This is a genomic window from Luteimonas endophytica (genome assembly GCF_029887875.1).
GTDB classification, from domain to species: domain Bacteria; phylum Pseudomonadota; class Gammaproteobacteria; order Xanthomonadales; family Xanthomonadaceae; genus Luteimonas; species Luteimonas endophytica.
In genome coordinates this window covers 213,873-268,521 of sequence record NZ_JARXRM010000046.1, presented here as the reverse complement: position 1 = coordinate 268,521, position 54,649 = coordinate 213,873, and the positions used below count along the sequence as shown (strand labels likewise).

52 protein-coding genes (2 of these 52 only partly in view) are annotated in these 54,649 nt (G+C 71.6%); 28 read left to right on the top strand and 24 right to left on the bottom strand.

Features of this window, described 5'->3' with window-relative positions; genetic code table 11:
* Positions 1-889, top strand: partial view of a bifunctional helix-turn-helix transcriptional regulator/GNAT family N-acetyltransferase gene (locus QFW77_RS18845; protein ID WP_280576422.1) — the 3' portion only. It extends 113 nt beyond the left edge of the window; 889 of the gene's 1,002 nt are visible here — the last part of the coding sequence; the start codon falls outside the window, past its left edge; the stop codon is at positions 887-889.
* Here the strand turns inward: QFW77_RS18845 and QFW77_RS18840 are convergent.
* Positions 886-1,368 carry a LysR substrate-binding domain-containing protein gene (locus tag QFW77_RS18840; RefSeq protein ID WP_280576421.1) on the bottom strand — a complete coding sequence of 161 codons (483 nt, stop codon included), beginning with the start codon at positions 1,366-1,368 and terminating at the stop codon, positions 886-888. The two genes, QFW77_RS18845 and QFW77_RS18840, sit on opposite strands and share 4 nt — an antisense overlap.
* A 3-nt stretch (positions 1,369-1,371) precedes the next feature.
* On the opposite strand from QFW77_RS18840, the gene msrB reads away from it, so the two are divergent.
* The 5 genes from msrB to QFW77_RS18815 all read left to right on the top strand — a co-directional run bounded on the left by msrB (position 1,372) and on the right by QFW77_RS18815 (position 4,667).
* Positions 1,372-1,821: a peptide-methionine (R)-S-oxide reductase MsrB gene (gene msrB / locus QFW77_RS18835; RefSeq protein WP_280576420.1), complete on the top strand. Its 450-nt coding sequence runs from the start codon at positions 1,372-1,374 to the stop codon at positions 1,819-1,821.
* Complete coding sequence (gene msrA / locus QFW77_RS18830; protein WP_280576418.1) at positions 1,818-2,330, top strand: peptide-methionine (S)-S-oxide reductase MsrA; 513 nt, start codon at positions 1,818-1,820, stop codon at positions 2,328-2,330. Before msrB ends, msrA begins: the two co-directional genes overlap by 4 nt.
* A 285-nt stretch (positions 2,331-2,615) precedes the next feature.
* Positions 2,616-3,014 carry a YybH family protein gene (locus QFW77_RS18825; protein WP_280576417.1) on the top strand — a complete coding sequence of 133 codons (399 nt, stop codon included), beginning with the start codon at positions 2,616-2,618 and terminating at the stop codon, positions 3,012-3,014.
* Positions 3,015-3,185: 171 nt separating this feature from the next.
* The gene (locus QFW77_RS18820) at positions 3,186-3,656 is read left to right on the top strand and encodes a MarR family winged helix-turn-helix transcriptional regulator (RefSeq protein WP_331487980.1); all 471 of its coding nucleotides are present in this window, start codon (positions 3,186-3,188) and stop codon (positions 3,654-3,656) included.
* Complete coding sequence (locus tag QFW77_RS18815; RefSeq protein ID WP_280576416.1) at positions 3,657-4,667, top strand: S41 family peptidase; 1,011 nt, start codon at positions 3,657-3,659, stop codon at positions 4,665-4,667.
* A gap of 144 nt (positions 4,668-4,811) precedes the next feature.
* On the opposite strand, the gene QFW77_RS18810 is transcribed toward QFW77_RS18815, so the two are convergent.
* Positions 4,812-5,771 carry a DUF2268 domain-containing putative Zn-dependent protease gene (locus QFW77_RS18810; protein ID WP_280576415.1) on the bottom strand — a complete coding sequence of 320 codons (960 nt, stop codon included), beginning with the start codon at positions 5,769-5,771 and terminating at the stop codon, positions 4,812-4,814.
* 154 nt (positions 5,772-5,925) lie between these two features.
* Positions 5,926-6,273, bottom strand: coding sequence for a hypothetical protein (locus QFW77_RS18805; RefSeq protein ID WP_280576414.1), 348 nt, complete (start codon positions 6,271-6,273; stop codon positions 5,926-5,928).
* A 201-nt stretch (positions 6,274-6,474) separates the two neighbouring features.
* Between QFW77_RS18805 and QFW77_RS18800 the strand changes: the two genes are divergently transcribed.
* The 4 genes from QFW77_RS18800 (at position 6,475) to QFW77_RS18785 (ending at position 9,340) form a co-directional block, all read left to right on the top strand.
* Entirely contained in the window at positions 6,475-7,587 is a 1,113-nt protein-coding gene (locus QFW77_RS18800) for a sensor histidine kinase (RefSeq protein WP_280576413.1), read from the top strand.
* Positions 7,584-8,384, top strand: coding sequence for a LytR/AlgR family response regulator transcription factor (locus tag QFW77_RS18795; protein WP_280576412.1), 801 nt, complete (start codon positions 7,584-7,586; stop codon positions 8,382-8,384). Before QFW77_RS18800 ends, QFW77_RS18795 begins: the two co-directional genes overlap by 4 nt.
* Positions 8,385-8,483: 99 nt before the next feature.
* On the top strand, positions 8,484-8,705 hold the full coding sequence (locus tag QFW77_RS18790; RefSeq protein ID WP_280576409.1) for a DUF4287 domain-containing protein: 222 nt from the start codon (positions 8,484-8,486) through the stop codon (positions 8,703-8,705).
* Complete coding sequence (locus QFW77_RS18785) at positions 8,702-9,340, top strand: glutathione S-transferase family protein (protein WP_280576408.1); 639 nt, start codon at positions 8,702-8,704, stop codon at positions 9,338-9,340. The genes QFW77_RS18790 and QFW77_RS18785 overlap by 4 nt, the downstream gene beginning before the upstream one ends.
* A 169-nt stretch (positions 9,341-9,509) precedes the next feature.
* Here the strand turns inward: QFW77_RS18785 and QFW77_RS18780 are convergent, their stop codons facing one another.
* Positions 9,510-10,112: a DUF2242 domain-containing protein gene (locus QFW77_RS18780; protein WP_280576407.1), complete on the bottom strand. Its 603-nt coding sequence runs from the start codon at positions 10,110-10,112 to the stop codon at positions 9,510-9,512.
* A 158-nt stretch (positions 10,113-10,270) separates the two neighbouring features.
* On the opposite strand from QFW77_RS18780, the gene QFW77_RS18775 reads away from it, so the two are divergent.
* A complete protein-coding gene (locus tag QFW77_RS18775; protein ID WP_280576468.1) occupies positions 10,271-11,281 on the top strand; it encodes a glycosylasparaginase in 1,011 nt (336 codons plus the stop codon).
* Positions 11,282-11,300: 19 nt separating this feature from the next.
* Here the strand turns inward: QFW77_RS18775 and QFW77_RS18770 are convergent, their stop codons facing one another.
* Positions 11,301-13,721, bottom strand: coding sequence for a GH92 family glycosyl hydrolase (locus tag QFW77_RS18770; RefSeq protein ID WP_425603391.1), 2,421 nt, complete (start codon positions 13,719-13,721; stop codon positions 11,301-11,303).
* Between the two features lie 307 nt (positions 13,722-14,028).
* Between QFW77_RS18770 and QFW77_RS18765 the strand changes: the two genes are divergently transcribed.
* Both QFW77_RS18765 and QFW77_RS18760 read left to right on the top strand, forming a co-directional pair.
* On the top strand, positions 14,029-15,066 hold the full coding sequence (locus QFW77_RS18765; protein WP_280576405.1) for a LacI family DNA-binding transcriptional regulator: 1,038 nt from the start codon (positions 14,029-14,031) through the stop codon (positions 15,064-15,066).
* A 12-nt stretch (positions 15,067-15,078) separates the two neighbouring features.
* Positions 15,079-16,131 carry a carbohydrate kinase family protein gene (locus QFW77_RS18760; RefSeq protein ID WP_280576404.1) on the top strand — a complete coding sequence of 351 codons (1,053 nt, stop codon included), beginning with the start codon at positions 15,079-15,081 and terminating at the stop codon, positions 16,129-16,131.
* A gap of 57 nt (positions 16,132-16,188) precedes the next feature.
* On the opposite strand, the gene QFW77_RS18755 is transcribed toward QFW77_RS18760, so the two are convergent.
* Together QFW77_RS18755 and QFW77_RS18750 are read right to left on the bottom strand one after the other, a co-directional pair.
* Positions 16,189-17,151: a glucokinase gene (locus QFW77_RS18755; RefSeq protein WP_280576402.1), complete on the bottom strand. Its 963-nt coding sequence runs from the start codon at positions 17,149-17,151 to the stop codon at positions 16,189-16,191.
* Positions 17,148-17,885, bottom strand: a complete 738-nt coding sequence (locus tag QFW77_RS18750; RefSeq protein WP_280576401.1) for a copper homeostasis protein CutC — start codon at positions 17,883-17,885, stop codon at positions 17,148-17,150. The genes QFW77_RS18755 and QFW77_RS18750 overlap by 4 nt, the downstream gene beginning before the upstream one ends.
* Before the next feature lie 505 nt (positions 17,886-18,390).
* Here QFW77_RS18750 and QFW77_RS18745 point away from each other — a divergent pair.
* The 6 genes from QFW77_RS18745 to QFW77_RS18720 all read left to right on the top strand — a co-directional run bounded on the left by QFW77_RS18745 (position 18,391) and on the right by QFW77_RS18720 (position 31,336).
* Entirely contained in the window at positions 18,391-21,504 is a 3,114-nt protein-coding gene (locus QFW77_RS18745) for a TonB-dependent receptor (protein ID WP_280576400.1), read from the top strand.
* Positions 21,505-21,679: 175 nt separating this feature from the next.
* On the top strand, positions 21,680-23,203 hold the full coding sequence (locus QFW77_RS18740; protein ID WP_280576399.1) for a tryptophan halogenase family protein: 1,524 nt from the start codon (positions 21,680-21,682) through the stop codon (positions 23,201-23,203).
* 29 nt (positions 23,204-23,232) lie between these two features.
* Positions 23,233-25,899, top strand: a complete 2,667-nt coding sequence (locus QFW77_RS18735; RefSeq protein ID WP_425603390.1) for a beta-mannosidase — start codon at positions 23,233-23,235, stop codon at positions 25,897-25,899.
* Positions 25,896-27,176, top strand: coding sequence for an AGE family epimerase/isomerase (locus QFW77_RS18730; RefSeq protein WP_280576397.1), 1,281 nt, complete (start codon positions 25,896-25,898; stop codon positions 27,174-27,176). Before QFW77_RS18735 ends, QFW77_RS18730 begins: the two co-directional genes overlap by 4 nt.
* Positions 27,142-30,513, top strand: a complete 3,372-nt coding sequence (locus QFW77_RS18725; protein ID WP_425603386.1) for a GH92 family glycosyl hydrolase — start codon at positions 27,142-27,144, stop codon at positions 30,511-30,513. Before QFW77_RS18730 ends, QFW77_RS18725 begins: the two co-directional genes overlap by 35 nt.
* Before the next feature lie 190 nt (positions 30,514-30,703).
* A complete protein-coding gene (locus tag QFW77_RS18720; protein WP_280576396.1) occupies positions 30,704-31,336 on the top strand; it encodes a hypothetical protein in 633 nt (210 codons plus the stop codon).
* A gap of 24 nt (positions 31,337-31,360) precedes the next feature.
* Here the strand turns inward: QFW77_RS18720 and QFW77_RS18715 are convergent, their stop codons facing one another.
* Positions 31,361-31,669, bottom strand: coding sequence for a hypothetical protein (locus tag QFW77_RS18715; RefSeq protein WP_280576395.1), 309 nt, complete (start codon positions 31,667-31,669; stop codon positions 31,361-31,363).
* Between the two features lie 206 nt (positions 31,670-31,875).
* Between QFW77_RS18715 and QFW77_RS18710 the strand changes: the two genes are divergently transcribed.
* The gene (locus QFW77_RS18710; RefSeq protein ID WP_280576394.1) at positions 31,876-33,084 is read left to right on the top strand and encodes a serine hydrolase domain-containing protein; all 1,209 of its coding nucleotides are present in this window, start codon (positions 31,876-31,878) and stop codon (positions 33,082-33,084) included.
* On the opposite strand, the gene QFW77_RS18705 is transcribed toward QFW77_RS18710, so the two are convergent.
* Positions 33,081-33,272, bottom strand: coding sequence for a hypothetical protein (locus QFW77_RS18705; RefSeq protein WP_280576393.1), 192 nt, complete (start codon positions 33,270-33,272; stop codon positions 33,081-33,083). The genes QFW77_RS18710 and QFW77_RS18705 overlap by 4 nt on opposite strands.
* Before the next feature lie 58 nt (positions 33,273-33,330).
* Positions 33,331-34,140 carry an N-acetylmuramoyl-L-alanine amidase gene (locus QFW77_RS18700; RefSeq protein ID WP_280576391.1) on the bottom strand — a complete coding sequence of 270 codons (810 nt, stop codon included), beginning with the start codon at positions 34,138-34,140 and terminating at the stop codon, positions 33,331-33,333.
* Positions 34,141-34,418: 278 nt separating this feature from the next.
* Between QFW77_RS18700 and QFW77_RS18695 the strand changes: the two genes are divergently transcribed.
* Entirely contained in the window at positions 34,419-34,826 is a 408-nt protein-coding gene (locus QFW77_RS18695; protein WP_280576390.1) for a VOC family protein, read from the top strand.
* A 181-nt stretch (positions 34,827-35,007) separates the two neighbouring features.
* On the opposite strand, the gene QFW77_RS18690 is transcribed toward QFW77_RS18695, so the two are convergent.
* Positions 35,008-35,934: an alpha/beta fold hydrolase gene (locus QFW77_RS18690; protein ID WP_280576389.1), complete on the bottom strand. Its 927-nt coding sequence runs from the start codon at positions 35,932-35,934 to the stop codon at positions 35,008-35,010.
* A gap of 127 nt (positions 35,935-36,061) precedes the next feature.
* On the opposite strand from QFW77_RS18690, the gene QFW77_RS18685 reads away from it, so the two are divergent.
* The gene (locus QFW77_RS18685; RefSeq protein WP_280576388.1) at positions 36,062-36,706 is read left to right on the top strand and encodes a CGNR zinc finger domain-containing protein; all 645 of its coding nucleotides are present in this window, start codon (positions 36,062-36,064) and stop codon (positions 36,704-36,706) included.
* A 146-nt stretch (positions 36,707-36,852) separates the two neighbouring features.
* Here the strand turns inward: QFW77_RS18685 and QFW77_RS18680 are convergent, their stop codons facing one another.
* From QFW77_RS18680 to QFW77_RS18665, 4 genes are all read right to left on the bottom strand, one after another.
* On the bottom strand, positions 36,853-37,638 hold the full coding sequence (locus tag QFW77_RS18680) for a phytanoyl-CoA dioxygenase family protein (protein WP_280576387.1): 786 nt from the start codon (positions 37,636-37,638) through the stop codon (positions 36,853-36,855).
* A gap of 166 nt (positions 37,639-37,804) precedes the next feature.
* Positions 37,805-38,257, bottom strand: coding sequence for a hypothetical protein (locus QFW77_RS18675; RefSeq protein WP_280576386.1), 453 nt, complete (start codon positions 38,255-38,257; stop codon positions 37,805-37,807).
* A gap of 244 nt (positions 38,258-38,501) precedes the next feature.
* Positions 38,502-39,677: a serine hydrolase domain-containing protein gene (locus QFW77_RS18670; RefSeq protein WP_280576385.1), complete on the bottom strand. Its 1,176-nt coding sequence runs from the start codon at positions 39,675-39,677 to the stop codon at positions 38,502-38,504.
* Positions 39,678-39,867: 190 nt separating this feature from the next.
* Positions 39,868-41,409: an MFS transporter gene (locus QFW77_RS18665; RefSeq protein ID WP_280576384.1), complete on the bottom strand. Its 1,542-nt coding sequence runs from the start codon at positions 41,407-41,409 to the stop codon at positions 39,868-39,870.
* 119 nt (positions 41,410-41,528) lie between these two features.
* On the opposite strand from QFW77_RS18665, the gene QFW77_RS18660 reads away from it, so the two are divergent.
* Positions 41,529-42,377, top strand: a complete 849-nt coding sequence (locus tag QFW77_RS18660) for a LysR substrate-binding domain-containing protein (RefSeq protein ID WP_280576382.1) — start codon at positions 41,529-41,531, stop codon at positions 42,375-42,377.
* Positions 42,378-42,407: 30 nt separating this feature from the next.
* Here the strand turns inward: QFW77_RS18660 and dbpA are convergent, their stop codons facing one another.
* Positions 42,408-43,790 (bottom strand): ATP-dependent RNA helicase DbpA, encoded by a 1,383-nt coding sequence (gene dbpA, locus QFW77_RS18655; protein ID WP_280576381.1) that lies wholly within the window; start codon positions 43,788-43,790, stop codon positions 42,408-42,410.
* Positions 43,791-43,858: 68 nt separating this feature from the next.
* Here dbpA and QFW77_RS18650 point away from each other — a divergent pair, with 68 nt between their 5' ends.
* Entirely contained in the window at positions 43,859-44,719 is an 861-nt protein-coding gene (locus QFW77_RS18650) for a lytic transglycosylase domain-containing protein (RefSeq protein ID WP_280576380.1), read from the top strand.
* Positions 44,720-44,729: 10 nt separating this feature from the next.
* Positions 44,730-44,915 carry a CPXCG motif-containing cysteine-rich protein gene (locus QFW77_RS18645; protein ID WP_280576379.1) on the top strand — a complete coding sequence of 62 codons (186 nt, stop codon included), beginning with the start codon at positions 44,730-44,732 and terminating at the stop codon, positions 44,913-44,915.
* Positions 44,916-44,966: 51 nt separating this feature from the next.
* On the opposite strand, the gene QFW77_RS18640 is transcribed toward QFW77_RS18645, so the two are convergent.
* Positions 44,967-45,806: an NAD-dependent epimerase/dehydratase family protein gene (locus QFW77_RS18640; RefSeq protein ID WP_280576378.1), complete on the bottom strand. Its 840-nt coding sequence runs from the start codon at positions 45,804-45,806 to the stop codon at positions 44,967-44,969.
* Positions 45,807-45,893: 87 nt separating this feature from the next.
* Here QFW77_RS18640 and QFW77_RS18635 point away from each other — a divergent pair, with 87 nt between their 5' ends.
* Entirely contained in the window at positions 45,894-46,661 is a 768-nt protein-coding gene (locus QFW77_RS18635) for a helix-turn-helix transcriptional regulator (protein WP_280576377.1), read from the top strand.
* 15 nt (positions 46,662-46,676) lie between these two features.
* Here the strand turns inward: QFW77_RS18635 and QFW77_RS18630 are convergent, their stop codons facing one another.
* The 5 genes from QFW77_RS18630 to QFW77_RS18610 all read right to left on the bottom strand — a co-directional run bounded on the left by QFW77_RS18630 (position 46,677) and on the right by QFW77_RS18610 (position 51,914).
* On the bottom strand, positions 46,677-48,254 hold the full coding sequence (locus QFW77_RS18630) for a PepSY-associated TM helix domain-containing protein (RefSeq protein WP_280576376.1): 1,578 nt from the start codon (positions 48,252-48,254) through the stop codon (positions 46,677-46,679).
* The gene (locus QFW77_RS18625; protein WP_280576375.1) at positions 48,251-48,526 is read right to left on the bottom strand and encodes a hypothetical protein; all 276 of its coding nucleotides are present in this window, start codon (positions 48,524-48,526) and stop codon (positions 48,251-48,253) included. The genes QFW77_RS18630 and QFW77_RS18625 overlap by 4 nt, the downstream gene beginning before the upstream one ends.
* Positions 48,516-48,797 carry a hypothetical protein gene (locus tag QFW77_RS18620; protein WP_280576374.1) on the bottom strand — a complete coding sequence of 94 codons (282 nt, stop codon included), beginning with the start codon at positions 48,795-48,797 and terminating at the stop codon, positions 48,516-48,518. The genes QFW77_RS18625 and QFW77_RS18620 overlap by 11 nt, the downstream gene beginning before the upstream one ends.
* Positions 48,798-48,813: 16 nt before the next feature.
* Positions 48,814-51,117, bottom strand: a complete 2,304-nt coding sequence (locus QFW77_RS18615; RefSeq protein ID WP_280576373.1) for a TonB-dependent receptor — start codon at positions 51,115-51,117, stop codon at positions 48,814-48,816.
* 122 nt (positions 51,118-51,239) lie between these two features.
* Positions 51,240-51,914 carry a class I SAM-dependent methyltransferase gene (locus QFW77_RS18610; protein WP_280576372.1) on the bottom strand — a complete coding sequence of 225 codons (675 nt, stop codon included), beginning with the start codon at positions 51,912-51,914 and terminating at the stop codon, positions 51,240-51,242.
* A 51-nt stretch (positions 51,915-51,965) separates the two neighbouring features.
* Here QFW77_RS18610 and QFW77_RS18605 point away from each other — a divergent pair, with 51 nt between their 5' ends.
* Both QFW77_RS18605 and QFW77_RS18600 read left to right on the top strand, forming a co-directional pair.
* Positions 51,966-52,430, top strand: coding sequence for an Rrf2 family transcriptional regulator (locus QFW77_RS18605; RefSeq protein WP_280576371.1), 465 nt, complete (start codon positions 51,966-51,968; stop codon positions 52,428-52,430).
* Positions 52,427-53,350: an NAD(P)/FAD-dependent oxidoreductase gene (locus QFW77_RS18600; RefSeq protein WP_280576370.1), complete on the top strand. Its 924-nt coding sequence runs from the start codon at positions 52,427-52,429 to the stop codon at positions 53,348-53,350. Before QFW77_RS18605 ends, QFW77_RS18600 begins: the two co-directional genes overlap by 4 nt.
* 83 nt (positions 53,351-53,433) lie before the next feature.
* Here QFW77_RS18600 and QFW77_RS18595 read toward each other — a convergent pair whose 3' ends face one another.
* Complete coding sequence (locus QFW77_RS18595) at positions 53,434-54,504, bottom strand: hypothetical protein (RefSeq protein ID WP_280576369.1); 1,071 nt, start codon at positions 54,502-54,504, stop codon at positions 53,434-53,436.
* A gap of 52 nt (positions 54,505-54,556) precedes the next feature.
* On the bottom strand, positions 54,557-54,649 hold the final stretch of the coding sequence (locus QFW77_RS18590) for a helix-turn-helix domain-containing protein (protein WP_280576368.1). 618 nt of this gene lie beyond the right edge of the window; only the last 93 of its 711 coding nucleotides appear in the window; its start codon lies beyond the right edge, outside the window; the stop codon is at positions 54,557-54,559.

Below are 54,649 nucleotides of genomic sequence, written 5' to 3'. Positions count from 1 at the left end.
GCAGGCGCGCTGGTTCCCGGTGCTGCGGCTGCTGCAGGAGCGCGGGCCGCTGAGCGTGGGCGAGATCGCCCGCGAGATCGGCCTGACCCACTCCGCCATCAGCCAGCTCGCCAACCGGCTGACCCGCGCAGGGCTGCTGCGGCGCGAACCCGCGCCGGACGACCGCCGCCAGCGCGTGCTGGCGCTCACCGAACGCTGCCAGGCCGAACTGAAGGCCGCCCGCCCGCTGTGGCAGGCGATGCGCGACACCGTCGAGCACCGCCTGATGGACATCGGCGTGGACCTGCTCGACGCGCTGTCGCGCTACGAGGCCAGCCTCGATGCGCAGCCGCTGCCGGCGGAGGTGGCGCAACGTCTGCGCCAGCGCCAGGCCGGACAGGTCCGCATCGTGCCGTTCGCGCCGCAGTGGCGCGCCGACTTCTACCGCCTCAACGCCGAATGGCTGGCGAAGTACTACCAGATCGAACCGATCGACCACGCCGTGCTGTCGGAACCGGAGCAACGCATCCTCGCGCCGGGCGGCGCGATCCTGATCGCCCTGGTCGGCGAGGAGGCGGTCGGCACCTGCGCGCTGATGCTGGAGGCGCCCGGCGTGTACGAACTGACCAAGATGGCGGTGACCGAGCGCCACCAGGGGCTGGGCATCGGCCGCAGGCTGATGGAGGCGGCGATCGCCGAGTTCGAACGGCTGGGCGGCCGCGAACTGTTCCTGGAGTCGCAGAAACGCCTGCAGCCGGCGCTGCGGCTCTACGAGAGCGTGGGCTTCGAACTGCAGCCGGGGGTCAAACCCGGTACCCACTACCAGCGCGCGGACGTCTACATGATCTACCGCGGGCCACGGGATGGCGGACGGCAGCACGGCCAAGCCGGGAGCCGAGAGTCGGCCTAGCCCAGATCGGCGATGTATTCGCGCAGCCACCGGTGCGCGGTTTCGCGGTAGGCGCGCTCGTGCCAGAGCATCGACATCCCGAAACCCGTGACCTCGACCGGCGGCTCGACCACCCTCAACGCGCAAGCGCCCCGCACCGGTCGCGAGGGCACCATCGCCACCAGGTCGGTCCTGGCCAGGATGGCGAGCAGCGCCAGGAAGTGCGGCACCGTGAGCACCACCCGCCGGGCCAGCCCGTGCGCCTCGAGCGCCTGGTCCGTGGGGCCGGAGAATCCGCCCCCATCCGGCGAGCCACCGGATGCTCGAGCCGGCAGACCTGCGCGCCGGCGTGGGCCGCCTGCGCAGGCGCGGGTGCCCCGCCCTGCCCGCAAGCTTCGATCGCACGCGCCGGTGACCCGCCCGCGGGTCGATTGAAATTCCGGCCCAGGGCGCGCATATGAAGGGGCATCCGCGCCCTCCCCCGCGCGATCACGGAGCACAGCATGGCCAGCTACGGCAAGTCGGAGGAAGCCATCGCCCGGTTGACGCCCGAACAGTTCCGCGTGACCCAGCAGAACGGCACCGAGCGGCCCGGCAGCGGCGAATACCTGGGCAACAAGGCGCCGGGCATCTACGTGGACATCGTCTCCGGCGAGCCGCTGTTCGCCTCGTCGGACAAGTACGAGTCCGGGTGCGGCTGGCCCAGCTTCACCAGGCCGATCGAACCGGCCAACGTCGCCGAACTCGGCGACGACAGTCACGGGATGCGACGCGTCGAGGTGCGGTCCGCGCACGGCGACAGCCATCTGGGCCACGTGTTCCCCGACGGCCCGGCCGACCGCGGCGGCCTGCGCTACTGCATCAATTCGGCATCGCTGCGCTTCGTGCCGCGCGAGCGCATGGAGGCGGAAGGCTACGGCGCCTACCTCGACCAGGTGGAGGACGCCCGATGAGCACCGAACGCGCCGTCTTCGCCGGGGGCTGCTTCTGGGGCATGCAGGAGCTGATCCGCAGGCTGCCCGGCGTGGTCTCCACGCGCGTGGGCTACACCGGCGGCGACGTCGAAAACGCCACCTACCGCCACCACGGCACCCATGCCGAGGCGATCGAGATCGTCTACGACCCCGACGCGACCAGCTACCGCGCCCTGCTCGAGTTCTTCTTCCAGATCCACGATCCCACCACCCCCGACCGCCAGGGCAACGACCGCGGCCCGAGCTACCGGTCCGCGATCTTCTACCTCGACGACACCCAGAAGGCGATCGCCGAAGACACCATCGCCGACGTCGACGCCTCCGGCCTGTGGCCCGGCAAGGTGGTCACCGAGGTCGCGCCGGCCGGCGCGTTCTGGGAAGCCGAACCCGAGCACCAGGACTACCTGCAGCGCTATCCCGACGGCTATACCTGCCACTTCGTCCGCCCCGGCTGGGTGCTGCCGCGGCGACACGCCACGGCAGAGTAGAAAAGTCGAGCTTTGCTTGATCCCGCTCGTATCCGGCGGCCCGACATCCTCGATCACGGCGCCGACCGCCGGCACCTCCTCGTCGTAGTCGAAATCCGGGCTGCCGTCCCTGTGGCAGCGGCCGAAACGGATGCCCGGTCGCCAGCGGATGTCCGGGCCCGCATCTTCGCCGACGCGGTCGAAATGCCTCGTGCCCGTTCGTCGTCGAGGCAGGTGCGCCGGCCGATCCCGGCCGGCGCGGCGACCAGGCGCCGGCGGGGCGCCGCCCATCCAGGAGGAGCAACGATGAAAGAGGAGATCCGGCAACTCGTGGAACGCTGGCAGGCGGCCATCCGGGCCGGCGACATGGATGGAATCCTGGCGGACCATGCCGAAGACGTGCTCATGTTCGACGTGCCCGAACCGCTGCAGGCGGAGGGCAAGGCCGAGTACCGCAAGACCTGGGAGCTGTTTTTCCAGTACGGGAAGCCCGGCAAGGACGTGTTCACCATCGAGGACCTGCGAATCACCGCTGGCAGCGAGGTCGCGTTCTGTACCGGACTGCTGCGCATCGGCGGCTCGGCACACCCGGTCTGCCGGCTCACCCTGGGGCTGACCCGGGTGGACGGCCACTGGCGGATCGCCCACGAGCACCATTCCGCGCCGCATGCGCTGCAGCCCGCGCCCCGCCGCGACGCGAGCTGACCGAGGGAAACGTTGCGCTTGGCGGTTGGCCGGCGCACCGCATGACCCGCCTCGCGAGGGCCGGGGACGTGCGCGCGCGGCGGGCGCCCGCGGGGGCGTGCCCATCTTCTCTTCTTGACCCGGCGCCGGCGATATGTAACAGTGCTTATACATAAGCACTGTTGAATTGCCGTGGAAGCGACCCTGGGGACCCGCCTGCGCCACCTGCTGCAGCTGCTCGACGGCGGCGTCGAGCGCAGCTATCTGGCCGCCGGGCTGGTCGATTACCGCCCGCGCTACACCCCGGTGGTCCGCGCGCTGCAGGCGCACGGCCCGCTGAGCATCCGCTCCCTGGCCGACGCGGCCGGGCTCAGCCATTCCGCACTCAGCCAGACCGTCGCGCAGATGGAGCGCGCCGGCTGGGTGCGCACCGAACCGGACAGCGACGCCCGCTCGAAACGGGTGCTGATGTCGCCGGCGCTGATCGAGGCGCTCCCCCTGCTGGCCGGACACTGGGAAGCCACCGCGCGCGCCGCCGCCGGCCTCGACCGGGAGATCGGCGCGGCGCTGGCCGACGTCGCCGCCGCCGCCATCGCCGCGCTGGAGCGCCGCCCGTTCGACGACCGCATCCGCCATGCCATTCCCAAGCGAGGAAAGAAGTAGATGACACTGCAGCCCCTCCTGCTCGCTGCCGCCCTGCTGGCCGCGTCGATCGCCGGCGCCGTCGAGGCACGCGAGGACAACGCCGCCATCGTGCAGCGGGTCGCGGACCTGATCGAGCACGAGTACGTCGATCCGTCGCTCGGCCGCAGCATCGCCGATGCGCTGCGCCACGAACTGGCCGGCGGCGGGTTCGCGGCGGAGTCCGACGAGGCCCTGGCGACCGCGCTCACCGCGACCATCCGCGACATCTCCGGGCCCGGCCACCTGTACGTGGAAGTCGACCGCACTCCCGCTGCCGCCAACGCCATCGACACCGGTGCCGATTCCGACTTCGACCGCCGCGAGCGCGAGCGCTACTACGGGCCGCAGCTGAACTTCGGCTTCCGCAAGGTCGAGCGATTGGACAACAACATCGGCCTGCTCGAACTGAGCGTGTTCGCCCCGGTCGACATGGGCGGCGACACCGCCGTCGCCGCCATGCAGTTCCTCGCGAACACCGAAGCCCTGGTGATCGACCTGCGCGGCAACGGCGGCGGTCACGGCGAGATGGCGAACCTGCTCACTTCGTACCTGTTCGACCGCGGCCAGCACCCGCTGAGCGGCGTATACGCGCGCAAGACCGGCGCGACCACGCCGCAGCACACCCACCCCTACGTGCCCGGGCCGCGCTATGGATCCGACAAGCCGGTCTACCTGCTCACCTCGCCGCGCACCTTCTCCGCCGCCGAAGCGTTCACCTACGACCTGCAGGCGCTGGGCCGGGTCACCGTCGTCGGCGAGCCCTCCGGCGGCGGCGCCAACCCGTTCGAATACCGCGGCGTGGGCCGTGCCCTGGTGCTCTGGCTCGAGACCGAGCGCTCGGTCAACCCGCTGACCGGCGGCAACTGGCAGACCGTGGGCGTGCAGCCGGATGTCGCCGTGCCGGCGGGCAAGGCGCTGGAGACCGCATTGGCGATGGCGCGCGAGGCGGCGGGCGCGCCGGAACCGCCGCAGCCCCCGGGACAGCCCTGACCGCACCCGGGCGATCCGCTCCTGCTTCCTCGGCGCGGTTGGGCGCGGGCTCGCGCGGCAGGCCTCGACCTGCAGCCTGGCGCCTGGCTGCCGGCCGGAGCGGATGACGGCGGGCGCCGTCCCCGTGGCGTCCGCACCCCCGGGCTAGCGGTCGCCGGATGCCGGCAGCGACGCCACCGGCAGCGGCGGCAGGGTCATGCCCGGGGTCCAGCCGCTCTGCTGCAGGAACGCCTCGGGATCGTCCATGGCGAAGATGCGCGCCAGCGCCGCGCGCTTGTCCGCGGCGTGCAGGTAGTACGCCTTGGCGACGCGATAGCCCACCCAGTAGCCGAGGTCGTAGGGCGCGTCCGAGCCGGGGGTGTAGTCGAACACCCATCCGTCGAGTTCGGTGCTGTCCTTGTCGGCGAGGAAGGCGGTCTCGATCTCCTGCTCGCGGCCGCGGGTCCATTCGGCATGACGGCCGTTGCCCACGCCGCCCGAGATCAGTTCGGAGACGAACTCGGCCGCGCCCTCCACCAGCGACAGCCGCAGTACCGTGGCGCGAGGGTCGCCGGGCGCGGGAGGGTCCTTGGCGGCGACCTGCTGGATGTGGGCGTACTCGTGCGCGATCACGTGCACGAATCGATCCTCGGGATCGGGATGCATGAAGTCGGCGGCGCACAGCGCCTCCAGGCCGATGGTCACGCCGGTCGGCGCGGTGATGCCCACCGGTCGGCCGCGGCCGACCACGATCGCCACCGGTGGAAACTCCGCTTCGGGATACAGCTGCGCCAGCCTCTCCAGTGCGTCCGAGACGCGCCGGGTCACCGCCGGCAGCAAGGCCAGGCAGCGCCTGGCGTCGTCGTACATCGCCGGATCCTCGGCGATGCGCTGGGCCATCCGCGCCCCGGTGACGCGCCTGAGCCGCGCGAACTCCCGCAGGCTCTCGCTGCCTTCGGCCAGGTAGGCGTCCAGCTGCGCCTCGCCCGGCCGGCCGTTCTCCGCGTCGTAGAGCGCATAGAACCGGGTCACGTCCTCGGTGAGGATCTCTGGCTCGACCGCCGGCGCGCGCGGAGCGGCGAAGCAGGACAGGGCGAACGTGAACGCGAGCAGGACTCTTCGCATGAGGCCTCCGGGGTTGAAGGTTCCAGTATCTCCAGCCATCGCGATGGCGGCAGACCCATTGGTCACGACTGCGGGAAGCGCGACACCCGCGGCGGCGGGCGGCACCCCAAGATGGCGCCAGCGCCGCCCTTGCCGGCGCCCCTCTCGCGCGCGCTCAGCGGGACTTTCCGTCCCTCGGCGTCAGCCGCAGTCGCCAGTGCCGGCAGACATCGACATCGCGATAGAGCACCGAGCGGCCGCCGCGGAACACGATCCGGAAGTCGCGCCGGCAACCGCCATCAGGCAGCTCCACCGTGATGGCACGCCCTCCTCCGCGCAGCGGCGGGCCGAGGGCGACGTCGACGAACTCGCCGCCGCCGGCCGTCGCCACCGCGAGCGAGACCACGCTGTCGTGAGCGGCATTGACCAGCTCGAAGCGGCGCAGTGGCCTGGGCTCGCCGGCAACCAACGGCGCGGCAACGGCCAGGGCGATGAAGGCGGACAGGGCGGTGAGCATGCGCATGGGCTTCTCCGGCTTGGTCAGGGGGCCGGAAGCGCGCTAGCGCCCCGGACGGGCCCATCTGGCCGGAACCGCGTACCGCGCGGAAAGCGATCCGGGACCGATCGTCGTGGCGCGGCGGCGAATCGTAGCGGCGCGACGACCCGGCTTCCCAGCGCCGGACACCGCGCCTACGATGCCCCTGCCCCACCTCGAGCCAGAGCGATGACGATCCGCCTCGGCGACACCGAAATCGGGCTGTTGCGCTATCTCTGCCTGTGGCTGGTGGTCGTGGTGGTGTTCGCCGTGCAGGGCGCGGTGCACGATGCGGTCAATGCAAGTCTGTGGCCGCCGTGGGTCTACCTTCGGTGGTCGATGATTCAATGGCTCAGTTGGGCGGTGCTGGCACCGCTGGTGTTCCGCCTCTCGGCCCGCTACCCCGGCGACGGTTCCCGGCGTTCGCAGGCCCTGGCAGCGCAGTTCGCGGCGAGCATCGGCGTTACCCTGCTGGCGCTGGTGATCGGCGCGGCCGTCTCGGCCTGGTTCGAACCCAGCCCGTTCCCGGAGCAGCTGGCGCAATTCATCAGCAAGCACGCGGCCATCGGGATGCTCACCTACTGGGCGCTGTTCGCGATCCAGCAGGCGCTGCACTTCCGCGCCGAGAAGACCCGCCGTGAAGTGGAAGCGAGCCGGCTGGCGACGGAACTGGCGCAATCGCGCCTGCAGGCGCTGAAGTCGCAGCTGCAGCCGCATTTCCTGTTCAATACGCTGCACGCGATCGTGACCCTGCTCGACGAGGACAAGGTCTCGGCCGAGGACATGTTGCTGCGCCTGAGCGAGCTGCTCCGCGCGTTTCTCGAGGAATACGACGGCCAGGAGATCAGCCTGCGCCAGGAACTGGCCCTGCTCGACCTCTATCTCGGCATCCAGCGCACCCGCTTCAAGGACCGGCTGGCGACGCGGGTCTACGTGGCGCCCGACACGCTCGACTGCGCCGTGCCGAGCCTGTTCCTGCAGCCGATCGTCGAGAACGCGATCCGCCACGGCATCGGCCAGCGCGTGGGTACCGACTGCATCGAGATCGAAAGCCGGCGCGAGGGCGACATGCTGTGCCTGGAAGTGCGCAACCGCAACAGCAGGCTCGATGGCGAGCCCGGCCAGGCCCTGGGACACGGCATCGGCCTGTCCAATACCCGGCTGCGCCTGCGAGAGCTGCACGGCGACGCCGCGCAGGTCCGGCTCGACATGCTCTGGCCGGAGGGCGTCTCCTGCCGCGTCCGCATGCCGTTCCGCGAGCTCGAGGCCGGGGAGGACGCTCCCGAGGTGGCGCTGGCATGAGCATCGCCGCGCTCGTGGTCGACGACGAGCCGATCGCGCGCCACGCGATCGTGCGCCTGCTGCGCGAGGACCCCGGCATCGAACTGGTGGGAGAGCGGGGCGACGGCGTCTCGGCGGTCGAGGCGATCCGCGCTCTGTCGCCGGACCTCGTGTTCCTGGACATCCAGATGCCGGCGATCACCGGCCTGGACGTCGTCGCGACGATCGGTGCGGCGCGAATGCCGGCGACGGTGTTCGTCACCGCCTTCGAGCAGTACGCGGTGCAGGCGTTCGAGGCGAACGCGGTCGACTACCTGGTCAAGCCGTTCAGCCGCGAACGGTTCGCCGCCACCCTCCTGCGCGCGAAAGCCCGGCTGTCGGCTGCCGCCTGGGCGATGCAGCCCGCCGCGCAGATGCAGCGGCTGCTGGACGCGTTGCGTTGCCGCGACTACCTGGAACGGCTTCCGGTGCGGTCGGACGAGCACGTGATGTTCGTCGCCGTCGACGATATCGTCTGGATCAGGGCCAACCGCAATACCGTGCTGATCCACCTGACCAACCGGGTGCACGAGATGCGTGAGACGATGACCGCGCTCGCCGCGCGGCTGGATCCTCGCCATTTCGTCCGGGTGCATCGTTCCGCGCTGGTCAATGTCCGCCGCGTGAAGACCATCCACCCCTGGTTCAACGGCTACCACGTCGTGACGATGGACACCGGCCAGCAGCTGCGCATGAGCCGCTACCAGCACGAGGCGTTCCTGCAGTTGGTCGGGGAAAGGCCCGGCCCGAAGGGGGTTTCTTTCCCCGGGGGCCAGTAGCCCCGGCCGGGGCTGTCCAACCGTCCCAGTCCCACGCGGTCGAATCGCCGCCCGCCCGTTCGTCGGTCAGGGGTCAGCCGCATTCGTCAAGGAGCGAACATGGACAAGACCGCGCCGGTCAAGGGCCCCGCGTCGTACTTTCCTTCGATCGAGAAGACCTACGGCAAGCCGGTCGCGCACTGGTTAGCGCTGCTCGACGGCGTCGCCGGGCTCCGCCACGGCGAGCAGGTCGCCTTCCTCAAGGCCACGCACGGGCTCGGCCATGGCCACGCCAACGCGCTGGTGGCCCATCACCGCGCCCGCACGGGGAGCGCCGGATGAAGCTGCTCTTCAGCCGCAACCCGAACCCGCGCCTGGCCGTGGCGGTGGCGCGCTACCTGCAGGCGCCGATCGACTACGAGTTCGCCGCGCCGCTGGCGCCCGGCCAGGCCGAGCGCTACCGCCCGCTGAACCCGTGCCTGCGCCTGCCGATCCTGGTGGTGCCGGAAGGCAGCCTGTGGGAAGCCGACGCGATCGCCTGCCGGCTTTCGGGCGAAGCCGGTTCGCGGTTCTGGCGCACCGGCGCCGAGACGCCGCGGATGATCCAGTGGCTGAGCTGGGGCAAGGAGAACTTCGTCCGCGCCTGCGACACCGTGCAGTTCGAGTACGTCACCAAGCAGCGCTACGCGCTGGGGCCGGTCGATCCGGGCAAGGCGACGGAGGGGCGGGCGCTGTTCGCCGACTCGGCCGCCCTGCTCGAGGCGCAGCTGGCCGCGCGCGAATGGCTGCTCGACGACGGCATCTCCTACGCCGATTTCCGCATGGCCTCGTTCCTGCCGCACCACGAGATCGCCGGACTGCCACTGCGGGGTTATCCGGCCCTCGCGCGCTGGTACGGCCAGCTCGAGGCGCTGGACGCCTGGCGCGATCCGTTCATCGGGCTGGACGCGCCGGATCTGCCGCCGGTGCCGCGCTGAGTGCGCGTGCTCCACCGGGAACCGACCACCCCGTCCTGCGAGCGCCAACGCTCCTACAGGTTCGCGGCCTCGGACGCGAGTCGGTCTCGGGGACCTCCGCAAGCCGTCCGCAAGAACAGGCGCTCCAGCATGCCGCGCCACTGCGAGAATCCCGCTTTCTGCGCCGACCTTACGGAATGACCGGATCGGGCGGACGGTCGGGCTCCGGCTCGGGCGCCGCATGCGCCGGGGTGCCGGGCAGGTAGAACGCCAACCGGTCGAACAGGCGGCTGTAGAACTCCTGGTTCTGCACGGTGTTGCTGCCCACCCGCACCAGGTTGGCGTTGCTGCCGCCGATCGGGATCGGCAGCGAGACCGAGCCGATCATGCTCACGCCGACGCTCGCGGAACTGGACTGGGCCTTGAGCGCGTAACGCTCCTGCACCGCGTTGATGAACACGATCGAGCCCCCCTCGGCCCTCGGCACGCAGGTGGTGCGCACGGCGAGCTGGGTGTGGATGTCGGACTCGGGCTGGAAGTTCTTGGTCGCCTCCACCGTCTCCGCCGTCATCCCGGCGATCGCGTAACCCTGCCCCAGCAGCGCGCGCCGCGCGGACTCGCAGGCCACCGCGGGCGACACCGGATAGCTGCGCGAGTACGTGTCCTCGGCACCGAATACCTCGCCCAGCGGCGGCGCCTGCGACCTGCTGCGGTCGGAGCCGCAGCCGGCGACCAGCACGGCGAGCGCGACAGTCAGCACGACGGATCGAGAGGTCCGGTTGAAGGAGGACATGGGGATGGGCTTCCTGGAAGCACGCGAGTGTAGCGGTGGCGCCGTGGAAGCCGACTGAACGCCGCGGAAGCGGGCCGGCGCGGACCGGCACGGGCCGGATGCGAGGGTATGATCGGCAGGGTTCCTGCCGATCCACCGACCTTGCGACCTTGCCGATGATGCGCCTCCGCCGCGACTTCCTGCGCCTGCTCGGCCTGAGCGCCGCCCTGCCCGCCCTGCCGGCCGCGGCCGCCACGAACGGCGACGGCGGCAACCGCCCGGTGGTGGTCTCGACCTGGAATTTCGGCGAAGCCGCCAATGCGGCCGCGTGGGAGATCCTGGCAGGCGACGGCGGCGCGCTGGACGCGGTCGAGGCCGGCGCGCGCGTGCCCGAGGCCGATCCCGGCAATCACTCGGTCGGCCTGGGCGGCTATCCCGACCGCGACGGGCACGTGACCCTGGACGCCTGCATCATGGATCACGCCGGCAACCTGGGGGCGGTCGCCTGCCTCGAGGATGTCGTGCACGCGGTGTCCGTCGCCCGCCGGGTGATGGAAAAGACGCCGCACGTGCTGCTGGTCGGCGACGGCGCGCGACGGTTCGCCGCATCCGAAGGCTTCCCGCGCCAGAACCTGCTGACGCCGGAAGCAAAGCGCGCCTGGCAAGAGTGGCTGGCGACCGCCGAATACCGCACCCGCCCCAACAGCGAGCAGGACCCCCGCTACACGCTGCCCGACGCGCTGCCGGGCGGCGAGCGCAACCACGATACGATCGGCATCCTGGCGCTGGACCGGGCCGGCCGCCTCGCCGGCGCCTGCACCACCAGCGGCATGGCGTTCAAGATGCGCGGACGGGTCGGCGACTCGCCGATCAGCGGCGCGGGCCTGTTCGTAGACGGCGAGGTCGGCGCGGCCAGCGCCACCGGCGTCGGCGAGGAATGCCTGCGGATCTGCGGCTCGCATACCGTGGTCGAACTGATGCGCCAGGGCCGCTCGCCGGAACGGGCCTGCCGGGAGGCGGTGGAGCGCATCGCGCGGCGCTATCGCACGCCGCGCGAGGACCTGCAAATGGCCTTCGTCGCGCTGCGCGGCGACGGCCGGGTCGGCGCCTGCGCCCTGCAGCCGGGTTTCAGCTACGCGCTCCGGACCACGGCCGGCACGCGCGTGGTCGAGGCGCCGAGCCTGCTCTGAGCCGCCGCGGCGCCGGCGATCACCGGGTGTCGGGACAGGCCGCCGGCGGCAGCTCGCCGGGGCGGGTGCCCCAGGCCGCTTCGGCGGGGTCGTCGGTCAGCGCGAACGCGAGCACGCCACCGCCGCGCAGCCGCTCCCAGTCGAGCCAGACCTGCGGCTGGGGGCGTCCGTTCCAGCTGACCATCCGCACGAAGCGCGGCTTGCCGTCGCCGGCGCCGGGCGCCTCGATCCGCAGCGTGCGTCCGCCGCCCAGGTCGAGCTCGATGCGCGGATGGCGCGGGGCGTGCAGGACGAAGCGGCCGGTGCCGGGCGTCACCGGGTACATGCCGATGGCGCTGAACAGGTACCAGGCCGACATCGTGCCCAGGTCGTCGTTGCCGGTCACGCCGTTGGGCGCGTTGGTGAACAGCGTCTGCGCCGCGTGCAGCACGGTCGAGGTCTTCCACGGTTCGCCCAGCAGCGTGTAGATCCAGGGCGCGTGCAGGTCCGGCTCGTTGTTCGGGTTGTAGCGGAACTGGTTGTAGTAGCTGTATGGGCCGACCACCCAGTCCTTGCGCGCGGCGGCGGCGGGATCGGCGCGCAGGGCGTCGAGCGCAAAGAACGCATCGAGCCGATGCAGCGCCTGGTCGCGACCCTGCATCGCCTGCGCCAGGCCCGGCAGGTCCTGCTGCACCAGCCACTGGTACTGCCAGGCCGTGCCCTCGTGGAAACCGTGGTGCGAGCGCGGGCTGTAGTGGCCGTCGGCCGGCTGGTACCAGCTGCCGTCGTCGAGGCGGGGCCGCGGAAAGCCGGTGAAGCCGGTGTCCTCATCTCGCACCTGCCGATCCCACACGTTGCGCCAGTTCCCCCCGCGCCGCAGCAGTTGCCGCGCATCGTCCTCCTTGCCCAGCGCAGCGGCCATCTGCGCCAGCGAACAATCGGCCAGCGCGTACTCGAGCGTGGCCGAACCGCCGTGGTGGGGATCGACGTCCATGCCCTTCGACGGCCAGGTGCGGTCGTATTGCACGAAGCCGTCGCTGAGGTAACGCGCGTTGCCCGAGCGCCCGGCGTGGCGGGAGTTGTGCGGCGGCTCGCCGAACGCGTTCTGGCGCAGCGCGGCGTACGCCTGCGCCTCGCGGCCCTCGAGCGCGCCCAGGCGCCACAGGTCGACCAGGAACGGGGTGACCGGGTCCCCGGTCATGATGTTGGTCTCGAAGCTCGCGTAGCCCCAGCGCGGCAACCAGCCGCCCTGCTCATGAATCGCCAGCACCGAACGGGCGATGTCGCGCGCCTGCCGCGGGCGCAGCAGCGCGAGCAGCTGGTTCTGGCTGCGGTAGGTGTCCCACAGCGACAGGTACTCGTGGTAGGTCCAGCCCTCGGCGCGGTGGATACGGTTGTCGTAGCCGCGGTAGCGGCCGTCGGCGTCGCTGCCGGTCATCGGCTGCAGCAGCGCGTGGTAGAGCGCGGTGTAGAACACGGTGGCATCGTCGGCCCCGGCGCCGGGGATACGCACGCTGCGCAGTTCCTCGTTCCAGGCGCGCGTGGCGCGCTCGCGCATCGCGTCGAACCCGAGCAGGCGTCCGTCGTCCATCCCGTCCGCGCGGAGGTTGACGCGCGCGCCCTCGGCATCGACGTGGGAGATGGCCGAGACCAGCGTGACCGCGCGCGCGCCGCCGGTGTCGAAGCTGAGCCAGGCGCCGTTCGGCTTCGCCTCGCCTTCCATGTTGTGGCGCGCGCCCGGCAGCCCGCCGGCCTCGCCCCAGACGCCGTGCGCCTGGAAGGGGCGATCGAACTCCAGCCGGAACCAGGTGGTGTACTGGTGCCCGCCGCAGAAGCTCTTAGTGGTGACGCGCCCCTCCACGACACGGTCGCCCACGATCTCGACCGCGCTGCCGATCACCGAATGACGCTCGTTGGCCTGGCCGAGGTTCACCAGCACGTGGCCCCGCCGCGCATCGGCCGGGAACGTGTAGCGTTCCGCCGCGGCACGCACGAGCGCGGTCGCCTCGGCATCGATGCCGCCGTAGTCGGTCAGGCGCACGCGGTAGTAGCCGGCCTGCCCGACCTCGCCGTCGTGGGTGTAGCGTGCGCCGTATTCGCGTTGGTCGAAGGCCTCGGCGTTGCCGGTATCGAAGTCTCCGCCGGGACCGATCCGTCCGGTCACCGGCAGCACCGACACCTGCCCGCCCTGCTCCCAGCAGCCGGCACCGGAGATGAAGGAATGGCCGAACCCGCGGATCTGCGGATCGTCGTAGCGCCAGCCGGAATAGTGCGAGCCGATCGGGCTCACCTGGATCTTGCCGAACGGGGCTGAGGCGCCGGGGAAGGTGTTGCCGTCGTCCTTGGTGCCGATGAAGGTGTTCACCAGCGCGGCGCGATCGACCTCCTCTGCCACGGCGCCGGCCACCGGCAGCGCGCAGGCGAGTGCGGCGGCCGCCAGGCGGGATGCGACCGCCCGCAGGAAGAAAGAAGGCTCGGCGGGGGCCGGGCCGGAAACGCCGCGACCGGTGGCGGTGGGCGCCCCGGGAGCGCTGAAACGGGACGGCGGGGGAAGGAGGGGCAGCTGGGCAGCGGGCATCGCGGAGTCCCCGGAATCTGGATTTGGATCGATTGAATTCGCGGAATTCACTATTTGGAACGATCTAAATTGAACATACTCGCGCGCCGATTTCATGCTGCCATGCAGCATCGCCCCGCCCCTTGCGGGGGTGGGGAGGGATGCCGCAGGATGCTGGGCTTGGATCGATCTAAACGCAGCGGGGAGCGGTTTGGACAAACGCCGTCGGATCACCCTGAACGACATCGCCCGGGCCTGCGGGGTGTCGCGCGCCACGGTGTCGCTGGTGCTGCGCGGCAGTCCCCTGGTGCATCCGGAAACGCGGCGCCTGGTCGAAGCGGAGATGCAGCGGCAGGGCTATGTCTACAACCGCGCTGCGGCCAACCTGCGCCAGCGGGTGTCGAGCGCGGTGGCGCTGGTGATCAACGACCTGTCCAACCCGTTCTTCGCCGAATTCGCCGCCGGAGTGGACGAGGCCCTCGGTGCCAAGGGCTACGTCACCCTGCTCGGCAGCAGCAACGAATCCCCCGCCAGGCAGCGGCAGGTCCTCGGCTCGCTGATGGAGCACCATCCGGCGGGAATCATCCTGTCGCCCGCCGAATCGAGCATGGCGAGCGACGTGGCGCTGGCGATCGGCCGGCACACGCCGCTGCTGGTGTTCAACCGGCAGCTGACCGGCGATGCCGAACCCGGCTTCGAGTACGACTTCCTCGGCCTGGACAACCGCGCCGGTACCCGCGCCGCCACCGCGCGCCTGATCGCGCTCGGACATCGCCGGATCGCCTTCTACGGCGGGCACGCCGGTTCGAGCTCCTGCCGCGAACGGCGGATCGGCTACCAGGAGGCGCTGCGCGAGGCCGGCATCGCGCCCGACGAACGCTGGCTGATCGAAACCGCGCCCACGCGGCTGGAAGCGAACGCGCACGCCGACGCGCTGCTCGCGCTCGAACCCGCACCGACCGCCGCGGTCTGCTACAACGATGCCGTCGCCCTGGGCCTGATGCTGGGCCTGGTGCGGCTCGGCCGCCGGCCCGGCGAGGACTTCGCCGTCACCGGCTTCGACGACATTCCCGAGGCCGCCGTCGGCATCCCACCGCTGACCACGGTGAGCGCCGCGCCGCGCCAGCGCGGACGCCAGGCCGCCGAACTGCTGCTTCAGCGCGCCGCCTCGCCATCCATCCCGGGACGCTCGGTCATCGTCCCGGTCCACCTCACCGAACGCGACAGCGCGCCGGCGCCCGCGTCCTGACCGGCCGCGGCCATGCCCGACCCATCCCCGCCCGCACCGGATCTCCCCTCGACCCATGGGCACACCATCGTCTGCTTCGGCGAGGCGCTGATCGATTTTCTCGCCGGGCCCGTGGTCGAGGGCGAGGCGCGCGCGTTCCGCCAGTTCGCGGGCGGCGCGCCGGCCAACGCCGCGGTCGCGGTGGCCAGGCTCGGCGGGCGCAGCGAATTCGTCGGCATGCTGGGCGAGGACATGTTCGGCGACTTCCTGCTCCACAGCCTGCGTGCCGCCGGCACCGGCACGCGCTACGTGCGCCGTACGGGGCAGGCGAAGACCGCGCTGGCGTTCGTGTCGCTCGACGCCGATGGCGAACGCAGCTTCAGCTTCTACCGGCCGCCCGCCGCGGACCTGCTGTTCCGCAGCAGCGACTTCGACCCGGCCTGCCTGTCGGAGTGCAGCATCTTCCACGGCTGCAGCAACAGCTTGACCGACCCAGACATCGCCGCCGCCACGCTGGCGGGGATGGCGCTGGCGCGCGACGCGGGCGCCCTGGTGAGCCTGGACCTCAACCTGCGCCCGGCCCTATGGGCCCGCGCCACGCCCGCCCTGCCGATGCTGTGGCAGGCGCTGGAGGCGGCCGACCTGGTGAAGCTTGCGCGCGAGGAACTCGAGTACCTGGAACAGGGCCGGGATGGCGGCGGGGACGTCATCGCGAGGCTGCTGCGCGCATCGCGCCTGGTCGTGGTCACCGATGGCGCCGCGCCGATCCGCTGGTGGACGCGGAGCGACAGCGGCGAACTCGCCTCGATCGCGGTGCGGGCGGTCGACACCACCGCTGCCGGCGATGCCTTCATCGGCGGGCTGCTGTCGCGTCTGCAGCAGGCCGGGGTCGATGCGCGCCGCTTCGACGGGTTTCTCGACGACCGCGCCGCCGTCGTCCGCTGCCTGCGCTACGCGGCGGCCTGCGGCGCGCTGGCCGTCACCCGGCACGGCGCGTTCGCGGCGCTGCCCACGCATGCGGAAACGTGCGCGCTGCTCGCGGCGGCGGTGGCGCACGCATCCGCCGCGCCGCAGGCGTTCGCCTGAGCCGCGCGTGGCGCAGGGCGGATATCGCCCCCTCCCGCATGCTGCACGGTCGCAGCGCTAGCCGCGCTGCACGAACCAGCTCGCCGCGCCGATCACGCCCAGCGCAGGATCCTCGATCAACCGCACCGGGATGCGCTCCAGGACCGGACGCATGACGTCCTTGTCGACCAACCGCTGTGCGAACGTGCTGCCGAGCAGCCAGCCGCGGATCTTCGACGGCACGCCGCCCGCCACGAACACGCGCGTGGCCGCAGTCACCATCGCCAGGTCACCCACCACGCTGCCGAGCAGTCCGCAGAACATCCCGATCGCCTCGATCGCGTGCGCATCCGCACGATCGTCGGCCGCGGTCACGATCTGGTCGGACGAGCGCCAGCGCGGCCGGGCACCGTCGATCGCACACAAGGCCCGGTAGAGATTCGCAAGTCCCGGTCCGGAGACCGCATGGCCGACGCCGACGTGTCCCGCACCGGCGCGCATCCAGTGGCCGAGCACGGCCAGTTCGCGCAGGTTGCCCGGCGCCAGCGCCACCTGCTGCGGCTCGCAGGGGAGCACCAGGGTGCGACCGTCGCGGGTGACGCGCAGCGCCCCGCCCAGCCCCGTGCCGGGGCCGAGCAGCAGGCTGGTGCCCGGCTCCGGCGGCATGGGCGCGCGCGGGGTCAGCAGCACGGTGTCGGCCTCGTTCATGCACTGCCAGGCGTGCGCCACCGCGACGAAGTCGTTGACCGCCGCCACCTCGCCGAAGCCGACCGCGCGCAGGTCCGCGGTGTCGATCGGCCACGGCACGTTGCGGCTGAAGATGCGATCGCCGTCGACCAGGCCGGCGACCGCCAGCGCCAGCGCCGGAGCCCCGCGGGCGTGGCCCATGAAGTCCGCGAGGATCGCGCGCAGCGATGGATGCTGCGCGCACAGGTAGCGGCGCTGCGCGAGCACTTCGATGCGGCCGTCGCTGCATGCGCGCACCCAGGCCAGGCGCGCATTGGTGCCACCGATGTCGGCGGAAACGAACGGGGCGCTCACGTCGCCTCGGCCGCATGCAGGGCGGCGAGCAGGGCGCGGATGCGCGCGCCATCCGCGCGCAGTTCGCCGCCGTCCATGCCCAGTGCGGGGTCGGCCGGGACGCGCATGCGCGTCGGACACGAGCGCTTCGCCGAGGCATGGAATTCGCGCGCGCGGGTGTGGGCTGCGAGCCGGGCGATGTTGTCCGGCGTGATGCCGGCCCCGGGCATCACGACGATGCGTTCGCCGGCCTGTTCGACCAGGCGACGCAGCATGCCGGCGCCGGAGATGGCGTCGGTGGCGCCGCCGGAGCTGAGCACGCGCCGGAATCCCAGCCCGACGATCGCCTCCAGCGCAGCAGGCATGTCGGGGCACAGGTCGATGGCGCGATGGAAGGTGGTGTCGAGCGCACCGGCCGCGTGGAGCAGGTCCCGGCACCGGGCCACGTCGACCTCGCCGCGCGCGGTCAGCGCGCCGACCACCACGCCGTCGCAGCCGCTGGCGGCGCAATGCGCGATATCGGCGAGCATGGTCTCGTGTTCCGCGTCGCTGTAGCAGAAGTCGCCCGCGCGCGGCCGGACCAGGACGTGCACCGGCAGCGCGACCCGCTTGCGCACGCCGGCGATCGCGCCGGCCGAAGGCGTCAGCCCACCCGATTCCAGCGCCGCGCACAGTTCCACCCGCGTGGCGCCGGCCGCCTGCGCGGCCTTTGCCGACGCCAGCGAGTTCGCGGCGATCTCCAGCGTCCAGGTCATGGCCGCGGCACCATGCCGGCCACGAGGGGGCCGTGGTCGCAGGGGGCGCGCGCGCGCGGCGCGCGGCCGGTGGCGGTGGGAAATCGGATCGTCATGCCGGTCCGGGGGGCGCGGCGGGGCGCCACGGCGGCCACGATCCGCAGCCGGGCGCGCCCGGTCAAGCGATGGGTCCCGGAAACCGGCCGAGCGCACTCGGGTCCACGCCTCGGGAAGCCGCCATCTTCAGCTTGTCCTTCCAGCGGTTGCATCGCATGGCACCGCGTCGCCACCACGCCCTCCGGTCCCTGCTGCAGGGCAGCATGCGTCGTACGACGCGTCATGCTACATCTTTGCACGCCGAATTAGATCGATCCAAACCGGAGCGCGGCGTCACCTGCGGGGTCTAGCGATTCCGCCGGTGGGCTGGTTGCCGCACCTTCCGACCCGCCGGCCGGGCGCTTTTTTGGATCGATCCAAACAACACAGACGCGCATCGTCCATCCGTGCTTTGGAGAGGGAGACAGTGATGAAGTTGATGCCATACACACCGGGCCGGACGTCGCTGTCCGCCGCCATCGCATTCGCCCTGACCGCGATGGCCGCCCTGCCTGCACCGTCGTTCGCGCAGGAGGCCGCCGGCACCCCGGCCGACGCGGAGGAGGCGACGCCCGCCACCGCCGACGCCACCACCCTTGATGCGGTCCAGGTGACCGGCTACCGCTACGCCATCGAGAAAAGCCTCGACCAGAAGCGCAACGCCAATGCGATCGTCGAGGTGATCACCGCCGAAGACGTGGGCAAGTTCCCCGACAAGAACGTGGCCGATGCGCTGCAGCGCGTGCCGGGCGTGATCGTGACCCGCAGTGGCGGCGAAGGCAAGAATGTCAGCGTCCGCGGCTTGTCCTCGGAGCTGACGCTGACCCAGTTGAACGGCAACTACATCGCCACCGCAGAATCCAACGGCGACCCGACCCGCTCGTTCAACTACATGCTGCTGCCCTCGAACATGCTCTCCAGCGCAGAGCTGTTCAAGACGCCGGAAGCGCGCATCGACGAAGGCGGCATCGGCGGCACGGTCATCCTGCACACCCGACGTCCGCTGGAGATGGAATCCAATACCGGCTTCGTCTCCGTCGAAGGCACCCGCGCCGACACGACCGGCAAGAACGACGGGCAGTTCTCGGGCTCGTACGCGTGGCATGACGACGAAGGCCGCTTCGGCGTCTTCGTCGGCTACTCCGACCAGACGCGCACCACGCGCACCATGGGCGCCGACACCGAAAGCTGGCAGTGGTACGGCCGCGACGAAGGCGGCACCGCGGTCGACGTCAACGGGCGACCGTCGGACTTCAACTCGAACTGGTGGGGCGGCACCGGATTCTGGGACCAGAACGGCAACTACTACACCGGCTTCATGATGCCGACCTCCGTCAACTTCAACGTTCGCGAAGAGGAACGCGAGCGCAGGGGCGGCCAGGTGACGCTGCAGTTCAAGGCGACCGACAACCTGACCCTGACCGCGAACTATTTCCGGTTCGAGCTCTCTCAGGATTCGCAGACCAGCACCCTGAAGGTACCGGAGTGGAACATCGCCCGGTACTTCGGCGACGGCAACTGGCGCGGCGGCCGCCTGCTCGACCGTCTCCACTTCGACCCGAGCGGCACCATCGTCACCGGGGCGGACTACAGCCTGCATCCGGGCAAGACCTACTACTGCAGCGAGGAAGAGGCAGCCGCCGGCGGCATGGCGCCGGGCGGCTGGGGGTCCGATGACTGCACCGTTCCGACCCCGCAGATCACCGGCAGCTACAACGTCGAGGAGTCGCTGTCGCAGACCGCCGATTTCGCCGCGGAGTGGCGTGGTGAATGGCTGGACCTGTCCTTCAAGGCAGGCCGCACCTGGGCCGAGGGCGGCCCCGACCTGCAGTTCTCGGTGCCGATCAAGCCGCGCCGCCAGAACGCGGACGGCAGCTGGAGCCTCGGCAACTTCGCCAGCGCATGGGACCTGACCGGCACGCCGTCGATGACCTTCTCGCCGGAGCTGATGCAGAACCTCGCCGCCGGCATCCTCCAGGTCGACCTCGGTTCGACCGGTTCGTCCTGGACCCGCAACAGCACCGAACAGAACCATGCCCAGCTCGATGGCACCTGGCACACCGCAGGCGGCTTCCTGGAGTCGGTCCAGTTCGGCTTCAAGGGCCGCGACGGCGGCATCAGCCGCAGCACCGGCAACAGCTACTGGGTGTGCCCGGGCACCGACCCGGCGGACTACGACAACCGCTTCTGGAACGGCCGCTGCAACGACGTCGCCACCCAGTTCTCGCCGGACTTCCTGTACCCGCTGGGCAACCTGCCGGGCGGCATCCAGGCCAGCGCATACCCGGCGATCGACTACCCGGCCTACATCGCCTACCTCAACGGCACCTACGGCCCGGTGCAGCGGCGCGACGAGGACAACTTCGTCTACAACGTCGACGAACGGATCTACTCCACCTACCTCCAGGCCAATTTCCGTACCGACCGCCTGCGCGGCAACCTCGGCGTCCGCATCGCGCGGACCCGGCAGCATGCGGACTCGACCGACAAGGTGACCAACTACACCGACTACTTCTTCGACGGCAGCGACGGCAACCCGCTGCCGTGCCAGCAGGGCGCTTCCATGCCCGGCGGCGCGCCCGCGGATACCTACTGCGGAAGCGAGGGATACTGGAGGCTCTCGGACAGCGTGGCGCGGCCCGAGTCGTTCGAGGTCAGCGCGCTCGACCGGACCTACACCGACGTTCTGCCCAGCTTCAACCTGGCCTACGACCTGACCGACGCCCTGGTGCTGCGCGGCGCCGCGTCCAAGGTGGTGGCGCGCCCGAGCTACAGCGACATCGCAGCGCCCGGCAGCCTGGAGTACTACAGTCCGGAATACGTCGCCGATCGCCGCCTGACCGGCGGTGCCGGCGAACAGGGCTGGTACGGGTCGGGCAGCAACAAGGGGCTCGAACCGTACGAGGCGACCCAGTACGACGTCGGCCTGGAGTGGTATTTCCAGCCCGGTTCGGTGCTCGGGCTGGGCCTGTTCCGCAAGAACGTGAGCAACTTCGCGGTGCCGGTGATCTCGGATGTGGAGATCGAGGTCGACGGCGAGACCGTGACGGTGCAGAACTATGCCACCGATGCCGGCGGCCGCGACGCGGTGTCGCAGGGCGTCGAGCTGTATGCGCAGCACACGCTCGACTTCGGTCTCGGCTTCCAGTTCAACTACACCTACAACGACACCAACGAGGCGGCGATCACCCTCGAGGACGGCACCGAGCTCGGCGAGTCGCCGCTGGTCGGCAGCGCCAAGAACCAGACCAACTTCACGGTGTTCTACGAGGCGCACGACCTGCTGCTGCGCGCCTCGTACAACCGTCGCGGCGAAGTCGTGCAAGGCCTGGTCAACGGCCTGAACGTCTACGACGAGCCGTACCAGCAGATCGACCTCAACGCCGCCTACAACATCACCCCGGCCCTGAGCATCAGCGCGTCGGTCCTGAACGTGACGGAAGAAGAGACGCGCTCGCACCTGGGCAACGACACCAAGGACCGCTTCTATTCCAACGGCTACGCCGGCCGCGTGACGTACCTGGGCCTGACCTACAAGTTCTAGTGCTTTTGCCTTCGCGCACCCGCACGGGGGCTTCGGTTCGCGCGCCGGCGATGTTGGATCATCGCCGGCGGCTCCTCTTCCACCCGCGCGCTGCGCGCGGCACACTCCGACCGGCACCCCCTGCGATGACCCGACCCTGCCCCGCACCGCCGCACCCCTGTCGCCGGATGGCCTGGTGACGGATCGCGACGCCCGCATCCGCCGCATCGTCGTAGTCGGTGGCGGCAGCGCCGGCTGGATGTCGGCGGCCGCGCTGGCCACCTACCTGGGTCGTGGGGCCTCGGTGCGGCTGGTGGAGTCCGAAGAAATCGGCATCGTCGGCGTGGGTGAGGCCAGCGTGCCGCACCTGAAGACCTTCAACGGCGAAGTGCTCGGGATCGACGAGGCCGAATTCCTGATCGCCACCCAGGGCACTTTCAAACTGGGCATCGAGTTTCGCGACTGGGGCCGCATCGGCGATACCTACATGCACGGCTTCGGCAGGATCGGCCGCTCGATGGGCCCGCTGCCGTTCCACCAGTTCTGGCTGAAGCGGTTCCTCGCCGGGCGCGCGCCGGACATTGGCGCGTACACGCTGCAGACGGTGGCCGGGCCGCTGGGCAGGTTCGTGGCCGGCGCGCCGGACGCGCCGTCCGGCTCGCCGCTGGCCGACGTCGCCTACGCCTACCACTTCGACGCCGGCCGTTACGCGCGCTTCCTGCGGGCGCTGGCGGAGCGCCGCGGCGCGACGCGCACCGAGGGCCGGGTCGTCGACGTGGCGCGGCGAGGCGGCGACGGATTCGTCGAGGCCGTCGTGCTGGAGAGCGGCGAACGCGTCGAGGGCGACCTGTTCGTCGACTGCTCGGGATTCCGCGCCCTGCTGATCGGAGACGCGCTGGGCACCGGCTACGTCGACTGGCGCCAGTGGCTGCCCTGCGACCGGGCGATGGCGGTGCCGAGCGCGAACACCGGTCCGCCGGCCCCGTACACGCGCGCCACCGCCCGACCTGCGGGCTGGCAGTGGCGCATCCCGCTGCAGCACCGCACCGGCAACGGCTACGTCTACGCCAGCGACCACCTCAGCGACGACGAGGCGGCCGCGACCCTGCTGTCCAGCCTCGACGGCGAGGCGCTGGCCGAGCCGCGTCCGCTGCGCTTCAACACCGGCATGCGGCGCGAGTTCTGGCGCGCGAACGTGGTCGCACTCGGTCTGGCGAGCGGCTTCATGGAACCGCTCGAATCGACCAGCATCTACCTGGTGCAGTCCGGGCTGCAACGCCTGCTCGGCCTGTTCCCCGACCGGGGCTTCGACCCGCAGCTGGTGCGGCGCTACAACCGCGAGACGACGTTCGAGTACGAACGCATCCGCGATTTCCTGGTGCTGCACTACCACGCCACCGAACGCGACGACAGCCCGTTCTGGGACCGCTGCCGCACGATGCCGGTGCCGGAGCCGCTGCAGGAGACGATCGCGATGTTCCGCCGCGACGGCCGCTACTTCCGCCACGGCGACGACTTCTTCGCCCTGCCCAGCTGGGTGCAGGTGATGCTGGGACAGCGGATCGTGCCAGCCGGCTACCATCCGATCGTGGACGAGATGCCGGAGGCGGCCCTGGATGCGTTCCTCGATCGCGTGCGCGAGGACATCGCGCGCGCGGCCGGGGGGATGCCGGCGCATCAGCGGTTCATCGATCGCTACTGCAAGGCGCCGGCCCCATGACCGCACCGTCGTTGGTCCGCCCTGCACGCATGCGCGGCTGGATTCCGGCCTGGCTCGCATGGCTGCTGCTGGCCGCATGCGGGCTGCCGGCGGCCGCGGCGCAACCGGTGGACCTGGCGCTCGACGCGCGCTGGGAGTTCCGCCTGCTGCCGGACGGTACCCAGGCGGCGGCACATCCGGAAGCGGCCACTTGGCGTGCCGCCAAGGTGCCGGGCACGGTGCACACCGACCTGCTCGCCCATGGCGTGATCCCGGACCCCTACGTCGGCGCCCCCGAAGCCGGGCTGCAGTGGATCGGCCTGGCGGACTGGGAGTACCGCGCCACGTTCGACGTGCCGCGCGCGGCGCTCGATGCGACCCGCAGCGACCTTGTGTTCGAAGGGCTTGACACCTTCGCCGAGGTCCATCTCAACGGCGAGCGGGTGCTGGAGGCCGACAACGCCTTCCGCACCTGGCGGGTACCGGTGCAGGGTCGGCTGCGGCCGGGCGGGAACACGCTGCGCGTAGTGCTGCGCTCGCCCATCGCGCGGCTGCTGCCGCGGGTGCAGGCGATGCCGCACCGGATCGCCGGCAACTACCCCTCGCCCTACGGCGACGAGCCGAACGACGCGATGACCGCCAACTTCGTGCGCAAGCCGGGCTACCACTACGGCTGGGACTGGGGGCCGCGCTACGTCACCGCCGGCGTGTGGAAGCCGGTGCGGCTGCAGGCGTGGAGAGATGCCCGCCTCGACGACTTGCAACTGCGCCAGGACCATGTCGCCGAAGACCGGGCCCAGCTCACCGCGATCGCCACCCTCGATGCCGCCCGCGCCGGCGACTACACCCTGCGACTGTGGCAGGTGGCGCCCGATGGCGAACGATCGCTGGCGGCGGAGCGTACGGTCCCGCTGGCAAATGGCGTCAGCGAGATCGCGCAGACCGTGCGAATCGAACGCCCGCAACGCTGGTTCCCCGTCGGTTACGGGCCCCAGCCCCTGTACCGCTACGAGCTGGAACTGCTCGACGGCGCTCGGCGAGTCGACCATCTCACGGCGCGTACCGGTCTGCGCAGCGTGGAGTTGCGCCGCGAGCCCGACGCCGGCGGCCGCGGCTTCGCCTTCGTCATCAACGGCATCCCCGTGTTCGCCAAGGGCGCCAATGCGATTCCGTTCGACATGTTCGAGCCACGCGTGACCGACGCGAAACCGCGTCGCGTGCTGCAATCTGCGGTCGACGCCAACATGAACATGGTCCGCAACTGGGGCGGGGGCTACTACGAGCGCGACGCCTTCTTCGACATCGCCGACGAACTCGGCCTGCTGGTGTGGCAGGACTTCATGTTCGGTGGCGGCATGCAGCCGGCCTACGACGAGAGCTTCCGGGCCAGCGTGGTGGCCGAGGCGCGCGACCAGGTGCGGCGGCTGCGCAACCATCCCAGCGTGGTGCTGTGGTGCGGCAACAACGAGGAAGAAATCGCCTGGAAGTACTGGGGCCACGGCAGGACCCTGCGCGAGGCCGATCCGGCCTTCGCGGAGAAGGTCTGGAACGGCTATCTCCAGTTGTTCAATCACGATCTGCGCGAGTTGGTGGAGGACCAGGCAGGCGGCATCGCCTACTGGCCCAGCTCGCCCAGCGACGACATGGCCGAGATCGCCAACACGCCCGCCAGCGGCGACATGCATTACTGGGAGGTCTGGGGAAACCCGGCGCGGCCGCCCACCGCCTATCTCGACGTCGCCCCGCGCTTCATGTCCGAGTACGGCCTGCAGGCGTGGCCGGTGCAGCGCACGATCGATCACTTTGCCGCGCGCGACGAGCAGCGCGTCGACGCGCCGGTGATCGAGGCGCACCAGAAGTTCCTCGCCGGCAAGGGCAACGAGCGACTGCTGCACTACATCCGGATGGAGTTCGGCGAGCCGCGCGACTTCGCCGGCTTCGTCTACCTGAGCCAGGCGATGCAGGCCGAGGGGATCGGCCTGGCCGCCCGCCACCATCGGGCCAGCCGGCCGCACACCATGGGGTCGCTGTACTGGCAGCTCAACGACGTGTGGCCCGGCGCGTCCTGGTCGGGCATCGACTGGTTCGGGCGCTGGAAAGCGCTGCAGTTCCATGCGCGCCGGTTCTTCGCGCCGGTGACGGTCGCGGCCCTGCGCAAGGAGGGCGCCACGGCCGTGCATCTGATCTCCGACCGGACCACGGCGCGCCGGGGCGAGCTGCGGCTGCGGGTCATGGATCTCGACGGCGTCGTGCTGCGCGACGAACGCAGCCGGGTCGAGCTCGCGCCATTGTCGGCGGTCCGCATCGCCCGCCATGCCGACACCGAACTGCTCGGCGATGCCGATCCGGCGCGCACGGTCGCCGTGTTCGAGCTGGCGGTCGACGGCGAGCCGGCGGCGCGCGAGGTGGTCTACTTCGCCGCGGCAAAGGACATCGCCTGGCGCCAACCGGCCGTGCGCGCGAAGCTGCGCAGCGATGGGGACGGCTTCGTGCTCGATCTCTCCGCCGCCCGGCTGGCGCGCGCGGTCTGGATCGATTTCGGCGACCTGGACGCCGAGCCGTCCGACAATGCGCTGACCCTGCTGCCCGGCGAAACGCGGGCGCTGCGCGTGGCCTCCGCCGCCGGCATCGAGGCCCTGCGCGAGGCGCTGCGCATCCGTACGCTGGCCGATGCCCTGCCCCCTCCTGCATCCACCCGGAGCAACCCGACCCCATGACCCGAGCCGCACCCGCGCACGCCGACTTCCGCAGCAAGGCCTTCCTGCGCGGCCACATCCGCCACACCATGGCCTTCTACCACCCGCGCTGCATCGATCCGGCCGGCGGCTTCTTCCATTACTTCAAGGACGATGGCAGCGTCTACGACGCGTCGCACCGGCACCTGGTCAGCAGCACGCGCTTCGTCTTCAACTACGCCACCGCCGCGCTCGAGTTCGGCGGCGACGACCCGGCGCTGCGCGAGGAGTACCTGCACGCGGTCCGCCACGGCCTGGCGTTCCTGCGCGAACGCCATCTCGACCCCGACAGCGGCGGCTACTTCTGGACCCTGCGCGATGGCGCCCCGGAGGACACCACCCAGCACTGCTACGGCGCGGCCTTCGTGCTGCTGGCGTACTCGATCGCGCTCAAGGCCGGCGTCGAGGAGTGCCGGACGTGGATGGCCGCCCACTGGGACCTGCTGGACACCCGCTACTGGGAGCCCGGGCCCGGCCTGTACCGCGACGAGGCCACCCGCGACTGGGAGTTCAGCGGCTACCGTGGCCAGAACGCCAACATGCACATGTGCGAGGCCATGCTGGCGGCCTTCGAGGCCAGCCGCGAGCCGCGCTACCTGCAGCGCGCCCTGCTGCTGGCCGACCACATGACCCGGCGCCAGGCCGCGCAATGCGATGGCCTCGTCTGGGAGCACTACGATGCCGACTGGCAGGTCGATACCGACTACCACCGAGACGATCCCAAGCATTTGTTCCGCCCCTGGGGCTTCCAGCCGGGGCACCAGACCGAATGGTCGAAGCTGCTGCTGATCCTCGATGGCCACCTGCGCCAGGCGGGCACGCCGGCGGATTGGCTGGTGCCGCGAGCCCGCGAACTGTTCGACCGCGCGGTGGACGCGGCCTGGGATCCGGAATTCGGCGGCCTGATGTACGGCTTCGCGCCCGAGGCCCTGCGCAAGGAGGTGCCCGGCCCCTCGCTGCCCGATGGCCGGCACTTCATCTGCGACGACGACAAGTACTTCTGGGTCCAGGCCGAATCGCTCGCCTGCGCCGCGCGCCTGGCGGCGGCGACCGGCGACACGCGCTACTGGGACTGGTACGACCGCCTGTGGGACTACGCCTGGCGGCACCTGGTCGACCATACCCACGGCGCCTGGTACCGCATCCTCGATCGGGAGAACCGCAAGCATGACGACGAGAAGAGCCCGGCCGGCAAGACCGACTACCACACGATGGGCGCCTGCCATGACGTCCTCGCGGTGCTGCGCGGCCGTGGCTGAGCGCGTGCGCCGCCCTCGGTCCGCACTGGTGCTGGCGCTGCTGGCGTCCGCCACCACGGTCTCCGCCGGCGAGCGGGGATTCTCGACCTCGTTCGAACGCGGCGAGCCGGTCCCGGCGATCGCCGGCGCCGTTGGCGCGATACGCCCCGGCGCCGGGCCGGAGGCGCCCTATGCCGCCAAGGCCGGCATGGGCTACAGCGGACCGGCCGCGCTGCGATACGAGGGACCTTCCGGACGCACGCGGCTGTTCGAGGTCGACATTCCCGTCGAGGCCGACACGCGCCTGGCGTGGATGGTGCTGCCCGAGATCGTCGACGGCGACACCGTGGCCTCCACCGGCGTGTCGCTCGACCTCGTGTTCGACGATGGAAGCCGGCTGTCCGATGCGGGCGCGCGCGACCAGCATGGCGCGCCCCTCGGCGCGCGGGGCCAGGCCGGGTCGAAGACGCTGTACCCCCAGCAATGGGCGCGCAAGGAGGTGCGGCTCGGCGATACGCCGGAGCTGTCCGGGCGCCGAATTCGCGCGATCGAACTGGAACTGCAGCCTGGCGACGGCGCGACGGCCCGCGGCTGGATCGACGACATCGTGATCGACCTCTCGGGTCCCGCCAGCGACCTGCGCCCGAGCGACCGCGTCCCGACCACCCGCGGCACGCAGTCCAACGGCACCTTCTCGCGCGGCAACAACATCCCCGCCACCGCGATGCCGCACGGCTTCAACTTCTGGGTGCCGGTCACCGATGCCGGCACCCTGTCCTGGCTGTACCGCTGGAGCGAGCACAACGGCCCCGACAACCGGCCGCGGCTGCAGGCGCTGTCGATCAGCCACCAGCCGAGCCCCTGGATGGGCGACCGCCAGACCTTCCAGGTGATGCCGTCCGCGGCCACCGGCGTACCGGATGCCGACCGCGAACGCCGCGCGCTGTCGTTCTCGCACGACCGCGAACTCGCGCGGCCATACGCCTACCGCGTCGATTTCGACGGCGGCATCCGCGCCGAACTCGCGCCCAGCGAGCGCGCGGCACTGTTCCGCTTCCGCTTTCCGCAGGGCGGCGACGCCAATCTGCTGTTCGACAACGTCGACGAGCGCGGTGGACTGACGCTCGATGCGCAGGCCCAGGTCCTGCGCGGCTACACCGACACCCGCAGCGGCCTGTCCAACGGCGCCACGCGCATGTTCGTCTACGCCCGCTTCGACCAGCCCTGGCGCGCCAGCGGCATGCTCGAGACCGGGCGCCCTACCGGCTATGTCAAGTTCGCGCCCGCTGCCGACGGTGAAGTCCGCATGCGCATCGCCACCTCGCTGATCTCGGTGGAGCAGGCGCGCCGCAACCTCGAGCTGGAGATCGGCGACGACGGCTACGAAGCGGTGCGGGGCCGCGCGCAGGACGCGTGGGATGCGCTGCTCGGACGGGTACGCGTCGAGGGCGCCAGCGAGGACCAGCTGACCACGGTCTACTCCAACCTCTATCGCCTGTTCCTGTATCCGAACGTGGCACACGAGAACCTCGGCACGCGCGAACGCCCGGATTGGCACCATGCCGACCAGAACAGCTGGTCGAAGGACCACGCCGGCGGCGACCAGTCGCGCACCTCCGCCGCGGTGCGGCCGGGCAAGGTCTACGTCAACAACGGCTTCTGGGACACCTTCCGCACCAGCTGGCCGGCGTATGCGCTGTTCGCACCGGCGCGCGCCGGCGAGATGATCGACGGCTTCCTGCAGCAGTACCGCGATGGCGGCTGGGTCGCGCGCTGGTCCTCGCCGGGCTACGCCGACCTGATGGTCGGCACCAGTTCCGACGTCGCCTTCGCCGACGCCTGGCTCAAGGGCGTGCGCGGTTTCGACGCCGGCGAGGCCTACCAGGCCGCGCTGCGCAACGCCACCGTGGTGCCGCCGGTGGCCAACGTCGGCCGCAAGGGCCTGGCGCGATCGATGTACCGCGGCTACGCCGACGCCTCGGTGCACGAGGGACTGTCCTGGACGCTGGAAGGCGCGCTCAACGACTTCGGCCTGGCGCAGCTGGGGCGGGCGCTGGCCGCCGCCGAACCGGACCCGGCGCGCGCGCGGCGCTACCGCGAGGAGGCCGGCTACTTCCAGGCCCGCGCCGCCGACTACGCGCACCTGTTCGACCCGGCCACCGGCTTCTTCCGCGGCCGCGACGCCGGCGGCGGATGGCGGCAGCCGGCCGTGGACTTCGACCCGCGCCTGTGGGGCGGCGACTACACCGAGGCCAATGCCTGGACCTTCGCCTTCACCGCCGCGCACGACGCCGAGGGCCTGGCGTCGCTGTTCGGCGGGCGCGCGGCGCTGGCCGGGCGGCTGGACGCGTTCTTCGCCACCCCGGAAACCGCGGAGGAGCGCTTCGCCGGCAGCTATGGACGGGTCATCCACGAGATGACCGAGGCCCGCGACGTGCGCATGGGCATGTACGCGCACAGCAACCAGCCCGCGCACCACATCCCCTGGATGTACGTGCCCGCCGGCCAGCCCTGGAAGACCCAGCGGATCACCCGCGAGGCGCTGCGCCGGCTCTACCTCGGCAGCGAGATCGGCCAGGGTTATCCGGGCGACGAGGACAACGGCGAGATGTCGGCCTGGTACCTGTTCGCGATGCTGGGCCTGTATCCGCTGCGGATGGGCGCGCCCGAGTACGTGATCGGCTCGCCCGCGTTCGACCGGGTGGAGGTCCGGCTCGGCAACGGCCGCACGCTCCGCGTGATCGCCCATGGCAACGGCCCGGGCAACGTCTACGTGCAGTCGCTGAAGATCGACGGCCGCCCCTGGGACCGCGCCTGGCTGCGCCACGACGACATCGCCGATGGCGCGACCCTCGAGTTCGTCATGGGCGGCGCGCCGTCCACCTGGGGCAGCGGCGCGGACGCGCGGCCGCCCTCCCTCACCGAACCCGGCAGCCGTCCCGCGGGCCTGCTCGACCAGACCCCGCAGGCCGAGGCCCTGGCGGCGGGCGGGGATCGGCCGGCGGTGCTGCTCGACGACGACGCGGCCACGTCGGCGGCGCTGCCGGCGGGGGCCAGCGTGGAATTCCGGTTTTCTGCGCCCACCGCGATCAGCCACTACACCCTCACCAGCGGCGGCGCGCCGCTGGCGGGCCTGGCCTGGACCCTGGAAGGCCGCACCGGGGCCGGGCCCTGGATCGCGCTGGACCGGCGCCGCGACGAAGCCTTCCGGTGGGCGCGGCAGCTGCGCCCGTTCGGCCTGGCCGAGCCCGGGGAGTACCTGGCGTATCGATTGAGGTTCTCGGGCGAGGCGGCGGTGGAGCTGGCGGAACTGGAGCTGCTGCAGGCAGGCGCCGCCGCCGGTTCGCCGCCCCGCTAGCACGAGGCCGGACCGGGGGCCGGGCCCGCACGCCCCAGGTCGGGTCCCGGCCCGCCCGGGACGACGGCGCCGGGGCTCCGCGCAGCCCCGTCGGCGGCGGCCGGCGCGCTCGTCCGGTTCACGGCCCGCGTCCGTGCGCGTTGGAGCAGGGGAAGGCGCGCCACGCGCGCCGCCCTGCCGGAGACCGCACATGCCCTACCCGAGCCCGCAACTGCTGCAGCGCATGAACGCCGGCGCGTACTCGCGCAACGGCATCGACGTTCCCGACGAGAGCATGCGCGTGGTGCCGTGCTGGGCCTGGGCCCTGGCCGGCGCCCAGGTGGGCGCGGAGGATCCCTTCAGCGCCGCCAGCCTCTACAACGACGCGTTCGTGTTCGACGGCCAGCGCCGGCCCATCGCCATCAGCCAGGTCTATCTGGCGCAGATCGGCGCGATCTGGCCGGACGCCGGCGCGCCCATCGCCACCCTGGAAGGCCGCTTCGCCGATGCCCTGGCCGGGAACGCGCCGGCGCAGCAGGCGTGCCGCATGGCGCTGATGAAGATCGCCGCGATCACCAACGGCCTGACCGTGCTGGGCGAAGGCACCGGCTACGACTGCACCGTCCAGATGCGCAGCACCAGCTGGTACGGCTGGGACCACTGGGCGATCGCCGTGCGCATGCCGCCTGGCGGCGCCAACGCGGTCAACTACGTGCAGACCGTGCCCGACATCCTGGTGCGATACCGCTGCGACCAGGTCTGGGACGCGCACATGCCGCTCACCGCCATCGGCATCGATGGCCTGCTGCCCGCGCATATCGACGTGCTCGAGCGGATTGCCTGAGCAGCTGCATCGGCGGCTGCACGTCTAGTCGCCGCCGCATCCCCCGCCATCGGCCCCGAAACCGCCGCAGTCGCCTGCGGCCGTGGTGGCATGCGCCTGGCCTCCCCCGGCGCCATCCGCGAACGGCGGCGGAGTGGGGACGGGGCGCTCGTCGCGTGCGTGCACCGAAACCACCGCGGCGCACACGACCGCCCCCACCACCGGCACCAGCCAGACGATCGCCAGCTGTGCGGTGCGCCGGCCCCCGGTGGCCACCGGGTCGCGCAGTACCGCGACCGAGGCGAATGCGTTGAGCGCCAGCAAGGCGAGCAACGCCACGATCGTCCAGTCCATATTCCCCCTTCTTCCCGTACGCCTGCGCGAGCGCACGATGATGCACGCCCTCTCGCGGCCTCGCCAAAGTAGGCTTCCCCGCCGCGACTGTCGAGTTCCTCGACCCGATTGCCGATTGCGCGCGACGTTTCGGCGCTCCGCCGCATCTTTCCGGGAGGGCGTTCGGTTCGCCGCCGCCCGTCCCGACCCGCCGACCGAGGATGCCGATGCCGATCTCCAGAACCCTCATCGCGACCGCGACCGCGCTGCTGTCGCTCGCGACCGCCGCCATTGCGCCCGCGCGCGCCGCCGTGGCTCCCGACTTCTCGGCGCTGGCCGCCGGGCTCGAGCGCGCCTGCGCCGACGGCACCTTCGCCGGGGTGGTGGTCGTGCGGGTGCGCGGCGGCGACGCGTTCCAGCATGCCTGCGGCCAGGCCGACCTGGTCAACGGGGTCCCGATGACGCGCGCGACGCGCTTCAAGATCTACTCGACCAGCAAGCTCGTCACGGCGCTGGCGGTGATGAAGCTGGTGGAGGATGGCAAGCTGTCGCTGGACGCTTCGATCCGCGACTACCTGCCCGAGGCGCCAAGCGAGTGGACCCCGGTGACGCTACGTCAGCTGCTGAACCACACCTCCGGCGTCGCCGACCTGAGCGAGGCGCTGATTGGGCATTTTCGCAGCGACCATCCCACCGCCATGCGCGAGTTGCTGACGGCGCTGGCGCCGGAGCAGAGAGCGCTGGTGTCGGCCCCTGGGCAAGCTTATCGCTACAACAACTACGGCTTCGAGCTGCTGGCCGAGGCCGCCGCGCGCGCCGCCGGCCAACCGTTCGCCGAAGTGGTGGAGGCGCTCGTGTTCCGGCCAGCGGGCATGCGGACCGCGCGCATCGAGGCCCCCAACCTGGTCGCCGGCCATGCGGTTCCGGTGCGCGAGGATGGGCTGGCGATCGGCTACAACGGCGAGCCGGACAATCTCGTGCAGGCGTACAACTGGGCCTTCGTCCAGCTTGGCGCCGGCGCGGTCCACGCCAGCGTCGAGGACTTCGTCGCACTGGACGCGGCCCTGAAGGCCGGCAGCATCGTCGCGCCCGCCACCCTCGAGCGAATGACCGCCGAGCCGTCCGGCGCCGACGGCCAACCCGCCGCTTCTGGCGCCACCTACGGGCTCGGCATCGTGACCAGCGACGCCGGCGGGGTCCGCATGCAGGGCCATACCGGCGGTACCAATGGCTACATCACCGACTTCCAGCGCTTCCCCGACGACGATGCCATGCTCATCGCGATGAGCAACCGCGGCTTCACCGACACGCGATGGCTGCGGGACGCGACCAGGCAGGCGTTGAAGGCGGCGCGGCGCCAACCGGCAACGAGCCAGCGAGAGGAGAAGGCCGCCGGCGCGCCGGCAGCCGGAAACGGGGGCGTTGCGGAGCGCTAGAGCGCCCTGCGCGCCGGATACCAGTCCTCGACGATCCTGCCGCCGCGCACCCGGTAGAGCGACAGGCCCTCGCTGACCGATCCGTCCCGCCGGGTGGCGCGGTCGTGACTGGCCACCCACTCGCCGACCGCGAACCCGTCGAGCGCCTCGATCCGTGCCGGCTGCTCGGCGAACATCCTGCGGAGCACGCGCTCCCGGCTCGCGCCATCGGTGCTCGCCTTGCCGCGGCGCCGGCCGCGCGTGTGCTCAATCCGCCGCCGGTGCGAGCGCGCGCATGCCGCCGGGCGTGGAGGCGACGTCGAGCAGCGCCGCGGTTTCCGCATCGGGTTCTCCGGCGATGTCCGCGGGCCGGTACTTCATCTGGAACGTGCTGAGTACGGCGCGGGTGGCCTGGTCCAGTTCGCCACCGCGCGGGACCCGATAGCCCACGGCGGCCAGGCGTTCCTGGAACCAGGCGATCGCCGGCAGCGGGTTGCGCCGGTGGAATTCCAGCCGTTCGGCGACCTGGGCCGCATCGGGCCAGAGGACCAGCCCGGCCTCGGCCAGGCGGCGCCACGGGAACCGCGGGCCGGGATCCTGCTTGCGGCCCGGCGCCACGTCGGCATGGCCGAGCACGTGCTCGGGGCGGATGCCGTGACGCGCCACGATCTCGCGCGCCAGCCGGATCACCGTGTCGACCTGCTCCTGCGGGTAGGGTGCGTAGACCCGCCCCTCCGGGGTATCGGTGTAGCCGGGGTTGACGATCTCGATGCCGATCGACGAGGCATTGAGCGGCGTCGTGCCCGCCCACCAGCTCTCGCCGGCATGTCGCGCCAGCCGGTGCTCCTCGACCAGGCGGTAGATCCGGACCGGATCGTCGCGCACCAGGTAGTGCGCGGACACGCCGGGCTCGGTGCCGGTCAACAGCCGCAGCGATTCGTCGAAATCGGCCACGGTGTAGTGCAGCACCAGGAACTGCACCCGGCTGGCCTGCGCCGCGGCCTGGTGGCGGGTATCGATCCGCAGTGGGGAAGCGGCGCAGCCCGCCAGCAGCAGCGCGGCGGCCACGGCGACCACGGCGGCCCCTCGGCAACGCGGGAATGGCATCGGCTCGGTCCAGTGTTTCGAATGACCGGACTGTGCCTGCAACGCGTGCGCGCGTCGAGCCGCTGCCTGCCCCGCGACGGCCCCGGCCCGAAGCGCGGCCCGGCGGGAAGCCCCGGGCGTGGCCGCGATCCCGGCGCGGTCCACGGTGTCGATCCCGCGCCTCGCCGTTCGACGTCCAAGGCAAGCGGGCGACATCGTGCCCGCCCGTCCGCCACCATCCACCACTGGCCTTTCCCAAGGAGCCCGCAATGCCCAAGATGATCTTCGTCAACCTGCCCGTGACCGACCTCGCCGCGTCGATGGCCTTCTACAAGGCGCTTGGTTTCGAGAACAACCCGCACTTCACCGACGAAACCGCCGCCTGCATGGTCTGGAGCGAAGCGATCAACGTGATGCTGCTCACCCACGACAAGTGGCGCACCTTCACCAGCCGGCCGATCCCGCCGCCGACCTCGAGCGAAGTGCTGCTGGCGATCTCGTTCGACAGCCGCGAGGCGGTCGATGCCGTCAACGAAGCCGCTGCCGCCAACGGCGGCACCGCCGACGTCAACCCCGCCCAGGACCTCGGCTTCATGTACAACCGCAACCTGGCCGACCCCGACGGGCACGTCTGGGAGGCGATGTGGATGGATCCCTCGGCCATCCCATCCGGCTGAGGCGGAGAGGGTTCGCCACCGCGTAGGAGCGGCCTCGGCCGCGAAGACCGGCGCGGCCTGGGTGCCGGGCGGCGCCGCGGGGTTCGGTTCCACCGCGCGAGCGTCGCGGCTCTCGCCACCCGTGGATGCGACGCGGGGCTTCGCGGCCATGGACCGCTCCTGCAGCAGGCATGGGCCGCCCCTACAGGTGACGGGCCAGGAACGCCTGCATCGCTTCGGCGATTTCCTTGCCGTGGGTCTCGATGGCGAGGTGGCCGGTGTCGAGGAAACGCACCTCGGCGTTGGGATTGTCGCGCTTGAACGCCTCCGCACCGGCCGGGAGGAAGAACGGGTCGCGCCTGCCCCAGATCGCCAGCGTCGGCGGCCGGTAGCGGCGGAAGTATTCGTGCAGCCGCGGGTACTGCTCGATGTTGTTGCCGTAGTCCAGCAGCAGGTCCAGCTGCGGCTCCATGCCGATGCGCTCGATCGCGGCGGACGCCAGCTGCCAGGCCTCCGGCGCCAGCAGCGAGGTGTCCGCGACGCCCTCGGTGTACTGCCACCGGATCATCTCGGGGGTGTTGAAACGGCGCAGGGCCTCGCGATTCGCAGCGCTGGGGCGCTCCCAGGCCTTGCGCATGTCGGCCCAGCCCTCGCTCAGGCCGGCCTCGTAGGCGTTGCCGTTCTGGCTGACGATCGCGGTGATCTTCTGCGGGTGCTGCACCGCCAGGCGCCAGCCGACCGGAGCGCCGTAGTCGAACACGTACATGGCGTAGCGGTCCACGCCCTTGGCGACAGTGAAGGCGTCCACCACCGCGGCCAGGTTGTCGAAGGTGTAGTCGAAATCGACCCCGGGCAGCACCGTGGTCTGGCCGAAGCCGGGCAGGTCCGGGGCGATCACCCGATAGTCCCTGGCCAGGCGCGGGATCAGCTCGCGAAACATGTACGAGGAGGCGGCGAAGCCGTGCAGCAGCAGCACCGTGGGCGCCTCCGCGGGGCCGGCCTCGCGGTAGAAGACTTCCACGCCCTGGACCTCGATGGTGCGGTGGTGGACCTGCACGGCACGGTCCGCGGCCGTGGCACCGAAGGCGCTGCCGAGGGCGGCGGCGAGGAGGAGTGTCTTGGCGATCATGAGGGCTCCCTGGGACCAGAAAAACGTAGCAAGCATTCCATAACCTATATAATTTCATTTAACAGGTTATGAGACAAGCGTGCATCATCCCTGCTAACCTGTCAAGCCGATTTTGAGAGGTTACTAGATGGACGACGCCGGGCTGCAACGCGAGACCCGACCGGCCGACGCTCCGATGGTGGGCGACCACCTGGCGATGGACCTGCTCAACACCCAGGTGCGAAGCCACCAGGAGCTGGTCGACTGCTGGAGTTCCGCCGAAGACGTGCTGCGGTGGCTGGCCCGGCACGGCATCGCTGCACCTGCCGGCAGCGGGAGCGGCGTAGCTGACGCCCTGCTCGCGCAGGCGAGGGCGCTACGGGCGCAGGCGCGCGACCTGATCGTCAAGCGCAAGCAGGGCAAGGTGGGAAACTTCACGGGTCTCAACGCCTACCTGCACGCCTACCTCAGTGCGCCCAGCCTGCAGCGCCCGCGCGGCGGTGAGCTGGCGTTGACCCGGATCGCGCGCGGCGACGCGCTCGCCTGCCTGCTCGGGCCCGTCGCCGAGGCGGTGGCAAGGCTGCTGGTGGAAGGCGACTTCGCCCTCGTCAAACAGTGCGAGCACCCCGACTGCATCCTCTGGTTCTACGACCGCACCAAGTCGCACCGGCGCCGGTGGTGCAGCATGGCCACGTGCGGCAACCGCCACAAGGCGGCCCGGTTCCGAAAGAAGAACAGCGGTGAGGCGCCAGCGCTCGGGCAGGCCCGGGGCGGGCCGCCCCCCAATCGATGAGCCTGGAAGCGGTGGCCGCGGCGCGCTCCGCCCGAAAGCGGCCATGCGCCTGGAACCGATCGTCCGGGCAACGTCCGCGGCCGCGGATCGCAACGCGTCCGGTATCTCCTGGGGGGATGCAATCCGGGCAACAAGCGCCCGCCGGGCTATCCGGCGGGTCTGCCGGTGGCATCGTCCCTGCCCACCGGCGACCGCTCTCCCGTGCGCTGATTGACCTTCACCCGCCACGGATAGTGCCCGCCCTCGCCCCCGGCTCCGCGCGCCTGGAGGTGATTGGTGACCGCCTTGCGCCATGCGGAACCGTGGTTGGCCGTGCTCATGTGGGGCGTCTTGGAGTGGTGGAATACGACATCGCCGCGTCGCATGGGGCAGACCACGGTGCTCGATTCATCCACGTCGCAGGTCAGCAGATCGCTTTGCACCCCGTCGACCAGGCGATGGGCAAGCACGCCCAGCCTCTGTCCCCGGTCGATGAAGTGCATGCACCCGTTGCCGGCGTCCACGTCCTGCAGCGGGATCCAGCCGGTGATCCCGCGGTCGTCCAGGTTTCGCCCCCAGTAGGCTTCGTCCTGGTGCCACTCCGTCACGGCGCTGTTGCCCGGCGGCTTGCCGAGGAACTGGTCGTACCAGAACGTCATGTCCAGCCCCATCAGCTGCGACGAGAATCGCTCGAGCCAGTGGCGGTAGGGCTGATCGGCGATCTCCGCCCACACCTTGGCGGGAGACGACTGCACGATACGGAAGCTACGGTTCTCCCTGGATTCCCCGCTGCTCCACGCCCAGTCGTTGGCGAGTTCGTGCTTCTGGGCGATCAGGACGTCGCAGTGCCTTTCCAGCTCGTCCAGCGCCTCCTGCGGGAGCGCCTGCCTCACCAGCAGGTAGCCGTGCTCGCGGAAGAACTCGATCTGCTCGGGCGCGGCATCGGGGTACATGGTGGCCTCGGGATGTCTGTTCGACCTGGCCGCCAGCAGATACTTCCATCGACGCTCGATCAACGTGGCGCGAGTATGTTCAGCCGCAAAGAAAAGTAGCGGCCAGGGCGGATCCTTCCACGGCGCCTCGCGCGCAGCGCCCGCCCGCTGTCGCGCGGCGGTCGCCTCAGCGACCGGACGCGTGCATGCCGCGTAGGGCCCGCCACGAGATCAGCGCGAAGACCGCTGCGCAAACGACGATCGGCAGCGCGGAGGCCCTCAGCACGTGCAGCCAGAGCGACGCGGCGCCGAACGTGCTCCATGCCGCCACCCGCACCGAGAACTCGTGGTAGTCCAACAGCAGCCAATAGCCCGTCAGCGCCGGGACGAACGCCGCGATCTGCACCCCGGGGCGCAGCCGGCGCGCGGACAGGGCCAGCCAGGCGCCGGTGGTCAGCAGCGCCACCAGGCACAGCCAGGGCAGGTAGGGCAGCGGCGACGCGCTCCCGTCGGCCGCCGAGGGCGCATCCGGTCCGGCCCACAGCACCTGCGCCGCGGTCGCCAGGGCGGCCGCCACGGCAACGACGAGGCGCCTCGCGAACGATGGCTGACTGGACAGGTTCGAAGCGCCAACGGACATCGTGCGATTCCTCGCTCGGGGCCGAATTATCGGCCCGAACGCACTGCACCGGCGCGCCCGATCGGGGCGAGACGGGCCGGGTAGATCCTCGACGCCTGCGCGGCGGGCTCGGTCGGGTGCGCGGGCACGTCCTGGTCGTCCCTCGAACCCGAACTGCGCGGATCGTGCGGCGCGGGATCTGGAAGCGGACCGAGGAGTTCGATGTCTGGCCGGGGCGAACCGCCCGGCTCCGCCCATGCCAGGATCAATCCCCTCCACCGCTTTCCTGCGCACGGCGGTGCCAGCGCTCGTACTTTCCCCGCAGCGGCGAGTCCGGATCGACCAGCGCCAGCGCCTCCGGCATCGCCGCAAGCCCGTGCCGGCCGGGCGCATTGAACAGGATCACCACGCCATCGCCGGAGCGCGTGTGGATATAGGCGAGCGCGAGCTCCGACCAGTCGCTGCCGCCATGCGACAGCAGCGTGTCGTCGCCGTAGTCGAGCACCTGCCAGCCGAGCCCGTAGCCCTGCTCCCGCGGGCACGCCTCCGGGGCCGCCTCCGCGCAGTCCACCACCGCCTGGTCTCCCAGCGCGACGTGCACCCGCTCGCGCTCGGCGCGCATGGATGCGCCGTAGCCCTCTCCGTCGCCGGCCGCCACCAGGAAGCGCGCCAGGTCCACCACCGTGATCGCCATGTCGTCGGCCGCCGAGTAGCTGCCCGGCTCCCGGCACCAGCCGTTGGGCCGGCAGTAGTGCCCATGGAAGCGGCCCTCCGCGTCGCGCGCCTGCGCCAGGCGGTCGAAGCTGTCCTTGCGGATGACGTAGGCGGCATCTGCGATCCCGAGCGGCGCCAGCAGGTGCTCGCTCACCAGTTCGCCGAAGTCGGTGCCCAGCCGGTTGGCCGCGTACCTGGCCACGTATTCGTAGCCCTCGCCCGAGTATCCGTAGGCCGTCCCCGGCTCGTGCTGGAACGCCAGCTTCCCGTCCGGCGTGAGAAAGCGCCAGTTCGGAAAGCCGGTGGTGTGACTGAGCGCCATGCGCGGGGTGAGCAGCCCGTGGCGCGGATCGTCGGCGATGTCGGGGTCGACCCAGTGCGCCGCCATCGGCTCGTCCAGCGGCAGCAGGCCCGCGTCCGCCAGGCGCAGGACGGTCTCCGCGGTGAAGACCTTGGTGATCGAGGCGACGTTGAACAGCGTCGTTTCCGACGCAGGAACGCCGGGGCTCTGCTCGCCGTAGTAGCCGGTCCACGCCACCCTGCCGTCGCGGATGACGGCCACGCCGGCGGTGTTGATCGCGTTGCGGCGCACCAGCGCGGCGAACGCCGCATCCAGCGCGGCCGCGTCGACCTCCGGCGGTAGGTCCTGCCGGGCGGCGCCCGTTGCCGAGCAACCGGCGAGCGCCAGGACCAGGATGGATGTCGCGATCGATATCGCTGGCCGCATGCGGCGCTCCTTGTTCCGGATTCGCGAACGTGCCGGCGCCGCACGCACCGCGGCGCGCCTGGAAACCGCGCCCCGCGGGCAGGCGCCGGCTGTGGGCATCCAGCCTGCACGACGCGGTGGCCCGGGAAACGTGCCATTGGTCGTGCCAGCCGCGGAAGCGGCAAGAAGGCTCCAGGCATCACTCCAGGCATCAAGGGACCGAAACGTTCAATTCCCTCGGTTCCCGCTGCCGGAAGATCCCCAGGCTCAAGGCCGCGAGCAGCCAGACGCCCAGGGCGGCGTACAGCATCAGCCAATCGAAGCCTTGCGCGAGGGCGGCATGCGCCGCGTCCGCGGCGGCCGGTCCCGGCGGCAGGCCCGCCCCGCGCTCCAGCGCGGACGGATCGCCGGCGGCGACCTTCTCCGCCGCAGCGCGCAGGCGCTCGGCACCGACCTGGCCGCCGAACGCGTCGCGCAGGCTGGAATGGACGCCCGCGAGCAGGATGAATCCCATGATCGCGATATTGATCGACAGGCTGATGAAGCGCGCGCTCATGTCCATGCCCGATGCCATGCCCGCGCGGTCGCCCGGGACCGCGCCGGTCGTGGTGTTGGTCACCGGCGTATTGGTCAGGCCCAGTCCGATGCCGGCCAGCAGCAGGCCGGGCAGCAGCGTCGCCCACCCGGCGTGCGCGGCGCTGCCGCCGGCCCGCATCAGCAGGAAGCCGGCGCCGATCACTCCCAGGCCCGCTGGAATCACCCGCCCCGCGCGGTAGCGCAAGCTCAGCCGCTCGGCCACCGGCGGCATCACCAGCGCCGGCAGCGTGTACGCGAACAGGCATGCGCCCGCGGCGAAGACACCGTAGCCCAGTACGCCCTGCAGGTAGATCGGCAAGAAGACGATGAACGGCCAGAAACTGACGTTCATCGCGGCCGCGCCGACCATCGCCCCGGAGAAGTCGCGCAGCCGGAACACCGAAAAATCGAACATCGGATGCGGGTGCGTCTTCTCGGCCCACGCGAAGGCCGCGAATCCCGCGATCGCGAACGCGGCCATTCCCAGCGCCGCGGGACTGGCCAGCCCCAAGCCCGGCGCCTGGGTGATGCAGAAGACCAGCCCGAACACCGCCAGCGACAGCGACACGATGCCCAGGCCGTCGAGCTTCCTGGCCCGCGAATCGCGCGATTCTCGCACCCCGGCCAGCAGCGGCAGCAGCGTCGCCGCCATCAATGGCAGCTGCACCAGAAACACCCAACGCCAGCTGGACACCGCGACGATCGCGCCACCGATGATCGGTCCGAAGCCCAGGCCGACGCCGAACACCACGCCCCACACCGCGAATGCGCGCGCGCGCTCGCGGCCGGCGGGAAACTGGTGCGACAGGATCGCGGTGCCGCAGATCAGGATCGCGCCGCCGCTTGCGCCCTGCAGGAAGCGCGCGGCGACCAGCGTCCAGGCGCTGTCCGCCAGCCCGCAGACCAGCGAGGCCAGCCCGAACAGGAGCAGTCCGGCGACGAAGATGCGCTTGCGGCCGTACCGATCGCCCAAGGTGCCGACCGCCATCAATACCGAGGTGCAGGCGAGCGTGTAGGCGTTCATGATCCACTGCATCTGCGCGAAGTCCGCAGGCAACTGGCGCTCCAGCGTCGGCAGGATCACCGGCACGCTGGAGATCTCCAGGCCGAACATCAGCGAGGACAGGGAAACGGCCGTCAAGGCGGCCGTGTCGTGGCTGGCGCGTGTCGTGGCCATGGCTCCGGGCAGCGCAGGCGCGCTTCGAACGGGGAGCGGCATTCTCGGCAAGACCTTCCGATGACGGAAATGATTTAATTTCTCGACTATCATTAATCAACGTCATTTATCCACCCGCGATGGACCTCGACCCGACCCTGTTGCGCACCTTCGTCGCCGTGGCGGATACCGGCAGCTTCACCCGGGCGGCCCAGCGCCAACACCTCACCCAGTCTGCCGTCAGCCACCAGATCCGGCGCCTGGAGGAACAGGTCGGCCGGCGCCTGCTCAGGCGGACGACGCGCAGCCTGGCGATGACCGAGGACGGCGAGGAACTGCTCCGGCACGCGCAGCGGATTCTCCACTCGTTCGACGCGCTGGCGCGGCGGTTCCGCCCGTCTCCGCTGTCGGGCACGGTGCGCTTCGGCGCCCCGGAAAACTTCATGGGCGAACGGCTTCCGCGCCTGCTGTGCCGTTTTGCGCGCGACTTCCCGGCGGTGCGGCTGGACGCCAGCATCAGCGCCAACCTCGACCTGCCGGCACTGATCCGGACCGGCGAGCTCGACCTGGCGGTGGTGATCTCGCTGCCTGGCCCCGGGGCCGCGCCGGGACGACCGCTGCGGCGGACGCGGCTGGTCTGGGTGGCCGCGGCCACCTTCGAGCCGCCACCCGGGGCACCCCTGCCGTTCGCGTTCTACCCGCCGCCGTGCGTGCACCGGCAGGTAGGCGTCCGCGCGCTGGAGGAGGCCGGCATCGAGCGCCACATCGTCTTCACCTCGCACAGCCAGGAGGGCATTCACGCCGCCGTGCTGGCGGGGCTGGCGATCACCGCGATCGCCCATGACGACCTCGAGGCCGGGATGAGGATCATCGACGGCCGGTACGGTCTGCCGCCGCTGCCCGAGATCGATTTCTCGCTGGTCTGGAGCAGCGGCGGCAAGACGCCCGCATCCACCGCGTTCGGCGAACTGATCTGCGAGATGGCATAGGCGTGTGCCGCCTTCCGCTGCCGCGCCTGCCTACAGCCGGTTGACGCGGAACCTGCGTCCCTTGATCCTGCCCTCGCGCAGCGCAGCCAGCGCCTTCGCCGCCTGCGGCCGGGCGATGGCGACGTAGCTGCGGGTGGCGAACACGTCGATCCTGCCGATCGCGTCCTTGTGCAGCCCGGCCGCGCCGGTGAGCGCGCCGACGATGTCGCCGGCGCGCAGCTTGTCGGTGCGGCCGCCGTCGATGCGCAGGGTGGCCATGGCGGCGGCCGGCACGTCGCCCGCCCTGCCCGACAGCGGCTGCAGCGGGACCCAGCGCAGCGGCCGGCCCTGGCGTTCCTCGATGGCCTTGGCGCGCGGGAGCTCGCGCGGCGCGCACAGGCTCAGCGCCAGCCCCTCGCGGCCGGCGCGCCCGGTGCGGCCGATGCGGTGCAGGTAGGTGTCGGGGTCGGTGGGCAGCTCGTAGTTGATCACCGCGCCAAGATCCTCGACGTCCAGCCCGCGCGCGGCGACGTCGCTGGCCACCAGCACGCTGCAGCTGCGGTTGGCGAAGCGCACCAGCACCTCGTCGCGGTCGCGCTGCTCCATGTCGCCATGCAGGGCGAGCGCCGAAAAGCCATAGTGCGACAGCGAGCCGACCACCTCGACCGTATCGGCGCGCGTATTGCAGAACACCACGGCCGATTCGGGCCGATCGCGCAACAGCAGGGCCGCCAGCGCCGGTGCGCGACGCGCGGGGTCCACCTCGAAGAACAGCTGTTCGATGGCGGCCGGCTGCGCACCGCCGTCGATGCTCACTTCCAGCGCGTCGCGCAGCATGGCATTGCCGAGCACGCGGATCGCGTCGGGGAAGGTGGCCGAGAACAGCAGCCCCTGGCGGTCCTTCGGCACGCGCGCGACGATGTCGCGGATCGCATCCTCGAAGCCCATGTCGAGCATGCGGTCGGCCTCGTCCAGGACCAGCGTGCGGACCTCGCCCAGGTGCAGCGCCCGCTTCTTCGCCAGTTCCTGGATGCGGCCGGGCGTGCCGACCACGACGTGCGGCGGGTGCGAGAGCGAGGCCAGCTGCGGGCCGAGCGGAATGCCGCCGCACAGGATCGAGAGCTTGAGGTTGGCGATGCCGGTGGCGAGCCTGCGCAGCTGCTTGCCGACCTGGTCGGCCAGCTCGCGCGTGGGGCACAGCACCAGCGCCTGGGTCTGGCTACGCCCGGGATCGAGCCGCGACAGCAGCCCCAGGCCGAACGCGGCGGTCTTGCCGCTGCCGGTGGGCGCCTGCGCGACCAGGTCGCGGCCGTCGAGGATCGCGGGCAGGCACTGCGCCTGCACCGGCGTCATCGCCGTGTAGCCGAGGGCGTCGACGCCCTGCAGCAGCGCCGGCGACAGGGCAAGTGAGCTGAACGGGAGCGGCGTGGTCATGCGCGCATGATCGCAGGGATTCACCCCAGGCTGCGGATGCGGGGCCGATAGTGGGCGCTGGAGGATCCATGAAGCGTCCCGACACTGCCGCACCAGCCGAACGCGCGGACACCGGCGGCCGGAAGGCGTCGCCCGCCAGGCCCCTGCCCGGCATCCGGGTGGTCGCGACGTGGGCGGCGTTGCTGCTGCTGGCGTACGGCGGCGCGGCGCCGGCGGCGACGCGAACGATCCACCGCTGCGTCCGCGACGGCACCGTGAGCCTGGCCACCGCCCCCGAGCCGGGCTCGCGCTGCGAGGCGCACGAGGTCGCCGATACGCCCGGCAAGCCCGCCAACCTGTGGGGCAACTTCGGCATCTTCAGCGGCACCCTGTACGAGCGCGAGCAGGACGGCGAGCTGGTCTATTCGACCCGCAACCTGCCCGGATCGCGGGTGCTCCTGAAGTTCACCGTGCAGACCCCGCCGGGCGAGGCGGCGCACCCCGGCCTCGGCCGCGTCGGGGCGCCGCGCATCGACGCCTTCGACGCGCAGTTCCGCGCCGCGGCGCGCGCCACCGGCGTCGACGATGCGTGGCTGCGCGCGATCGCGCATGCCGAAAGCGGCTTCGATGCCGGCGCCGTGTCGCCGAAGGGCGCGCAGGGCGTGATGCAGCTGATGCCGGCGGTTTCGGCCGAACTCGGGGTCGAGGATCCGCTGTCCGCGGCGCAATCGATCGACGGCGGCGCGCGGCACCTGCGGATGCTGCTGCGCAGGTTCGACGGCGACCGCACCCTGGCGGCGGCGGCCTACAACGCCGGGCTGGGCGCGGTGGCGGTGCATGGCGGCGTGCCGCCGTTCCCGGAAACCCGCCACTACCTCGACAAGGTGCAGGCCCTGACCCTGCGCTACCGCGAGGCGATGGGAATCGAGCCCGAACGGCCGGCACGCTGAGGAGGACACGATGGACTTCGTCGACATCGCCTGCCCCTATTGCGGCGAGACCATCCAGCTCGCCGTCGACGGCTCGGCCGGCGCGCAGCGCTACGTCGAGGACTGCCAGGTCTGCTGCCGGCCGATCGAGGTCGCGGTGGACGTCGGCGCGGACGGCGACCTGAGCGTCCGGGCGCGCGACGGCAACGAGGCCTGAGGCGCGGCGCAGCGGCCCGCCACGCGGCAGCGCCTGCGCTGCCGGCCGAACTCAGCCGCCAGGTCCGTCGGCCCGGATCCCGTCCGCGAGGCGCGGGTACAGCGCCCTGAACCCGAAGTCCTCGCGGATGCGGCTGCCGTCGAGCACCGTGGCGAAGGCCCGCGCGCGCTCCGCCTGCGAGCCATCGGGCGGTGATTCGCCCACCGCCGCGAACAGCGCGGCGAGGTCGGGAGCCTCGTCGGCGGCCACGTTGTAGATGCGATGCGTGGGGGCCGGCGCGTCGAGCACGCAGGCGATCGCCTGCGCGACGTCCGCATGGTGGGCGATCGACATGCGCTGGCCCGGCGGGAAGCCGCGCATCAACGGCACCACCTCCGCGATATGCGGATCGCCGTCGCCATACACGAACGGCAGCCGGACCACGCGCACGTCCAGGCCGTCCATGGCCAGGAGCAGGCGCTCGGCGGCGAGCTTGCTCGAGGGATACGCGTCCACCGGCGCGCAGGCGTCTTCCTCGCGGGCGGCGCTGCCGTTTCCCGGTCCGTACACCAAGCCGGTACTGGTGAACACGAACCGGCCGACGGAGGCCGCGCGTGCGGCCTCGGCGAGGTAGCGGGTTCCCAGTTCGTTCACCGCGTGTGCCTGCTCGGGCGTGGCTCCGCGGAAGAACGCGGCGCAATGGACCACGGCGTCGACGCCGCGCACCGCGGCCTCCAGCGAACCGGCATCCAGCAGGTCTCCTTCGACCAGCGCCACCTGCGCGTTGCGCAGGGAGGCGGCGCGCGCCGCATCGCGGACCAGCGCGCGCAGGCGATCGCCGCGGCGGGCGAGACGCCCGAGGAGTCGGCTTCCAACTTTTCCGGTTGCACCGGTCACCAGGATCGTCTTCATGCGGCAAGCCTAGCGCCGGGCCACCGGCATGCCTTGGAGAAAACGGCCAGCCTTGCGTGGGCGCTGTGCCGCGACCAGAATCCGTCCATGCACACGCGCCCGTACCGCCACCGCGCCGGCCCAGCGGCGGCGGCGCCCGCCCTGGCGGCGCTCCTGGTGCACGAATCCGATCGCGATCTGCCGCGGGTCGCCATTCCGCGCCCGAACATCCAGCTGGTCGTCCGCATCGGGCCTTCGGCCCGCGATGGCCTGGACGCCCATGCCCTCGGGATCCGGCAACAGGCCCACCGGAAGGTGGTGCCCGGCGGGCAGCGCGCGGTGTTCGCACGGCTGCACCTGAGCACCCACCAGGCGGCGCTCGGCGCGCCCGGCGCGGCGCTCGCCGGGCGCGTGGTCGCACTCGAGGACCTGTGGGGCGAGGCGGCGGCGCGGCGGCTGCGCGAGCGGCTCGCCGGCGCCCGGGACACGGCCGCGGCCGCCGCGATGCTGGAGCGCGCGATCGCCGAGCGCATCGCCGCGGCGCCCGCGCCCGGATCCCATGCAAGGCTGGCCGCGGAGGCCGCAGCACGGTTGGCGGACGGCAGCGTGCGCAGCGTCGCCTGCGCCCTGGGCGTGAGCGAGCGCCATCTCCGGCGCATCTTCCGCGAAACCGTCGGCGTGAGCCCGAAGGCGTTCGCCAGGCTCGCGCGGTTCCACCGGGCCCTCTCCGCCGCGCGCCGGGACGGCACCACGCACTGGGCCGCCATCGCCGCTGCGGCAGGCTATTTCGACCAGGCGCATCTGATCGCCGAGTTCCACGCCATCGCCGGCGCCACGCCGCGCGCGCTGCTCGCCGAGCTCCGGGCGGCGGGCTGACAGGACCGGCTCGCGTCAGCGCGGGGCCGTCTCCCGCCCGCCCCTGCCGGCCGCCTCCGCCCCGGGCTTCGCCCAGACGCTGTGGGGGTCGCCGGCGCGGGCGCGTCGGCGCACCGCCGCCGCCATGCGCCAGAACCCGGCCGCCATCAGCAGCGCGGTGGCGTCGATGAAGAACCGGTGCCAATGGCCGTGCACCAAGGCCGCGAACAGGGTATCGCCGGAACCGATCGCGCCGCCGACCGGAACGGCCGCCGTCAGCAACGCGCACGCCCAGAGCAGCTCGTTGGCGGCGTCCGCTGGGCGCCGCAGCAGCGCCCAGCCCAGGCACAGGAAGAAGACCGCGTAGTACACCGACGAAGCGGCCAGGGCCGGCAGCAGCGCCGCCGCCACGAACACGGCCGACACGCCGGCCACGCAGCCCAGGCACACGCCGAGCGTCAACGCCGCCATGACCCGCGTGCGCCGCGGCTGCCGGACCTCGCGGCGCTTGCGGCGCGCCTCGATCCACAGCAGGTTGCCGCTGTAGAACAGGAAGGCGCCCGCCATGCCCAGCAGGAAATAGAGCCACTTGATCGCCATCGCACCGAAGTCGCCGTAGTGCAGGTGCTGCAGGCCACGGAGGAACGCCATGCCCGGCGGGTATTCGGCGGGCGGCAGCGCCTCGATCACCGCGCCGGTGGCGGCGTTGAGGGCCACCACGCCCACCCCGTTGAGGCGTCGCTGCGGCAGCGCGCCGGAAAGCGCGACCTGCGCATTCGCATCGCCGGCGTCGTGGTAGGACAGGCTCTCCACCGCGATGCCCGGCAACGCCCGTTCGGCGCGGCGCACCAGCTCCGCCACCGGCAGCATCGGGCGGGCCTCCCCCGCCGGCGCGACATGCGGCGCGACCTCGAAATCGGACTCCAGGATCTCCAGCAACCGGCCCTGGTAGACCAGGGCCTGGAACGGCGCGAGCAGCACGAAGCCGATCGTCAGCACCGCGCCGCTCCATGCGAAGACGACGTGGAACGGCAGCGACAGCATGCCGACGACGTTGTGCGCGTCCTGCCAGAACCGCTTGACGTTGCGCCCCAGTCGCAGCGCGAACAGATCCTTGAAGAACCCGGGCGCGTAGATCACCACCCCGCTGACCAGGGCCAGCCCGTACAGGACGCAGAACACGCCGAACAGATACATGCCGAACGTGCGCGGCAGCCCGGCGGTGAAATGCAGGTCGTAGACGAACTCGACGAAGCCGGCGCGCGCGGGCGCCTGGCGCAGCGTCCCGCCCTCCATGCCGAACCGGTACTGCCGGGCGCTCGCCTCGTCGAACCAGTACAGGAGCGGGCGCGGGCCGTGTTCGCCCGGCAGGGTGACGTAGAAGTTGTGGCCGGCTTCCGGGTGCCGCGCGAGCACCCGGTCGACGAGCACCTGCGCCCCGGCGAGGCCTTGCGCCCGCGTCGGCGTGGCTTCCGCCGGGCGCTCCCAGCCCTGCAGTTCGTGCACGAACACGGTGATCGCGCCGGCGTAGAACGCGATGAACAGGCCCATGCCCGCCACCAGTCCGACCCAGGTGTGCAGCGCCAGGAAGGTTCGCAGCGTGGTCGCCTTCATGCCGGCAGTTCCGCGGCCCAGCCGAGTGTCCGCGACAGGTGGATCAGCCCGAAGCACAACAGCGTGGCGCCCCCCAGCCACAGCCACGCGCGCAGCCCGGAGCGGAACAGGAAGGCCGCGCTCATCGCCGCGATCCAGATCGGAAACGACATCAGCAGCCACGGCAGCGTCACCCGGGTCAGCGCGCCCGGCCAGTGCAGCGCCAGCAGCCCGACGATGCCGACCGTCAGCGGCAGGCCCAGGCACGCCGCGGCCAGCGACCTACCCCACATGCGGCCCGCCCCGGCGCAGCTGCCACCAGGCATCCAGGTAGGGCAGCGCCACCATTCCCGCCATCAGCGCGGTCAGCGCCGCGAAGGCGCCCGCCCACGCCCCCAGCTGCGCATGCGCCAGCGCCAACGACAGCGAGGTCGCCGCCCAGGCGGCCACGCGCAGCGCGCGCGTCCGGGCGCGCAGCGCGGGTGCCAGGCGCTGGTGCGCGCTCGCCAGGTAGAACGCCACGGCGGCGGCCGTGGCCGGCAGCAGATACGCGAGGCTGCTCATGCGCGGGCCACGGCGCTCACCAGCGGTAGTCGAAGCCGACGCCGACCACCCGCGGCGCGCCCAGGATCACGTTGGGGCTGTCGTCCGACCAGGCGTACTGGGTGTAGCCGCGATCGAACAGGTTGCTGACGAAGACGTAGGCGCTCCAGTCCAGCGCCTCGTAGCCGAAGCGGCCGTTCACCAGGGTGCGCGAGGGCAACCGGCGCGCATCGCCGCCGATGTCGGGGGTGACGTCGCTGCGGTGGTTGGCGTTGAGGTTGGCCACCCAGTGGTCGCCCAGGTGGACGTTGGCGCCCACGGCGAACGTCCAGCGCGGGGCATACGCGAACTCCGAGCCGGTGTAGTCGTTGATCTCCGCGCCGAGGATGGTCTCGAACTCGTCGTAGCGCGTGCGCGAGTGCCCCAGCGAGGCGTACCAGTCGAAGCCCGGACCGACGCGGTGGCCGGCCTCGAGTTCGAACCCGTACAGGTGCGCCTTGCCGGCGTTGACCGTGTGGTAGTCGTAGTCGTTGATGCCGAACCGTGCGGTGACCTGCTTGTCCTCCCAGTCGATGTAGTACAGGTTGGCGTTGAGGGTCAGCGCATCGTCCAGCCACCGCGAGCGCAGCGACAGCTCCGCGTTCCAGGTGTACTCCGGGTCGTATGCGAAGTTCCGCCCGCGCGCGATGTTGAAGGCGGACCCGCCGGAGCGGTAGCCGCGCTGGACCACCAGGGCGGTGGACACGTCGTCGGTCCACGCGTAGCGCAGGCCCAGCTTCGGCAGGAAGGCGGTGAAGTCGCGCGTGGATTCCGGGGTCAGGCTGTTGGCCTGCTGCACCATGCCCAGCACGGCCTGGTTGATGCCGGCGATGGCCGGCGCCAGTGCCTCGCCGAAGGCCGCCGGCTCGGGCAGGACCCCGGCGAAGTCCGCGCTGGCCACCGCGCCGAAGCGATACTCCTCGCGGTCGTAGCGCAGACCACCCAGCAGCGCCAGGCGCCGGCCCAGGTCGACCTCGAAGTCGGTGAACAGCGCCAGGTTGCGCGAACGCGAACGCCCGTCGCTGGCATAGTCGACCGGGATCACCGGCACCGCCTGCGCGTACAGTCCGGCGACCTGTTGCGCGGTCGCGGCATCCAGTCCGGCGCCCTGCAGCACCGCGGCGATGGTCGCCACCGGCGTCTCCACGTTGGTGCGGTTGACGCTGGCGTTGTCCATGTCGCGCTGCGAGCCGTAGAGGCCGGCCAGGCCGCGCAGCCGGTCGCCGGCGTAGTGCACGCGCAGTTCCTGCGAGACCGTGCCGTACTGCTCGTCGGTGTCGCCGTAGGCTTCCGGGCGCTCGCTCAGGTCGGTGTCGAAGCTGCGCCGCATGTCGGTGTCCGACCAGGCGGTCACCGCCGAAACCGACCAGCGCCCGGAGAGCACGTGATCGACCTCCAGCGTGGCGATCCGGCCGAGCGCATCCGAGCCGCCCGGGTAGTCGGAGGTGTTGATGCGGTGGTCGTAGTGGTCGGGCACGTCGTTGCGCGAGTAGGCGTACATGTACGGGCCCTGGCGGTCGTCGCGGGTGTAGGTGAGCCTCGCGGTCAGCCCCTCGATGCCTCCTGGCGTCCACAGCAGCTTGGCGCGCGCCATCGTCGATTCGCGTTCGTCCTCGCCGACGCCGCGCGTGGGGTTGTCGACGAAGCCGTCGAAGGAACGGTCCTCGACCGCCACCCGGAACGCCAGCTCGTCGGCCACCAGCGGGCCGCCCCCGGCGAAGGCGACCCGGCGGTCGGACGGATCGGACAGCAGCACCCGGGCGCGGCCGCTCCAGTCCATGGTCGGGTCCTCGGTGCGCAGCACGATGGCGCCGGCCAGCGCGTTCTCGCCCTGGATGGTCGACTGCGGACCGCGCAGCACCTCCACCTGGGCGATGTCCCACAGGTCGGTCGGCCCCACGTCGCTGACCTGGCTGGGCAGGGCCGCGCCGTCCACGTAGATGGTGGCCAGGGGGTTGGGCGCGCCGGCCTCGTTGGCGATGCCGCGGATGGTGAAGCCGCGATCGCCGTACATCTGCGAGACGTTGGCGGTCCGGTTGAGGATGTCGAACAGGCTGAGCAGATTCTCCTGCTCGATCTTCACCGATGTCGACACGGCCACGCTGGCGGCGGTGTCCTGCAGCGAGCGCTCGGACTTTTCGCCGCGGACCACGATCTCGTCCAGCGTCTGCAGGTCCGGCGCGGCGCCGGAAGGCGCCTGCCGTGGGTGCTGCGCCTGGGCGCTGGCCTGGAAGGCCACGAGCAGGCAAGCCGCCAACACCGGCACGCGCGGCCCGGCCGGGTGGGCTCGGAGGTATCGCACGGGATCTTCCCCAGGAAACGGGACCCTGAGCGGGTCGCGAGGGACGCGGCGGCAGGCTGACGTCCGACCCGGGAATCTTAAATGAGAATGGGATGCAGTTGCAACGCGAACCGGCCGGGCCGCTACGCGCGGTAGGCGACCCACCCGCGGAACGTGAAACCGGCGTAGAACAGCTCGACCCCCGCGAATCCCGCCTCCTCCAGCAGCGCCACTTCCGCCTCGGGGGCCATCACCGGGAGCCGCGCGCGCATCGCGGCGATCGCCGCCTCCGCGCCCGCGTCCAGGGTGCCCGAGGGCGAAGCGAACGCGGCATAGCGCCGGAGCCAGCGTTGCTTGCCCGCGTCGGTCGTGTCGAAGCTGTGGTGCGCGACGACCAGCGGTGCGCCGGGGCGCAAGCGCCGCCGGAGCGCCCGCAGGGTGCGCAGGCGCTCTGCCGGCTCCAGGAAATGCAGGGTCAGCAGGCACGCGGCGCCATCGAACGGCCCGGTCGGCGCGGCATCGACATACCCCTCGATCAGCTCGACCCGCGGCGCGAGATCGCCGAGCGTGGTCGCCGCCAGCGCCAGCATCGCGGCTGAAGGGTCCACGCCGACCAGCCGCCATTGCGGGCGGGCCGCGGCGAACGCCCTGAGCTCAAGCCCGCCACCCGCGCCGAGCACCAGCACGCGGCCGGCCCCGGGCACCGCCTCGGCGAGCAGCAGTTCCGCCATCCGGTGCAGCGCCAGCAGCCCGGGCACCTTGGCGACGGGGCCGGCGAGGTAGTTGGCGACCGCGGCGGGATCATCGAACGAGGCCATGCATGCCTTCCGCACTTGACGAGGGAAGCTATTTGTAACATCGTTAGTTACATGAAGCGAGACAGCCGCCTTTCCGCCGTCCTGCACGCGCTGCTGCACATGGCCGGGCACGACGGACCGATGACCTCCGATGCCCTGGCCCGCTGCCTGGGCACCAACCCGGTCGTGGTCAGGCGCACCATGGGCCTGCTGCGCGAGGCCGGGCTGGTCGCCGCCGGGCGCGGCCCTGCCGGCGGCTGGACGATCACCGCCGATCTGTCCACCGTGACCCTGCGCGACCTGCACCAGGCGCTCGGCGAGCCGGCGCTGTTCGCGGTCGGCCATCGCAGCGAACACCCGGCCTGCCTGGTCGAACAGGTGGTGAACGCGGCGCTGACCGATGCGTTCGACGAGGCCGAGGCGCTGCTGATGGAGCGATTCGCCTCGGTGTCCCTGGCCCAGCTGGCCGCGGAGTTCGCGCGGCGCCACAAGGCACACAAGCGCCGCCTGGCAAACAAAAGGAGCACCGTGGCATGACCCACGACGTCATCGTGGTCGGCGGCAGCTACGCCGGCATGGCGGCCGCCCTGCAGCTGCTCAGGGCCCGGCGCAGGGTGCTGGTCGTCGACGCCGGGCAGCGGCGCAACCGCCGGGCGACCGCCTCGCACGGGTTCCTGGGCCACGACGGCCGCGATCCGGCCTGGATCGCCAATGTCGCCCGCTCGCAGCTGGAGCGCTATCCCACACTGAGCTGGATCGAGGGCACCGCGGTGGCCGCGGCCGGCGCCGCGGACGCGTTCACCGTGACCACCGGCGAAGGCACCGGCCACCGCGCACGGCGGCTGCTGCTCGCCCTGGGCGTCTCCGACGCCCTGCCCGAGGTGCCCGGGCTGGCCGAACGCTGGGGCAGGAGCGTGTTCCACTGCCCCTACTGCCACGGCTACGAGCTCGACCGCGGCGCGATCGGCGTGATCGCCACCGGCCCGATGTCCCTGCACCAGGCCAGGCTGCTGCCCGAATGGGGCCGGGTGACGCTGTTGTGCAACGGCGCCCTCGATCCGGATCCGGCGACCGAAAGCGAGCTTTCCGCGCGCGGCGTGGCCATCGAGCGGGCGCCGGTCGCCCGGATCGAAGGGCACGCCGACGTGGTGCTCGCGGACGGGCGGCGGCTGGGCTTCGCCGGGCTGTTCACCGCGTCGCGCACCGCGCCTGCCTCCGATCTCGCCGGGCAGCTCGGCTGCGCGCTGATGGACACGCCGATGGGCACCCAGATCGAGACCCGCGACAACAGGGAAACCACCGTCGCCGGCGTGTTCGCATGCGGCGATGCGGCGCGCGTGCCCCACTCGGTCACGCTGGCCGTGGGCGATGGCGCATGGGCGGGCGCGCAGGTGCACCAGTCGCTGGTGTTTCCGCCGGCGCCTTCCCCAACCCCGGCATCACCGGCTGGCGGATAGGCCGGGACCGAGCGCGCACCGCGCGCTGGCCGGGAGCGGACGGCAGGCGGATGCCGGCAGATCTCCCGGCACGCGCCGCGCCCTCAACCGTCCGGTTCGGTCCCCGGATCGGCGCGCTCGCGCTCGCGGCGCGCGGTGTCCTCGGCCAGCAGTTGCCGGGCGGCGGCCTGCAGGCGCGCCAGGGGCACCTGGTCCGGCGCCTCGCCCAGCCTGGCGCGCAGGTCCTCGACCACCCGGCTGTTCGCATACGGGTGCGGCGTGTCGGGATCGTCGCCCTGCGCGGTGATGAAGCCGCGCAGGCGCTTTTCGCTCATCTCCCGCGCCTGCACCAGCTCGACCAGCTTGGCGCGGTACTCCAGCTCCCAGGCCTGCAATCCCGGATACCGCCCCTGGTCGGCGAAATGCTGGGCCTCGTGGCCGAGGAAGACCACGCTGAACTTCTCGCTGTCCAGCCCGTCCGGGTAGCCCGGCATCACCGCGAACAGCCGCTCGGCGGTGGCCCAGCCGCCGCTGGAACCGTAGTCGCAGCGCGCGTAGCCGGACCAGCCCAGCGAGACGAAATCGTCGAGCAGGTCGACCGCGACGCGATGGCTGCCCCCGGGCAGCGCCACGTCGAACTCCCGGGTGCGCTGGGTGCGCCACAGCATCAGTTCGCGCAGCGGCGCGGTGCGCCCGGCCAGGGCGTGGTAGCCGCGCTCGCGGAGTGCGGGAATGAGCGCGCTTTCGGCGCCATCGAAACCCTCGCCATCGGCTGCACCGCCGGCCGCCGCCAGCAGCTCCCGCAGCCGCGCCAGCAGCGCGTCCTCCAGTGCGGCACGCTCGGCCGGGGCCGCCAGCGCGTGCCACCAGTAGCGCCGGTAGGCGTCCAGCACGTCGCGCACGAACGGATCCTCGATCCGGTCCGCCAGCCACGGCGGCCGCGCCCGGTCGAGACGGCCCAGCATGCAGGCGCGCTGGTCGCGGTCGGCGCCGTGGAAGCCGCCGGCCGGTGCGGCCGTGAGCAGCTCCACCGCGCGCCGCGAGTCGCCGCGCAGGATGGCGCCGTTGGCCGCGTCGAGCGCCGCGCGCGCGGCCGGGCTGCTCTGCGGCGGCGCGGCGGCCTGGGCAGCCGACAGGGAAAGGCACAGGCAGAGGGACAGGATCTGTGGACGCATCGCGGGCTTCCCGTTCGCGGCCGGCGCCACGCTGGCGGCCGGTCTGTTGGTGTCAGGCCCGGGATTGCAGCAGGCGCGCGCCGGCGCCGTCTTGAACGGATTTGAGCTGCCGGCGCAGCCGCGACGGCGGCGCGCCGGTGCGCAG

What these genes read in the sequence shown, in the direction of transcription:
- QFW77_RS18610 (WP_280576372.1), bottom strand. Translation starts at nt 51,914, where the DNA reads ATGGCCTCGTTCGATGATCCCGCCGCGGTCGCCAACTACCTCGCCGGC.
- QFW77_RS18715 (WP_280576395.1), bottom strand. Translation starts at nt 31,669, where the DNA reads ATGGACTGGACGATCGTGGCGTTGCTCGCCTTGCTGGCGCTCAACGCA.
- QFW77_RS18795 (WP_280576412.1), top strand. Translation starts at nt 7,584, where the DNA reads ATGAGCATCGCCGCGCTCGTGGTCGACGACGAGCCGATCGCGCGCCAC.
- QFW77_RS18605 (WP_280576371.1), top strand. Translation starts at nt 51,966, where the DNA reads ATGAAGCGAGACAGCCGCCTTTCCGCCGTCCTGCACGCGCTGCTGCAC.
- QFW77_RS18675 (WP_280576386.1), bottom strand. Translation starts at nt 38,257, where the DNA reads ATGTCCGTTGGCGCTTCGAACCTGTCCAGTCAGCCATCGTTCGCGAGG.
- QFW77_RS18730 (WP_280576397.1), top strand. Translation starts at nt 25,896, where the DNA reads ATGACCCGAGCCGCACCCGCGCACGCCGACTTCCGCAGCAAGGCCTTC.
- QFW77_RS18665 (WP_280576384.1), bottom strand. Translation starts at nt 41,409, where the DNA reads ATGGCCACGACACGCGCCAGCCACGACACGGCCGCCTTGACGGCCGTT.
- QFW77_RS18690 (WP_280576389.1), bottom strand. Translation starts at nt 35,934, where the DNA reads ATGATCGCCAAGACACTCCTCCTCGCCGCCGCCCTCGGCAGCGCCTTC.
- QFW77_RS18625 (WP_280576375.1), bottom strand. Translation starts at nt 48,526, where the DNA reads ATGTGGGGTAGGTCGCTGGCCGCGGCGTGCCTGGGCCTGCCGCTGACG.
- QFW77_RS18805 (WP_280576414.1), bottom strand. Translation starts at nt 6,273, where the DNA reads ATGCGCATGCTCACCGCCCTGTCCGCCTTCATCGCCCTGGCCGTTGCC.
- msrA (WP_280576418.1), top strand. Translation starts at nt 1,818, where the DNA reads ATGAGCACCGAACGCGCCGTCTTCGCCGGGGGCTGCTTCTGGGGCATG.
- QFW77_RS18760 (WP_280576404.1), top strand. Translation starts at nt 15,079, where the DNA reads ATGCCCGACCCATCCCCGCCCGCACCGGATCTCCCCTCGACCCATGGG.
- QFW77_RS18710 (WP_280576394.1), top strand. Translation starts at nt 31,876, where the DNA reads ATGCCGATCTCCAGAACCCTCATCGCGACCGCGACCGCGCTGCTGTCG.
- QFW77_RS18680 (WP_280576387.1), bottom strand. Translation starts at nt 37,638, where the DNA reads ATGTACCCCGATGCCGCGCCCGAGCAGATCGAGTTCTTCCGCGAGCAC.
- QFW77_RS18660 (WP_280576382.1), top strand. Translation starts at nt 41,529, where the DNA reads ATGGACCTCGACCCGACCCTGTTGCGCACCTTCGTCGCCGTGGCGGAT.
- QFW77_RS18780 (WP_280576407.1), bottom strand. Translation starts at nt 10,112, where the DNA reads ATGTCCTCCTTCAACCGGACCTCTCGATCCGTCGTGCTGACTGTCGCG.
- msrB (WP_280576420.1), top strand. Translation starts at nt 1,372, where the DNA reads ATGGCCAGCTACGGCAAGTCGGAGGAAGCCATCGCCCGGTTGACGCCC.
- QFW77_RS18620 (WP_280576374.1), bottom strand. Translation starts at nt 48,797, where the DNA reads ATGAGCAGCCTCGCGTATCTGCTGCCGGCCACGGCCGCCGCCGTGGCG.
- QFW77_RS18670 (WP_280576385.1), bottom strand. Translation starts at nt 39,677, where the DNA reads ATGCGGCCAGCGATATCGATCGCGACATCCATCCTGGTCCTGGCGCTC.
- QFW77_RS18685 (WP_280576388.1), top strand. Translation starts at nt 36,062, where the DNA reads ATGGACGACGCCGGGCTGCAACGCGAGACCCGACCGGCCGACGCTCCG.
- QFW77_RS18735 (WP_425603390.1), top strand. Translation starts at nt 23,233, where the DNA reads ATGCGCGGCTGGATTCCGGCCTGGCTCGCATGGCTGCTGCTGGCCGCA.
- QFW77_RS18790 (WP_280576409.1), top strand. Translation starts at nt 8,484, where the DNA reads ATGGACAAGACCGCGCCGGTCAAGGGCCCCGCGTCGTACTTTCCTTCG.
- QFW77_RS18785 (WP_280576408.1), top strand. Translation starts at nt 8,702, where the DNA reads ATGAAGCTGCTCTTCAGCCGCAACCCGAACCCGCGCCTGGCCGTGGCG.
- QFW77_RS18600 (WP_280576370.1), top strand. Translation starts at nt 52,427, where the DNA reads ATGACCCACGACGTCATCGTGGTCGGCGGCAGCTACGCCGGCATGGCG.
- QFW77_RS18635 (WP_280576377.1), top strand. Translation starts at nt 45,894, where the DNA reads ATGCACACGCGCCCGTACCGCCACCGCGCCGGCCCAGCGGCGGCGGCG.
- QFW77_RS18640 (WP_280576378.1), bottom strand. Translation starts at nt 45,806, where the DNA reads ATGAAGACGATCCTGGTGACCGGTGCAACCGGAAAAGTTGGAAGCCGA.
- QFW77_RS18800 (WP_280576413.1), top strand. Translation starts at nt 6,475, where the DNA reads ATGACGATCCGCCTCGGCGACACCGAAATCGGGCTGTTGCGCTATCTC.
- QFW77_RS18810 (WP_280576415.1), bottom strand. Translation starts at nt 5,771, where the DNA reads ATGCGAAGAGTCCTGCTCGCGTTCACGTTCGCCCTGTCCTGCTTCGCC.
- QFW77_RS18825 (WP_280576417.1), top strand. Translation starts at nt 2,616, where the DNA reads ATGAAAGAGGAGATCCGGCAACTCGTGGAACGCTGGCAGGCGGCCATC.
- QFW77_RS18695 (WP_280576390.1), top strand. Translation starts at nt 34,419, where the DNA reads ATGCCCAAGATGATCTTCGTCAACCTGCCCGTGACCGACCTCGCCGCG.
- QFW77_RS18815 (WP_280576416.1), top strand. Translation starts at nt 3,657, where the DNA reads ATGACACTGCAGCCCCTCCTGCTCGCTGCCGCCCTGCTGGCCGCGTCG.
- QFW77_RS18650 (WP_280576380.1), top strand. Translation starts at nt 43,859, where the DNA reads ATGAAGCGTCCCGACACTGCCGCACCAGCCGAACGCGCGGACACCGGC.
- QFW77_RS18630 (WP_280576376.1), bottom strand. Translation starts at nt 48,254, where the DNA reads ATGAAGGCGACCACGCTGCGAACCTTCCTGGCGCTGCACACCTGGGTC.
- QFW77_RS18775 (WP_280576468.1), top strand. Translation starts at nt 10,271, where the DNA reads ATGCGCCTCCGCCGCGACTTCCTGCGCCTGCTCGGCCTGAGCGCCGCC.
- QFW77_RS18750 (WP_280576401.1), bottom strand. Translation starts at nt 17,885, where the DNA reads ATGACCTGGACGCTGGAGATCGCCGCGAACTCGCTGGCGTCGGCAAAG.
- QFW77_RS18720 (WP_280576396.1), top strand. Translation starts at nt 30,704, where the DNA reads ATGCCCTACCCGAGCCCGCAACTGCTGCAGCGCATGAACGCCGGCGCG.
- QFW77_RS18645 (WP_280576379.1), top strand. Translation starts at nt 44,730, where the DNA reads ATGGACTTCGTCGACATCGCCTGCCCCTATTGCGGCGAGACCATCCAG.
- dbpA (WP_280576381.1), bottom strand. Translation starts at nt 43,790, where the DNA reads ATGACCACGCCGCTCCCGTTCAGCTCACTTGCCCTGTCGCCGGCGCTG.
- QFW77_RS18595 (WP_280576369.1), bottom strand. Translation starts at nt 54,504, where the DNA reads ATGCGTCCACAGATCCTGTCCCTCTGCCTGTGCCTTTCCCTGTCGGCT.
- QFW77_RS18745 (WP_280576400.1), top strand. Translation starts at nt 18,391, where the DNA reads ATGAAGTTGATGCCATACACACCGGGCCGGACGTCGCTGTCCGCCGCC.
- QFW77_RS18725 (WP_425603386.1), top strand. Translation starts at nt 27,142, where the DNA reads ATGACGTCCTCGCGGTGCTGCGCGGCCGTGGCTGAGCGCGTGCGCCGC.